General features: G+C 64.0%; 60 protein-coding genes (2 of these 60 cut by a window edge). 16 read left to right on the forward strand and 44 right to left on the reverse strand.

What is annotated here, in order from left to right:
• From FJ428_RS13870 to FJ428_RS13885, 4 genes are all read right to left on the reverse strand, one after another.
• Positions 1-52 carry the 5' end (the start) of a hypothetical protein gene (locus tag FJ428_RS13870; RefSeq protein WP_140513659.1) on the reverse strand. It extends 470 nt beyond the left edge of the window, so the window shows 52 of its 522 coding nt (coding positions 1-52); its start codon is at positions 50-52; the stop codon falls past the left edge of the window.
• 30 nt (positions 53-82) lie between these two features.
• The gene (locus tag FJ428_RS13875) at positions 83-508 is read right to left on the reverse strand and encodes a hypothetical protein (RefSeq protein ID WP_140496250.1); all 426 of its coding nucleotides are present in this window, start codon (positions 506-508) and stop codon (positions 83-85) included.
• A 13-nt stretch (positions 509-521) separates the two neighbouring features.
• Entirely contained in the window at positions 522-1121 is a 600-nt protein-coding gene (locus tag FJ428_RS13880) for a rod-binding protein (RefSeq protein ID WP_181167292.1), read from the reverse strand.
• Between the two features lie 174 nt (positions 1122-1295).
• The gene (locus FJ428_RS13885; protein WP_140879580.1) at positions 1296-3269 is read right to left on the reverse strand and encodes a BTAD domain-containing putative transcriptional regulator; all 1974 of its coding nucleotides are present in this window, start codon (positions 3267-3269) and stop codon (positions 1296-1298) included.
• A 151-nt stretch (positions 3270-3420) separates the two neighbouring features.
• Between FJ428_RS13885 and FJ428_RS13890 the strand changes: the two genes are divergently transcribed.
• The 3 genes from FJ428_RS13890 (at position 3421) to FJ428_RS13900 (ending at position 6101) form a co-directional block, all read left to right on the forward strand.
• Positions 3421-4419, forward strand: a complete 999-nt coding sequence (locus tag FJ428_RS13890; RefSeq protein WP_140879581.1) for a DMT family transporter — start codon at positions 3421-3423, stop codon at positions 4417-4419.
• A 111-nt stretch (positions 4420-4530) separates the two neighbouring features.
• Positions 4531-5172 (forward strand): hypothetical protein, encoded by a 642-nt coding sequence (locus FJ428_RS13895; protein WP_224518901.1) that lies wholly within the window; start codon positions 4531-4533, stop codon positions 5170-5172.
• 47 nt (positions 5173-5219) lie between these two features.
• Positions 5220-6101 carry a DUF1194 domain-containing protein gene (locus tag FJ428_RS13900; protein ID WP_140496462.1) on the forward strand — a complete coding sequence of 294 codons (882 nt, stop codon included), beginning with the start codon at positions 5220-5222 and terminating at the stop codon, positions 6099-6101.
• A 234-nt stretch (positions 6102-6335) separates the two neighbouring features.
• Here FJ428_RS13900 and FJ428_RS13910 read toward each other — a convergent pair whose 3' ends face one another.
• Both FJ428_RS13910 and FJ428_RS13915 read right to left on the reverse strand, forming a co-directional pair.
• On the reverse strand, positions 6336-7130 hold the full coding sequence (locus FJ428_RS13910) for an SDR family oxidoreductase (RefSeq protein ID WP_140879583.1): 795 nt from the start codon (positions 7128-7130) through the stop codon (positions 6336-6338).
• Between the two features lie 471 nt (positions 7131-7601).
• Positions 7602-8180 carry a TetR/AcrR family transcriptional regulator gene (locus FJ428_RS13915; protein WP_140879584.1) on the reverse strand — a complete coding sequence of 193 codons (579 nt, stop codon included), beginning with the start codon at positions 8178-8180 and terminating at the stop codon, positions 7602-7604.
• 80 nt (positions 8181-8260) lie between these two features.
• On the opposite strand from FJ428_RS13915, the gene FJ428_RS13920 reads away from it, so the two are divergent.
• Positions 8261-8623, forward strand: a complete 363-nt coding sequence (locus tag FJ428_RS13920) for a hypothetical protein (RefSeq protein ID WP_140879585.1) — start codon at positions 8261-8263, stop codon at positions 8621-8623.
• Positions 8624-8713: 90 nt separating this feature from the next.
• Complete coding sequence (locus tag FJ428_RS13925; RefSeq protein ID WP_140513653.1) at positions 8714-9172, forward strand: nuclear transport factor 2 family protein; 459 nt, start codon at positions 8714-8716, stop codon at positions 9170-9172.
• 175 nt (positions 9173-9347) lie between these two features.
• On the opposite strand, the gene FJ428_RS13930 is transcribed toward FJ428_RS13925, so the two are convergent.
• The 3 genes from FJ428_RS13930 to flhA are packed head-to-tail and all read right to left on the reverse strand — an operon-like array spanning position 9348 to position 12569.
• A complete protein-coding gene (locus tag FJ428_RS13930) occupies positions 9348-9731 on the reverse strand; it encodes a hypothetical protein (RefSeq protein ID WP_140496242.1) in 384 nt (127 codons plus the stop codon).
• Between the two features lies 1 nt (position 9732).
• Positions 9733-10485, reverse strand: a complete 753-nt coding sequence (fliR, locus tag FJ428_RS13935; protein WP_140496241.1) for a flagellar biosynthetic protein FliR — start codon at positions 10483-10485, stop codon at positions 9733-9735.
• Positions 10482-12569 (reverse strand): flagellar biosynthesis protein FlhA, encoded by a 2088-nt coding sequence (gene flhA / locus FJ428_RS13940; RefSeq protein ID WP_140496240.1) that lies wholly within the window; start codon positions 12567-12569, stop codon positions 10482-10484. Before flhA ends, fliR begins: the two co-directional genes overlap by 4 nt.
• Before the next feature lie 113 nt (positions 12570-12682).
• Here flhA and FJ428_RS13945 point away from each other — a divergent pair, with 113 nt between their 5' ends.
• From FJ428_RS13945 to FJ428_RS13955, 3 genes are all read left to right on the forward strand, one after another.
• Complete coding sequence (locus tag FJ428_RS13945; protein WP_140665860.1) at positions 12683-12982, forward strand: putative quinol monooxygenase; 300 nt, start codon at positions 12683-12685, stop codon at positions 12980-12982.
• Between the two features lie 131 nt (positions 12983-13113).
• On the forward strand, positions 13114-14910 hold the full coding sequence (locus tag FJ428_RS13950; RefSeq protein WP_140665857.1) for a chloride channel protein: 1797 nt from the start codon (positions 13114-13116) through the stop codon (positions 14908-14910).
• 96 nt (positions 14911-15006) lie between these two features.
• Positions 15007-15744 carry a DUF4336 domain-containing protein gene (locus tag FJ428_RS13955; RefSeq protein ID WP_140879586.1) on the forward strand — a complete coding sequence of 246 codons (738 nt, stop codon included), beginning with the start codon at positions 15007-15009 and terminating at the stop codon, positions 15742-15744.
• A gap of 53 nt (positions 15745-15797) precedes the next feature.
• Here the strand turns inward: FJ428_RS13955 and FJ428_RS13960 are convergent, their stop codons facing one another.
• From FJ428_RS13960 to FJ428_RS14110, 31 genes are all read right to left on the reverse strand, one after another.
• A complete protein-coding gene (locus FJ428_RS13960) occupies positions 15798-17441 on the reverse strand; it encodes an MFS transporter (RefSeq protein WP_140522340.1) in 1644 nt (547 codons plus the stop codon).
• A 273-nt stretch (positions 17442-17714) separates the two neighbouring features.
• The gene (gene fliQ / locus FJ428_RS13965) at positions 17715-17981 is read right to left on the reverse strand and encodes a flagellar biosynthesis protein FliQ (RefSeq protein WP_140496235.1); all 267 of its coding nucleotides are present in this window, start codon (positions 17979-17981) and stop codon (positions 17715-17717) included.
• A 21-nt stretch (positions 17982-18002) separates the two neighbouring features.
• A complete protein-coding gene (gene flgD / locus FJ428_RS13970; RefSeq protein WP_140496234.1) occupies positions 18003-18410 on the reverse strand; it encodes a flagellar hook assembly protein FlgD in 408 nt (135 codons plus the stop codon).
• Positions 18410-18850, reverse strand: coding sequence for a flagellar biosynthesis repressor FlbT (gene flbT, locus FJ428_RS13975; protein WP_140496233.1), 441 nt, complete (start codon positions 18848-18850; stop codon positions 18410-18412). Before flbT ends, flgD begins: the two co-directional genes overlap by 1 nt.
• Positions 18847-19194: a flagellar biosynthesis regulator FlaF gene (gene flaF / locus FJ428_RS13980; RefSeq protein WP_140496232.1), complete on the reverse strand. Its 348-nt coding sequence runs from the start codon at positions 19192-19194 to the stop codon at positions 18847-18849. The genes flbT and flaF overlap by 4 nt, the downstream gene beginning before the upstream one ends.
• Before the next feature lie 30 nt (positions 19195-19224).
• Positions 19225-20268 carry a flagellar hook-associated family protein gene (locus FJ428_RS13985; protein WP_140496231.1) on the reverse strand — a complete coding sequence of 348 codons (1044 nt, stop codon included), beginning with the start codon at positions 20266-20268 and terminating at the stop codon, positions 19225-19227.
• Positions 20269-20271: 3 nt separating this feature from the next.
• A complete protein-coding gene (gene flgK, locus FJ428_RS13990) occupies positions 20272-21723 on the reverse strand; it encodes a flagellar hook-associated protein FlgK (protein WP_140560324.1) in 1452 nt (483 codons plus the stop codon).
• Between the two features lie 28 nt (positions 21724-21751).
• Entirely contained in the window at positions 21752-23008 is a 1257-nt protein-coding gene (locus tag FJ428_RS13995) for a flagellar hook protein FlgE (RefSeq protein WP_140522332.1), read from the reverse strand.
• Positions 23009-23087: 79 nt separating this feature from the next.
• Positions 23088-23756 carry a response regulator transcription factor gene (locus tag FJ428_RS14000; protein WP_140496228.1) on the reverse strand — a complete coding sequence of 223 codons (669 nt, stop codon included), beginning with the start codon at positions 23754-23756 and terminating at the stop codon, positions 23088-23090.
• A gap of 222 nt (positions 23757-23978) precedes the next feature.
• On the reverse strand, positions 23979-24566 hold the full coding sequence (locus FJ428_RS14005) for a lytic transglycosylase domain-containing protein (protein WP_181165242.1): 588 nt from the start codon (positions 24564-24566) through the stop codon (positions 23979-23981).
• Positions 24496-25863, reverse strand: a complete 1368-nt coding sequence (locus tag FJ428_RS14010; protein ID WP_140879587.1) for a flagellar hook-length control protein FliK — start codon at positions 25861-25863, stop codon at positions 24496-24498. Before FJ428_RS14010 ends, FJ428_RS14005 begins: the two co-directional genes overlap by 71 nt.
• Entirely contained in the window at positions 25860-27224 is a 1365-nt protein-coding gene (locus FJ428_RS14015) for a chemotaxis protein MotC (RefSeq protein ID WP_140879588.1), read from the reverse strand. The genes FJ428_RS14010 and FJ428_RS14015 overlap by 4 nt, the downstream gene beginning before the upstream one ends.
• Positions 27221-28555, reverse strand: coding sequence for a MotB family protein (locus FJ428_RS14020; RefSeq protein WP_140879589.1), 1335 nt, complete (start codon positions 28553-28555; stop codon positions 27221-27223). The genes FJ428_RS14015 and FJ428_RS14020 overlap by 4 nt, the downstream gene beginning before the upstream one ends.
• On the reverse strand, positions 28552-29172 hold the full coding sequence (locus FJ428_RS14025; protein ID WP_140632558.1) for a hypothetical protein: 621 nt from the start codon (positions 29170-29172) through the stop codon (positions 28552-28554). Before FJ428_RS14025 ends, FJ428_RS14020 begins: the two co-directional genes overlap by 4 nt.
• Before the next feature lie 3 nt (positions 29173-29175).
• Positions 29176-30825, reverse strand: coding sequence for a flagellar basal-body MS-ring/collar protein FliF (gene fliF, locus FJ428_RS14030; protein ID WP_140496223.1), 1650 nt, complete (start codon positions 30823-30825; stop codon positions 29176-29178).
• Between the two features lie 124 nt (positions 30826-30949).
• Positions 30950-32014, reverse strand: coding sequence for a flagellin (locus FJ428_RS14035; RefSeq protein ID WP_140496222.1), 1065 nt, complete (start codon positions 32012-32014; stop codon positions 30950-30952).
• Between the two features lie 262 nt (positions 32015-32276).
• The gene (locus FJ428_RS14040) at positions 32277-33275 is read right to left on the reverse strand and encodes a flagellin (RefSeq protein ID WP_140496221.1); all 999 of its coding nucleotides are present in this window, start codon (positions 33273-33275) and stop codon (positions 32277-32279) included.
• A gap of 214 nt (positions 33276-33489) precedes the next feature.
• Complete coding sequence (gene fliP, locus FJ428_RS14045; RefSeq protein WP_140513640.1) at positions 33490-34221, reverse strand: flagellar type III secretion system pore protein FliP; 732 nt, start codon at positions 34219-34221, stop codon at positions 33490-33492.
• A complete protein-coding gene (locus FJ428_RS14050) occupies positions 34218-34712 on the reverse strand; it encodes a flagellar basal body-associated FliL family protein (RefSeq protein ID WP_140496219.1) in 495 nt (164 codons plus the stop codon). Before FJ428_RS14050 ends, fliP begins: the two co-directional genes overlap by 4 nt.
• Positions 34713-34733: 21 nt before the next feature.
• A complete protein-coding gene (gene flgH, locus FJ428_RS14055) occupies positions 34734-35438 on the reverse strand; it encodes a flagellar basal body L-ring protein FlgH (protein WP_140513639.1) in 705 nt (234 codons plus the stop codon).
• Complete coding sequence (locus FJ428_RS14060) at positions 35435-36013, reverse strand: MotE family protein (RefSeq protein ID WP_181167293.1); 579 nt, start codon at positions 36011-36013, stop codon at positions 35435-35437. The genes flgH and FJ428_RS14060 overlap by 4 nt, the downstream gene beginning before the upstream one ends.
• Before the next feature lie 3 nt (positions 36014-36016).
• Positions 36017-37258: a flagellar basal body P-ring protein FlgI gene (locus FJ428_RS14065; RefSeq protein WP_140879591.1), complete on the reverse strand. Its 1242-nt coding sequence runs from the start codon at positions 37256-37258 to the stop codon at positions 36017-36019.
• On the reverse strand, positions 37255-37779 hold the full coding sequence (gene flgA / locus FJ428_RS14070; RefSeq protein ID WP_140496215.1) for a flagellar basal body P-ring formation chaperone FlgA: 525 nt from the start codon (positions 37777-37779) through the stop codon (positions 37255-37257). The genes FJ428_RS14065 and flgA overlap by 4 nt, the downstream gene beginning before the upstream one ends.
• Positions 37780-37784: 5 nt before the next feature.
• Positions 37785-38573, reverse strand: coding sequence for a flagellar basal-body rod protein FlgG (flgG, locus tag FJ428_RS14075; RefSeq protein ID WP_140513636.1), 789 nt, complete (start codon positions 38571-38573; stop codon positions 37785-37787).
• 11 nt (positions 38574-38584) lie between these two features.
• Entirely contained in the window at positions 38585-38908 is a 324-nt protein-coding gene (locus FJ428_RS14080) for a flagellar hook-basal body complex protein FliE (protein WP_181165227.1), read from the reverse strand.
• Positions 38905-39321, reverse strand: coding sequence for a flagellar basal body rod protein FlgC (gene flgC / locus FJ428_RS14085; protein ID WP_140496213.1), 417 nt, complete (start codon positions 39319-39321; stop codon positions 38905-38907). The genes FJ428_RS14080 and flgC overlap by 4 nt, the downstream gene beginning before the upstream one ends.
• Positions 39322-39323: 2 nt before the next feature.
• Positions 39324-39704, reverse strand: coding sequence for a flagellar basal body rod protein FlgB (flgB, locus tag FJ428_RS14090; protein ID WP_140496212.1), 381 nt, complete (start codon positions 39702-39704; stop codon positions 39324-39326).
• A gap of 86 nt (positions 39705-39790) precedes the next feature.
• Complete coding sequence (locus tag FJ428_RS14095) at positions 39791-40450, reverse strand: hypothetical protein (protein WP_140879592.1); 660 nt, start codon at positions 40448-40450, stop codon at positions 39791-39793.
• The gene (gene fliI / locus FJ428_RS14100; RefSeq protein WP_140513634.1) at positions 40431-41828 is read right to left on the reverse strand and encodes a flagellar protein export ATPase FliI; all 1398 of its coding nucleotides are present in this window, start codon (positions 41826-41828) and stop codon (positions 40431-40433) included. The genes FJ428_RS14095 and fliI overlap by 20 nt, the downstream gene beginning before the upstream one ends.
• 1 nt (position 41829) lies before the next feature.
• Entirely contained in the window at positions 41830-42552 is a 723-nt protein-coding gene (gene flgF / locus FJ428_RS14105; RefSeq protein WP_140513633.1) for a flagellar basal-body rod protein FlgF, read from the reverse strand.
• A gap of 2 nt (positions 42553-42554) precedes the next feature.
• Positions 42555-44366, reverse strand: a complete 1812-nt coding sequence (locus FJ428_RS14110; RefSeq protein WP_140879593.1) for a DUF1217 domain-containing protein — start codon at positions 44364-44366, stop codon at positions 42555-42557.
• A gap of 157 nt (positions 44367-44523) precedes the next feature.
• Here FJ428_RS14110 and motA point away from each other — a divergent pair, with 157 nt between their 5' ends.
• Genes motA through FJ428_RS14140 form a run of 6 tightly spaced genes read left to right on the forward strand, consistent with a single transcriptional unit; the run spans position 44524 to position 49363 of the window.
• Entirely contained in the window at positions 44524-45399 is an 876-nt protein-coding gene (motA, locus tag FJ428_RS14115; protein WP_140496207.1) for a flagellar motor stator protein MotA, read from the forward strand.
• 32 nt (positions 45400-45431) lie between these two features.
• Positions 45432-46379, forward strand: coding sequence for a FliM/FliN family flagellar motor switch protein (locus FJ428_RS14120; protein ID WP_140556625.1), 948 nt, complete (start codon positions 45432-45434; stop codon positions 46377-46379).
• A 17-nt stretch (positions 46380-46396) separates the two neighbouring features.
• On the forward strand, positions 46397-46783 hold the full coding sequence (fliN, locus tag FJ428_RS14125) for a flagellar motor switch protein FliN (protein WP_140496205.1): 387 nt from the start codon (positions 46397-46399) through the stop codon (positions 46781-46783).
• A gap of 43 nt (positions 46784-46826) precedes the next feature.
• Positions 46827-47840 (forward strand): flagellar motor switch protein FliG, encoded by a 1014-nt coding sequence (locus FJ428_RS14130; RefSeq protein ID WP_140513630.1) that lies wholly within the window; start codon positions 46827-46829, stop codon positions 47838-47840.
• Between the two features lie 9 nt (positions 47841-47849).
• Positions 47850-48932, forward strand: coding sequence for a flagellar biosynthesis protein FlhB (gene flhB / locus FJ428_RS14135; RefSeq protein WP_140556627.1), 1083 nt, complete (start codon positions 47850-47852; stop codon positions 48930-48932).
• On the forward strand, positions 48929-49363 hold the full coding sequence (locus FJ428_RS14140; RefSeq protein WP_140496202.1) for a hypothetical protein: 435 nt from the start codon (positions 48929-48931) through the stop codon (positions 49361-49363). The genes flhB and FJ428_RS14140 overlap by 4 nt, the downstream gene beginning before the upstream one ends.
• Here FJ428_RS14140 and FJ428_RS14145 read toward each other — a convergent pair whose 3' ends face one another.
• The 4 genes from FJ428_RS14145 to FJ428_RS14160 all read right to left on the reverse strand — a co-directional run bounded on the left by FJ428_RS14145 (position 49364) and on the right by FJ428_RS14160 (position 53025).
• The gene (locus tag FJ428_RS14145; RefSeq protein ID WP_140513628.1) at positions 49364-50134 is read right to left on the reverse strand and encodes a helix-turn-helix transcriptional regulator; all 771 of its coding nucleotides are present in this window, start codon (positions 50132-50134) and stop codon (positions 49364-49366) included.
• Entirely contained in the window at positions 50131-50841 is a 711-nt protein-coding gene (locus tag FJ428_RS14150) for a helix-turn-helix transcriptional regulator (RefSeq protein WP_140496200.1), read from the reverse strand. The genes FJ428_RS14145 and FJ428_RS14150 overlap by 4 nt, the downstream gene beginning before the upstream one ends.
• Positions 50842-51317: 476 nt before the next feature.
• Entirely contained in the window at positions 51318-52349 is a 1032-nt protein-coding gene (locus FJ428_RS14155; RefSeq protein WP_140566261.1) for a histone deacetylase family protein, read from the reverse strand.
• Positions 52350-52371: 22 nt separating this feature from the next.
• A complete protein-coding gene (locus FJ428_RS14160; protein ID WP_140560339.1) occupies positions 52372-53025 on the reverse strand; it encodes a TetR/AcrR family transcriptional regulator in 654 nt (217 codons plus the stop codon).
• Positions 53026-53271: 246 nt separating this feature from the next.
• Between FJ428_RS14160 and FJ428_RS14165 the strand changes: the two genes are divergently transcribed.
• Positions 53272-54951 carry an amidohydrolase gene (locus FJ428_RS14165; RefSeq protein ID WP_140879594.1) on the forward strand — a complete coding sequence of 560 codons (1680 nt, stop codon included), beginning with the start codon at positions 53272-53274 and terminating at the stop codon, positions 54949-54951.
• A gap of 153 nt (positions 54952-55104) precedes the next feature.
• Positions 55105-55538, forward strand: the start of a protein-coding gene (locus FJ428_RS14170) for an ABC transporter ATP-binding protein (protein ID WP_140657414.1). Its footprint extends 661 nt past the window's final position; the window shows 434 of its 1095 coding nt (coding positions 1-434); it begins with the start codon at positions 55105-55107; its stop codon lies beyond the right edge, outside the window.

A 55538-nucleotide genomic window follows, 5' to 3' on the forward strand; every position in this document is an offset into this window, starting at 1 on the left:
CGCCGAGCGTGGCGACGCAGATCCAGACCGCGATGGCGATGACCTTGACCATTCAGGCACCCGAGCCGGCGACCACCGCGCGCTAACCGCGCGCCCGGCCGAATTCGCCGGCGGAATAAGTGCCGTCGGTTTCGGCGCGCTGGATGGCGGTGCGCAACAGGCCTGCGACCTCGTTGACGGCGCTCAGATGCGCCAGGATCGCCGCCTCGTTCTTCGCCAGCTTCTGGCGAAGCCGGACAAGACCTTCGCGGTGCTGTTCGAGGAACTCGGCTTCGCTGCCACCGCGCATGGCACGGGTCAGTTCATAGAGATAGCGGCTCTTGCGCGCGTTCGATGCCTTGAGGTCGTAGCCGGTGTCGCTGCGCAGCCCGGCCGTTTCTTGCTCGACGACTTCCTCGATGCGGCCGATGATGGCGGCAAGGTTTCCGGGCCGCGCGAGTGCGACCGGGGCTTCCGATGTGGCCGTGCGCGCCGGCAGGTTGGCGGTGAATTCCGAAAAGTCGGCCATGGCGTTTCCCAGTCTAGATCTTGATGTCTGTCTTTGTGGTCGTTTCATCGCCGGTCATGGACCTGGCGGCCTTGCGCTGCAGTTCCTGGACGAGCGAGGTGGACAGACGGCTCTGCCGGTCGATCTCGGTCTTTTCAGGCCCGCCGGAGACTGGGCCGATCGGCACCTTGCGCTTGCCTTCGAGATAATGGTCGGCGAGCAGCGATTTGGCGATGCCGATGCCGCCGCGCTCGGCCATGACGTCGGCGACGCGCTCGGCGAGCTGCGATTTCCACATGTCGCCGGCCAGGCCCTTGCCGTACACGCCCTCGGTGTCCTTGGGCATCATGTTCTGGATGAAGGTCTGGAGCACCATGGCTTCGAATTTCTTGAACTTCTTGGATGGATCGGCCGCCATGGCCTGGTCGGCGGTGGCGCGCGACAGCATCGTCCCGGCCGAAGCGGCCTCGACCGAAAAGCTGCCGGCAACGCCGCCCGCATGCCTGGTCAGTGCGGCGCGCGCGGCCGCGAGATCCGCCGGCTCGGCTGCTCGGACAACATCCATCACGATGTCGCTGGGTGGAGAGATCGCCAAGAAAGTCGGCCTTTTATCGGTTTTCCTTGGCCAGACCATGCCTCAACAAGCTTGTGGCAGGCTTGCGGGCGGAGGAAGGAAGGCCAGGGTTCTCTGTATCCAGCCGCGTAGCCAGAGTTTCAACAACGCATGTCGCGTAAAAAGTGGCTTCCGGTTTTGGGAGAACGACCTGCAGAAAGCGTCTCGCCCGAATCCGTTCGAACGCGAGGGGCTTCAGGACGGGGGAAGACCGGCCCTCGACAGCATTTCAAGGAACCGGGAATGGTGATGATCCTTCACATAGCGCGGCACAAAGCCAGGGCAGACATTGCTCAGATTGAGATGCGGAAGTTGTGACAGGCAATGATGGATGGCCCGCGACGCTTCATCGCGATTGCCGGTTGCGGCCGCGGCTGCGGCCCAATAAAGCGCGCCACGAACGAAGCCCGGCTTTGTCCTGACCACCTTGCGCGCGACCTCGAGCGCCCGCTGATCGTCTCCGCCGGCAAACAGCGCCATAACGAGCCCGTGGTGACGCCAGTAGTCGATGACGTCATGGGTTCCCAGCCGGATCGCCTCGTTCGCCTCGCGCACGGCTTCGCTGACCTGCCCGCGCAGCGCGAAGAGCATCGCAATATCGCCGTGGCCGCTCGGATAATTTGGGTTGAGGCTGATCGCGTGCCGGCATTCGACGATCGCCTCGTCGATACGACCGCAACTTTCGAGAGCGAATGACAAGATGCACCGGGCAATTTCATCGTCCGGCACCGCCCGCACCGCGGCCTCGGCAAGCGCCAGCGTATACTCGATATTGCCCTGCTCGCGGGGCAGCGCGCCAAACGCGATGCCCATGGAAATCATGATCGAGAGCGTCCGCTTCGCACGGGCGTTGTCGGGCCCTGTCGAGAGCGCCTTCGTCGCAAGTTCCATCCCGACCAGCAGCGAGTCGTGGGTCATCTCAAAATATTTCATGAGCGCCTCGTTCACCAACCTGCGCACTTCAGGGGGACCAGGCGGACTCTTGTCGCGGACCTTCCAGTTGGTCAGTTGAAGTTCGAGGATCACCGCCAGAACGACGGACTGGGCGATCCTGTCCTGGAATTCGAGCGCATTCTCGGACTGGCCGTCGAACTTCTGGGCCCAGACATGATGACCGCCGACGGCATCGACAAGCTGGATGTTCACCCTCAACCCATTGCCGGATCTCTGGATGCTGCCGCTGAGCACATATTGTGCCCGCAGCGCTCCCGGCGCGTTACCTTCTTGGCGCAGGCCGACCTTATCTGTGGGGGGAGCCGCGGAGAGCACGACATAGTCGGCCACCTCGGAAAGGGCTGTCGTGATGTCCTGGACCAGTCCCTTGGAGAAAAAATTGTCGCCTTGTTTTCCGGTCAGATTGGTGAAGTCGGCAACGCCAATGGAGGGGTGTCCGAGGCGATGGCTGGCCGCAACACCACTTGCCGACGGCGCGTGTGGCGCCGTGTCGGAAGCAAGCAGCAGGGACTGCCATAGTGCCCGCGTCTCTGGGCCGGCTTCGACGCCGAACTCCTTCTTCAGCATGCTTCTGCAGGCCTCGTATGTCCTGAGCGCCTTGTCGCGTTGACCACAAGCAAGGAGCAATTCCATCTTGAGCCGATAGGATTCTTCCCGCGCCGGATCCATGGCCAGGACGCGATCGGCCAGGACGAGGCCCGCTTCAGCGTCGACGAGGCGAGCCAGTTTCTCGAATGATTCAAGCGCACGACCGAGCAACTTGTCGCGTTCCGACGCGACCCAGTCGTCGAAGCCATTGCTTCCCACATGGAGACCGTCGAGAAACGGGCCAGTGTAGTTCGCCAGAGCCTTTTCGAGTTCCTGCGCGGAGCGGGCCGATAAACCCGTCTCGAACTCCTCCACATCGACCCGAAACGCCTCTGGCCTGAGGTGGATCAACTCTCCGGTGGAATGGATAAGATCGACACCCGAGAGATCGCGGCGCAGGACGCTGAGGGTTTGGCGAAGACTGTTGCGCGAATGCCCGCCATCGCTGTCGCCCCATAGCAGGTCAGCCAGTTTTTCCCGCGTCGCTGCCATGCCCGGACATCGGGCCAGATAAGCAACGATTGCCGGGCCGCGTTTCCCGACCAGTCGAAGCGGGCCAGTTGTTTCAATACGGAAGCCGCCGAAGAGTGAGATTCTATTTGCAGCGCCGCCGTCGTCACTTTGCATCTGCTGCCTCAGCCTGACGAAATTCTAACGCAAATCTAACGTTCCGCAATCGTCCGTCACCGCGCTTCAAACGCCCCCGTGACGGCATGTCATTTAGACTTCGCTAAATTAGGCGGCCAAGTCAACGCAATGCTTGGTTCAAGGGGGGCGCGTGTCCAGAACAAGAGCCAATTTGCTGCTGCTCCTTGCAGCCGCATTGTGGGGCTTCGGCAACGTCTCGCAAAAGACGGTGCTGGTCCATCTCGACGCCATGAGCGCGGTAAGTCTGCGTTGCCTGATCGGCGGGCTGCTGGTGCTGCCCTTTGTCTTGACCGAAAGGCGAGTGGCGATCGGGGCGGGCTATTTTCCGAGCCTGGCCAGGGTGGGCGCGCTGTTCGCCATCTCCATCACGCTTCAGCAGCTTTGCTATGTCGGAGCCTCGGTCACCAATGCAAGCTTTCTGGTGAGCACGGCAACCGTAATGACACCTCTGGCCGCCTGGTTGCTCGTCGGCGAGCGTCCGACAGCGGGCCTCACGATCGCTGCCGGGCTGACCCTGGTCGGAGCCCTGCTTTTGTCGGATGGGATCGGCGGCCTCGGCAGCGGGGATCTCACCGCCATCCTGTCGGCTGCCTGCTATGCGCTCTGGGCGGTCGAGCTCGGCCGGCACATGCAGGCCCATGCGCGGCCGTTCACCGCCGCCGCCGCACAATTCCTCGGCGCCGCAGTCTTCGCCCTGCCGCTTGGGGCAATGCAAGGCAACCTGTCGCTGGCCGCCGCATTCGCAGCCGGTCCGGAATTGGCGATACTCGGCGTCTTCTCCACCGCGATAGCCTTCGGCATACAGACGGTTGCCCTCCGCTTCACGCCGGCCAGCCACGCCGCCGTGATCGTCAGTGCCGAAAGCGTTTTCGGGGCGCTGGGCGCGGCGATCTTTCTGGGCGAGCGGAGTTCGTGGCCGGGCGCCTTGGGAGCCGCGATCATTCTCGGTGCGATCCTTTCCGTAGCACGATCGAACCGAACGCCGCAGGCACGTGAGTCCTTGCGGACCGCTTCGAACCAACTCTTCGACATTGCCCCTGCCTTTGCAACAGCGCCGGCAAGCGGGGCAGGCGAACGCCGCGTCAACAGTTCAGGTCCGGTGGAGGAATGCGATGACCACTGCCGCTGATGCGAACGTCGCCGTGTCGAGCGCGGCCGGACAGGCCGCGGGGGCGCTGCGATGAATGCGTGGACAGTCCTTCTTCCGCTCGCACATTTGAGATCGGCCCTTGGTGCCCGCATGAAGGGACCCGGCGGCTATTACAACAGTGGCAACGCGCTTGGCCTCGTCGTAGGTCTTGCAACCCAAATTGCGGCCGCGCCAGTCGGCCAGCATGAGGAAAGCGCTGTCATCGCGGCGGTGATGGACTATTTCGCAGGCAGCCATGGCACTGTTGCGCTCACCTTGGCTACCCTCGTCTTTTTCTGCGGCGGCGAAGCCTACCACCGGGCTTGGGCAAAGCCGGATGTTCCCGATCCCACCCTCAATCGTCTGGGCGACTTCCTCTCGGGACTAGGCGCAATCGGGCTCGGCACCGCGCTCTTGCTGCTCGGCGACCCGCTGCTTGCGGCGACCTCCGGCCTGCTGCATGCGCTCGGCAAGTTCGGCAGCACCTTTCACAGCCCGGGTAGGCGGGTTCCGGTGTGGCCGACCGCCTGGCCCGATCCGTTCCGCAGTGCGGTTCTCGCCAGCAGGTTGCCGGCAGTGGTGGCGACAACCGTCGCCCTCGGCCAGGCTTTGCCGGCGGTCTGGTCGGGCGAGTCCTTCGCGGCACTCATCATGCCGCTGACGTTACTCGGCTGTTATCTTTTGTGGACCAAGGCCGATCTGCTGCTGTTCGGCGTTGGGTCCAAGGTCCCTCGTCAAATTTCCACATGTTGAAAATGGGCGGCTTTGACAACGATCGGTTGTCGAGATGGAGAATGGGCATGTTTACAGATATGTATCAGGACGCCGGTCCCTCTTCTGGAGCGGTCTCCTTTCGCGGGCGGGTGCAGTCGATAGGCCGGGGCAATCTTTTTTCGCCGACAAAGACATCGGGAAGGGGGCTGGCAAGCCGAGCCAATTCACTCCTGAGGCTGGCGGGGATACTTGCAGCTTCTGCGTTCTGGAATCTCCCGGCGCATGCAGCGAATGTCGACGTCGCCATCGTGTTCGCGGTCGACTTCTCGGCATCGATTGATCCAAAGATCGCCGATCTGCAACGCGAGGGACATGCCGCGGCACTCACTTCGCCCGAGATCATCGCCGCCATCGGCCGGAATTACGTCGGCTGCATCGGCGTGGCCTACTTTGAATGGTCGAGCCCCGGACACGCACGCACCATACTGCCGTGGACAAGCATCTGCGGACTGGAAGATGCAAGAGCGGCGGCGGCGGAGATCAGCAGGAAAGGGGATACCGGCGTCATCCGTCGAGGGCGATCCGGAACATCGGTTTCCTCGGCTATCGACATTGGCAGTCTTCTGTTGGACCAGTTTCCTGGAAATGCCGCCAAGAAGGTCATCGATATCTCCTCCAATGGTGAGAACAACGACGGACTTCCTGTTCAGCCGAGCAGGCTGAACGCCATTGCCAAGGGATATACGATCAACGCGATCGCCATTCCCACCGAAGACGACGATCCCGGCAATCCGCTGGCATCTTATTTTGCCAAATCGGTCATTGGCGGTTCCCAGGCCTTCGTCATGACGCCAAAAGGGCCAAACGACTACAGCACGGCGCTTCGCCGCAAGCTGGTCACGGAAGTAAGCATGAACAACGAAGGGCAATTCCCGCAACCGGCGGACGGGCGCTCTTCTCAACCGTAATTCCGGACAGTGGCGCATTGCTGCACGTCCGCGTAGGGGCCGAGAGCAGACGGCGGCTCCTGGCATCTATCCACGGCCGCTCGTCGATCTTGACCTCGGCCCGGTTGATCGGGGCACCCCAGGCGGCTCCGACGATCCGATAATCGCCGCCGATATGAGTCACCCGAGCCGGCGCCGATTTGAGGCCGGCTCAGCCGCGGCGACCCTCATGCCACCGCGGCGGTGGGACGCGGCTCATCCGATCGAGCGGAGCACACCACCGTCGACGCGCAACGCGGCGCCGGTGGTCGCCGAGGCCTGCTCGGAGCAGGTGTAGACGACCATGTTCGCGACTTCCTCGGTTGTCGCGAACCGGTTGATGAGCGTGGTCGGACGCAGCGATTTCAGGAAATTATGCTCGGCGTCCGTTTGCGTGATGCCCTGCTCCTTCGCGGTGGCCTTCATCCAGTCGCCGAGAATCTCGGAGTCGGTCGGCCCCGGCAGGACAGCGTTGACCGTGACGCCGGTGCCACCGACAAGTTCGGCCAGCCCGCGCGACACGGCCAGCAACGCGGTCTTGGTCATGCCGTAGTCGATCATCTCCTTGGGGATCGCGAGCGCGGATTCGCTACTGATGAAGACGACCCGTCCCCACCCGCGCTCGACCATACCCGGCATATAGTGGCGCGCGGCGCGCACGCCGCTCATCACGTTGAGCTGGAAGAGGTCGAGCCATGCGGCGTCGTCCTGCTCGAAGAAGCCATTGGGACGCGCAGTGCCAACATTGTTGACGAGGATGTCGGCATCCGGCGCCTGCGCCGCGAGCGCCGCCGAGCCCTCGGCCGTCGCGAGATCGGCGGCAATGCCGGTGAGGTCGGCGTCAGGCAGCAGCGCGCGCAGTTCCCGGAGCGTCCCGGCGACCCGCTCTTCAGTACGTCCATTGACGACGACGGCGGAGCCTGCGCGCGCCAGCCCTTCGACGATCGCGCGACCGATGCCGGCGGTCGATCCGGTGACGATGGCCTTGCGGCCCTTGAGTTCGATGTTCATGCCCTTGATCTCCGATTATAGGTGGCCGGACGACCGGACGGATGGCCCGGAGGTCAGCTGATGCCGCTCAGCTAGATAAGCCGCGCGAGCGCACGCAGGCGTTCCGAATGCTAGTGCCGAAGGACGCCGAGCCCGGGCTCTTGCCAGGGACACCGCCATTTCCTGGCGGGCGAACATACGGGCCAGCGCCTGGCCAACAGCCCCAAATCTATGATCGAATAGCTCATCGCAATTCTCCTTCGGGGGGCGGACGCATCGCCGCTGCCTCACGCCAAGAGGTAGGCGTGCCCAAGCGCGCCATGCAGTCGGAAGATACGCATTACGGTGGTGCGAAATTGCACCGGGAGCTTCACATGACGACGCGAACTTCTCCATGATCGACTGGGACGGTATCCGTTACTTCTTCGCAGTCGCGCGCGACGGTTCGGTCCGAGCGGCGAGCAATGGATCAGGCGCCGCTGCCCGCATGGTTCAGATGGCGACTGTCTCGCGAACCTGATTGGCCGCCGCATCCAGAAAAGCCTGCGCGAGGTCGGGGTCGTTGACCACCCGCGAGAGCATGACCGCGCCGACCATTGTCGAGAGAACGGCCATTGCCTTGTCGCCGGCCTTTTCGCTGTCGTCCTCGCCAACCCAACTGCCGAGCATCTCGAGGTACTCCTTGATGCCGGCCTCGAATGAGGCCTTCACCTCGGCGCCTTGCCTGGCCGCATCCGAGCCGAGCGCTACGACCGGGCAGCCGTCCATCTTTTCCGCCCGATGATCCATACTGAGGTAGAATGAGATCACCCCGTCGAGCGGTTTCCCAGGGTTTGCCGCTGTCGCGGCCGACCACTTGTCGGTGGCGCTTTCCATCGCGCGCCTGGATGCCTGCGCCGCCAAGTCGTCCTTTGACTCGAACTGCTTGTAAAAGGCGCCCTGGGTCAGCCCGGCGCCCTTCATCAGATCCTTGAGGCCAATGCCGTCAAAACCTCGCTCCCGAAAAAGGCGGCTTGCCACATTGATCACGGTTTCGCGGTTTTCCGCGGCCTGAGTGCGACTTACGCGCATCGCCATCTCCTTTTTTAGATTGCATTCGTAATCTATACATTATATAGAGGTCGAACGCAATCCAAAAAAGGAGATATGAGATGATCCGCAAAACCCTGAGTGCGTCCGTTCTGGCCGCGATGTTTCTTGCGAAACCGGCTTTTGCCGAGGAAGCGACCATCGGACGCCCGATCGAAGCTGCCAGCCTGCACGAGGGACAGCTCGACATGGTGGTCTACTACGTCCCGGTCAACGGCGACCTGCTGGAGGTCACCACCACCTTCGCGCCGAAGATCGGAGGTGATCCGCTGCGCTTCGTCATGGGCCTTGCTGACGGCGACTCCGTGGCCTTTTCCATGCCGGGCCATCAGGATTCGCTTTATGCGTTCTCAAGGTCGGGCGAGGAGGTCACGATCTCGACCGAGACCGACACATACCTGCGAGCCGACGCGACAATGCGCTGACGCGCAGACCCTGCATGGTGTCGGCTGCGTCCGAACAGCTTGCCACAGGTGCCTTCGATCGCACTACCGAATGAGTTGGAGGAGAGTGATATGCTATATAGTTATTTTGTCGAGAAATCGATCCGAAAGAGCTTCGATGACGTCAACAATCATCGCTGGGATGCGGCGGTGAAAGCACTCGCGCCGCATGTCCATCATCGGGTTGGCGGCGCCCACGCGCTTGGTGGAGAGCGCCACGACAAGGAAGCCCTGCGCCGCTGGTTTGAACGCCTCGGCCGTGTTCTGCCCACCCTCCATCTCACGGTCAATCACATCTGGGTGGAGGGCTGGCCATGGCATACCACTGTGTTTGCCCAGTGGGATGGCACCGCGACCCTGCTCAACGGCGACACGTCGTACATCAACCGAGGTCTCCACGTGTTTACCCTGCGGTGGGGCAGGGTCCATGCGCTGGAGGAATTTTACGATTCACAGGCAGCGGCTCGCGGTCTTGCCCTCCAAGCGGCAGCGGGCCTCGAAGAAGCTGCCGCCGAACAGATAACAAGCTAGCTGAAACGTCGCCTTTTTACGATCCTCCGCAATGCGGAGGCTCGGCACATTCTTCGACAGGCTGTACGGGCGGCTTCTGGGTAGACGCGAAATTGCATCCATAGCCCGTACGAGGCGCAAAGCGGTCAGTCAGGATTCCGCTGCGAAGGCTTGCTTTGCGTCCAGACCTCCTCCTCTACTCCTGTCCCCGCTTCTGCGCGATCAGATCGAGGCGTTCGCGGTCGGAGCGTTCGCGTTCGTCGCGGTTGCGCACGTCCTTGTAGGCGCGCTCGACCATGTTGGTGCGCGCGGTTGCCGACGCGACGAGGCCGGCCTCCTTCCTGGCGCTTTCGAGGTTCGCCTCCTGGCGCACGACGGCCTGGGCGATGCGGCGGTGGTAGAGATCGGGGAAAAGGCCGGAGAGGGAATTGTCCTTGTCGAAATGCTCGACCAGTTCCTTGGCCTCGGCTTCGGCGGCATTTGCGGCGGCGAGGAGGGTGGCGTGGCGCGTCTCGTGCAGCGCCTTCAACTGTTCCTGAACCTTGACCAGCTTCTTCAGGCGGTCCTTGCGCGTGCTCATGTCACCTCGCCAGCGTCAGGTCGACAAAGCCGTCGACGAACAGCGACAGCATGGAGCCGACGGCGAAATAGAAGATGAGCATGCCGCCGGCGATGACGAAGGGCTGAGAGATGAAATAGATCGGGATCTGCGGCGTCAGCTTGTTGACGAAGCCGATCGTCAGGTTGACGAGAATGGCATAGGCGACGAAAGGGCTGCCGAGGCGGATGACCAGGAAGAAGGTGTCCGACACCGTGTCGGCGACATCGACCAGTGCCGCCTGCGGGTTGAAGAAGACGTTGACCGGCGCGACCGTATAGGACGTCACCAGCGCGCGTATGATCTCATGGTCGAAGTCGAAGACGAACAGCAGCAGCAGTGCCGAGAACGAGATCATGGCGGCGAGCGCCGCCTGCGGTTCGGGCTCCTCGATCGCTGGCCCGCCCGAGCCGCCATAGCCGATCAGCATGGCGATGGCCGACCCCATGAAGCGCAGGGCTTCCATGTAGAGCCTGGTCATGGCGCCGATCAGACCGCCGACCAGGAGTTCGGAAACGATCATCGGCACCAGGATCTGCGGACGCGGATCGACGAAGGGAAAGATCTTGTCCCACAGGAAGGCGAGCAGGCCGCCGGTGGCGGCGACCGCAACGAACAGCCTGACCTGCACCGGGATGCGGGCGCTGGACAGGCCGGGCATCAGCATGAAGCAGGCGCCGATGCGGCAGAAGGCGAGGAACGCCGCGATGACGACCGCTTGCGAGAGAACGCTCACGATATGGTCCCGAGCACCCTGATCTCGACGCCCTTGGCGATTTCGACATGCGAGAGCACCGGCAGCGTGGTGAACAGCCGCTCGATGATCATGCGCACATAGGGGCGCGCGTCGGGCGCGGTGACGAGGACGAAACGCTCGCCGGCTTCGAGGAATTTCTTGATCGCCTTGGTGGCGTCCTGGCCGAATTCTTCCAGCTGGCGCGGATCGATATCGAACTCGCGCACCTCGCCCTTGGCGTCGCGCTTGAGGCTCTGGTGGAAGGCGAGGTCCCAGCGGTTGCCGAGACGCAACACCTTGAGCACGCCGCCCTCCGAAAGATCGCCGCAGATCTGCTGCGCCATGCGGATGCGGACATGCTCGACGATCTGCTCGGTGCGGCGCACATGCGGCGCGATCTCGGCGATGGCCTCGATGATCAGGTGCAGGTTGCGGATCGAGACACGCTCGGCCAGCAGCAGCTTCAGCACTGCCTGCAGGCCGGGATAGGAGATGTGCGTGGTGCAGATCTCGTCGGCGAGCTTGCGGTATTCCTGATCCTGGCGCTCGAGCAGCGCCTTCATGTCCTTGTAGGACAGGAGCTGCGGCAGGTTGTTGCGGATGACCTCGGAGAGGTGGGTGAGCAGCACCGACATGTTGTCGGCGAAGGTGTAGTTCTCGCGCTTCAGATCCTCGGCGAATGTTTCCATGACGGAATAGGCGCGCATGCCGAAGGCCGGCTCGCGGATCTCCTCGCCCGGAATTTCGGGAACGTCGCGGTTGCCGAGCAGCACCATGATCTCGCCGACGCGCATCGAATATTCGGCGACCACCGTTCCGTGCACCTTGATCTGATAGCTTTTCGGCGGGATGGCGAAATCGTCGGCGACGCGCACTTCGGGCACGACGAAGCCATATTGCTGGGCGAACTTCTTGCGCATCTTGGCCATGCGGAAGACCAGCTCCTGATGCGAGACCAGCAGCCGGGTCGAAAGCTGCTTGCCGATCAGAAGTTCGATCTCGGCGGTGGCCAGCGAGGCCTTGACCGAGTTCTTCTCTTCCTCGGCCTTGGTCGCCTTCTCCTGGTTCTTCAGCGCCTCGGCCTCGGCCATGGCCCGGTTGTGGCGCATCGGAATGACATAGCCGAGGCCGGCCATGCCGCCGGCGAGCGCGAAGAAGGGGAAGAAGGGCAGGCCGGGCATCAGGCCGAGCAGCACCAGCAGCGCCGCCGCCACATAGAGCGCTCGCGGATGCGCGCCGAGCTGGCCGAACACGGCCTGGTTCGTCGAACCGCGTGTACCGCCCTTGGAAACCAGCAGGCCGGCGGCGAGCGAGACGATGAGCGCCGGGATCTGGGTGACCAGACCGTCGCCGACCGACAGCTTGATGAACACGTCGGCGGCCTCGCCCATGCCCATGCCGTGCCTGATATAGCCGATGGCGATGCCGCCGACGATGTTGATGGCGGTGATGATGAGGCCGGCGATGGCGTCGCCGCGGACGAATTTCGAGGCGCCGTCCATCGAGCCGAAGAAGGAGGATTCCTCTTCCAGCTCGCGGCGGCGCAACTGCGCTGTCTTGTCGTCGATCATGCCGGCGGAGAGGTCGGCGTCGATCGACATCTGCTTGCCGGGGATGGCGTCGAGGGTGAAACGGGCGCCGACCTCGGCGATACGGGTGGCGCCCTTGGTGATGACGATGAAGTTCACCACGATCAGGATCATGAAGACGATCAGGCCGATGACGAAATCGCTGGCCATCACCAGTTTGGAGAAGCCGGCGATGACGTAGCCGGCGGCGTGCGTGCCTTCATTGCCGTGCGACAGGATCATGCGCGTGGTGGCAATGTTAAGCGATAGCCGCAGCATGGTGGCGATGAGCAGCACGGTCGGAAACGAGGAGAAGTCGAGCGGCCGCTGGATCCACAGTGCCACCATCAGGATCAGCACCGAAAGGGCGATCGAGAAGGCAAGGCCGACGTCGATCAGAAAGGCCGGGATCGGCAGGAACAGCACGGCCAGGATGATGACGATGCCCAGCGCGAAGAAGACGTCGCGACCGTTCTTGGCCACGGCGCCGGGCTGGATGCTTTCGCTTATCGCCATTCTAGTCCTCGAAAACCGTGGGCTGCCGAGCATGCGACAGCCCGGCGAGGGTAGCTGGCCAAGCTTGCGCGAGGGTGGGAGAGTGGCCTGCCCAACCATCGAAAGGAAATCTCATGCTGCTGGTCATCGGCACGGTTCGTCTGCCACCCGACAAGCTCGAACAGGCAAGGCCAGCGATGGAACGCATGGTTGTTGCCAGCCGTGCCGAGCCCGGTTGCCTCGCATACTCCTATGCGCGGGATGTCCTCGACGCCGGGTTGATTCGGGTCACGGAAGTCTGGAGTGACAGGGCGGCGCTCGACGCACATTTCGCCGCGCCGCACCTTGTGGACTGGCGCGCAAGCTGGCCGGCGCTCGGCATCGGCGAGCGCAATCTCGTGCTCTACGAGGCCGGCGACCCGAAGCCGACCTGACCATCGGCGGCCGGACGGGCTCCCTCCCAAAGGGCGCGCGGGCGCCGTCATTGTGGTTGCCATGCGGTGCCGCTCGGCGTATCAGCACGGCAGTGTTTTCAATGCCTTGCTGATGTCGGCGAGCCGCTCCGGTGCTTACCAAAAACCAATCGCCCAGGAATCAACCGCAAGTCTACGCTCGCCGGCTGCGCGCGGTGCTCATCAATTCGATCCCGCTGCTCGAAGCGCGAGGCATCGCGGTTGTCGTCCTTGCCGGCATCGTCGGCGTCATGGCGGGCATACTGGTCACCGCGATGAGCCAGATCGTGCAGGACCTGCACGGGCTGTTGTTCGGCGTACAGCCCGGCGGCCGGCTTTCCGGCATGTTCTCGCTCGCCCACCCCATGCAGGCCCTGATCCCGGCGATCGGCGGCATCCTGCTCGGGCTGACGGTGATCTGGCTGAGAAAGCGGAGATTTCGCACGCCTGTCGACCCGATCGAGGCCAACGCGCTCTATGGCGGTCGCATGTCGCTGACCGATACGTTCATCATCGCCGGCCAGACCATGATCTCCAGCGGTTTCGGCGCCTCTGTCGGGCTGGAAGCCGGCTATACGCAGGTCGGTTCCGGCCTGGCTTCGCGGCTGGCGCGGCTGTTCAAGCTGCGCCGCAATGATGTCCGCATCCTGGTCGGCTGCGGCGCCGCCGGCGCCATCGCGGCGGCTTTCGATGCGCCGCTGACCGGTGCTTTCTATGGTTTCGAACTGGTCATCGGCATCTATTCGGTCGCCAATGTGGTGCCTGTCATGACGGCGGCGATCTCCGCCTCGCTCACCGCCGAGATGTTCGGCGGCGTGCCGTTCCCGCTGGAGCTTGCGGGCCTGCCGGCACTCACGGCCAGCCAGTACGTGCCCTTCCTGCTGCTTGGACTGCTTGGCGGGGCCGCCTCGATCGCCATCATGCATCTGGTGACGCTGGTCGAACGCGCCTTTGCCAAGCTGTCGGTCGACGCCTCGCTGCGTCCCGTCATCGGCGGCGTCATCGTCGGCCTGCTCGGGCTGGTCACGCCGCAGGTGCTGTCGAGCGGCCACGGCGCGCTGCATCGCGAATTCGCCATGAACTATGGGCTGAGCGTGGTGGCCAGCGTCTTCGTGCTGAAGCTGGCGGCTTCCGCGATCTCGCTGGGTTCGGGGTTTCGCGGCGGACTGTTCTTCGCTTCGCTGTTTCTTGGCGCCCTGCTCGGCAAGGCATTCGCCGATGTGATGGCTTTCATCTCGCCGTCGACCGGCATCGATTCCGCCGTCGCTGCCGTCGTCGGCATGACATCGCTGGCGGTCGGCGTCGTCGGCGGGCCGCTGACGATGACGTTCCTGGCGCTGGAATCGACCCGCGACCTGACGCTAACCGGCGTCGTCCTGGCGGCCTCGATCATGGCGGCGATCCTGGTGCGCGAGACCTTCGGCTACTCCTTCTCGACGTGGCGCTTTCATCTGCGCGGCGAAACGATCCGCAGCGCCCATGACGTCGGCTGGATGCGCAGCCTGACCGTCGGCTCGATGATGCGCAAGGACATCAAGACCATCAATGCCGACACGACGCTTGCGGCCTTCCGCAAGCAGGTACCGCTGGGCTCGGCCCAGCGCGTCATCGCCGTCGACGCGGGTGACCAGTATGTCGGCGTGCTGATCGTTGCCGAACTGCACAGCGACCTGTCCGACGGCGAGACGGCGGTGCGCGACCTCGCGCAATACAAGGATGCCGTCCTGGTGCCGAGCATGAACGTGCAGTCGGCCGCCGAGACCTTCCAGCGGGCCGGCGCCGAGGAGCTGGCCGTGGTCGAGGATTTCACCGACCACATCGTGCTCGGACTGCTGACCGAGGGCCATCTGATGCGGCGCTATGCCGAGGAGCTGGAAAAAGCGCGCCGGGACTTGTCGGGCGAAGGGTAGGTCGGGCGAAGGTAGGCTGCCGAGCCGGCCTAGCTGAGCTCGTGCAGGGCGAAGCTGCCGTGGCCAAGCTTGTTCTCCGCCCTACTTCAGCAGATCATGGCCGACCGCGCACCATATCCGCCGCTCAACACGTTAAAGCTGGTTTCGAAGGACATCTGGATCGTGGATGGCCCGGTCATCCGCTTCGGCATGCCTTGGCCGAAAATGCGGGTTCCGACGCGGATGACCGTCATCCGCGTCAACGATGGCGATTTGTTCGTCCATTCACCCACCTTGCTGACAGGGAGCCTCGAGGCCGAGATCGCTGGATTGGGCAAGGTCCGCCACATCATCGGGCCGAACCGGATCCACTATTGGTGGATTCCGATGTGGCGCAGGGCCTTTGCGGATGCGGGCATCTGGCTGGCACCGCGGATTCGCGAGCAGGCGGGCGACAGGATCGATTTCGAGGCGAACGAGCTTGGTGCCGAGAGCGGCTACCCGTGGGACGATGACCTCAAGTCGCTGCCGGTGGAAGGCAGCTTCATGACAGAGATGGTTTTCTTCCATTCCGTCAGCCGAACATTGATCCTGACAGACCTGATCGAGAACTTCGAACCGCGGAAGCTTGGCTGGCCGTGGCGCTGGCTTGCCAGGGCGGCTGGTGTCGTTGATCCCGATGGCAAGACGCCGCGCGATTTGCGATTGACCTTCCCCAGGGGGCAACTCAAGGCGGCAGTCGAAAAGATGATAGAATGGAATCCGGAACGCGTGATCATGGCGCACGGCCGTTGGTACGAACACGATGGCGTCGCCGAACTGAAGCGCGCGTTCCGCTGGCTGGGTCCGCTCTAACGCTTTGTCTGATGCAAGCCCGGACGAAAACGTCTTCGCGCTTTCCTGCACTCCTAATGCTCGATCGGCCCCTTTGCCATGACCAGCGCCGTGCCCGCGGTTGTCGGGCGCTCGATCACGCGGCGCACCCGCGGCGGCTCGTCGCCGCTGTGCAGTGCCCGCAGGCGCTCGCCGACCATGGCGTCGGCTTGGGTGATGCGGCCGTTGTGCCTGACATATTCGAGCCAGGTCGGCGTGTGGTAGTGCTCGATCCAGATCGCCGGATTTTCGAGATCGCGCGCCAGCGTCCAGTTGCGGGCACCGTCGCGGCGGCGGATGCGGCCGCGCTCGGCCATGGTGGCGAGGAACTCCGGCACGTCCTCGTCGCGGATGATGTATTCGATCATGATGGCGATGGGGCCGCTGCGCGGCTTCAGGTCGAGCGCGAGGTGCGGCTCCTTGAAGCGGTTGAGCGGATCGAGGTTCAGCACCTGCTGCTGCGGCAGCGGCAGCACGAGGCCGATGGCGCCGCCAGCCAGCATGGCGATGGCCGCCGCGATCAGCGCTGTCCCGGCGCCATGCGCGTCGGCGACGATGCCCCAGATCCAGCTGCCGAGCGCGATGCCGCCGAAGGTCGCGGTCTGATAGACCGACAGCACCCGGCCGACGACCCAGCGCGGCGTTGCCATCTGCACGGTGACGTTGAAGTGCGAAAGCGCGATCACCCAGCACGCGCCGCCGACCAGCAGGCCGAGCGATGTCTGCCAGGCGTTGTGGCTGACGGCGGCATTGAAGGCGCAGACGGCGAAGCCGGCGAAGGCCGAGCGCACCATGGTCTCGCTGGACAAAAGCTGGCGCAGCCGCACGCTGATCAGCGCGCCGCCGACCGCGCCGATGCCGAAGGCGCCCAGCATGATGCCGTAGGTCAGGGCGTCGCCCTTGACGACGTCGCGCGCCACCAGCGGCAGGAGCGCCAGCACCGCGCCGGCGCTGAAGCCGAAGGCGGAGCCCCTGACCAGCACCTTGCCGATATTGGGCGACATGGCGACATAGCGCAGGCCTGCGCCCATGGCCGCGCCAAGCGATTCGCGCGGCAGCGTCGATGGCTGAACCTGCGGCTTCCAGCGCGCCAGCACGACGATGAGACCGATATAGCTCACCGCGTTGGCCGCGAAGGCGGCCGCCGCCCCGGCTGCGGCGACGATGATGCCGCCGATCGCCGGACCGACGCTGCGGGTCAGGTTGAAGCCCATCGAGTTCAACGCGACGGCGGCCGGCACTTTGTTGCGGGGCACGATGTCGCCGACGGAGGCTTGCCAGGACGGGCTGTTCAGTGCCGTGCCGCTGTCGATCAGGAAGGTGAAGGCAAGCAGCGTCCACGGCGTCATCAGGCCGGAATAGGTGAACAGGGTCAGAAGCACCGAGACGACCAGCATGAAGGTCTGGGCGACCAGCATAACCTTGCGCCGGTCGAAGCTGTCGGCGATGGCGCCGGCGACGAGCGCGAACAGCATGATCGGCAAGGTGGTCGAGGCTTGGACCAGCGCGACCTGATAGGGCGAGGTGGCGATCGTGGTCATCATCCAGGCGGCGCCGACGCCCTGGATGAGGCCGCCGAAATTCGACACGAGGCTGGCCGACCACACGGCGCGGAAGATGCCGTGCCGGAACGGCGCCAGCGCCGAAACGCTCTCGCTCTCCGGCTTTTCGTCAATCATAGGAAAGGCCCTGCCATGGCTTGCCGATCGTTGCGGTGATCCGTTTCCCCGGATGGTTTGCCGAAACTATGGCATCGTGCCGCAAAGAGCGACCGTCTCGAAAAAAAGATCATGGTCCAACAAGGGGATAGAGGAGGACCACGCAGCCGTGCGGCTTTGCTTCGACGCCGCGCCGCGGATGCAGCCCCTATGCCGTACACGGTCCGCATCGGCGACAGCAGGGCTGCTGCCGGTAAGTGGTCGGGACAGAACGGGCGGGCTCGCCGCAAGCAGCTAGAACCCGTTTTCAATGCGCTCGAAGACGACGTTGGTGAAGGCCGATATCTGGCTGCCGATGAAGGGACCGGTCAGCGCCGCCACGAGCATGATGGCGACGATCTTCGGCACGAAGGTCAAGGTGATCTCCTGGACCTGCGTCAGGGCCTGGATCAAGGCGATGCCGATACCCACCGCCATGGCGACCAGCACCACCGGGGCGGATGCGGTCAGCACCGTCCACACCGCGTACTGGACGATGTCGAGTGCGTCGGCCTCGTTCATGGGGTCGGCCCGCCGGAGCCGTCAGCTTGCCGCCTTGACCGAGACGCCGGGGCCGACCGCGATCTCGGTGCCGTTGCCCAGCACGGCGATGAGGCCGCTGCTGGCAAGGCGCACGGACGCGACGGTGCCCGTCGTGTTGCCGTCGGCGGAGGTTATCGAGCGCCCGATCAGCGCATCGGCCTGCGACAGCGCCGAGGACTGCATGATCTGGTCCAGCTTGGTATTGGTCTGCACAGACTGCTCGACCTGCGAGAAGGTGGCGAGCTGGGCGACGTACTGTGTCGAATCCATCGGCTTGGTCGGATCCTGGTTCTTCATCTCGGCGATCAGAAGCTTCAGGAAGGACTGGTAGTCGACAGCGGTCTTGGAGGTCTGCTGGCTGGCCTGATTGGCGCCAACCGGTATCGTCGTCGTCATGTCCACGGTCATCAGCGTGCTCCCACAGCCAGCGGACGCGAGGCGCCCGGAACGTCGTCATTGCCGCCAAGCGCGCGGCGTTCGAGCGGATAGAGCGACCGGATCGCCTTTAGCGCCTCGTAGATGTGATCCTCGCCGACCATGCGGTCGATCTGTTTCAACGCACTGCCGATCTCGGCGTCCTCGAAACTTGCAAGCAGCAGCGGCAGGGAGCGGCGGAACATTTCGCGCGCCTCGCCGGCGCCGGCCGGATTCATGAGCATCACCTGGAGGATGAAATACAGCTGCTTGAGCGGCGTCGAGGCGTCATCGGCCTGGATCACATGGCTTTCGAGCAGGAACTGCACGTCGTTCATCAGTTCGACGGTGACCTTGCGGTCGACGCGGATGACGGCACCGTTGATGTAGATCTTCTCGTTCGGCTTCAGCGATATCTTCAGCGTGTTGGTCATTGAATGCCGTCGCGGATGATCTGGGATACCTCGATCAGTCCCTCGAAATTCTGGGTGCGGCCCTGGCGGATGTCTTCCGCCTCGCGCAGCAGCCAAAGGCCGATCGAAATCAGGTTGGCGCGCAGTTCCTTGGGAAGCGCGTTGTCGTTGGAGCCGAGATCCTCGACAAAGGCGGTCCAGACGCGGTTGGTGAAATGCAGCGCCTCCACTGCCTCCATCGAAGCGGGGCCAAGGGCGGCGGCCGCCGCCAGCATGTCGATCGAGCGGGTCAACAGCTCCCGTTCACGGTCCTTCGCATCGGCGACAGAGGTGCTCTGGATGTCGGCGTAGGAGAATTGGTACATCGTTGGCTCTACCGTTCCGGTTCAGAGTTGTCAGGTCAGGTAATTCAACAGGCTGAGCTGCTGGAGCCGCGCCGTCAATGCGAAGGAGGTCTCGATGTGCTGCGTCAGGTCGGCGACGCGGGTCGCGGCTTCGGCCGGGTCGACCGCTTCGAGATCGAGGATGTGGCGCTCGAACAGGTCGACCTGCGTCTTCATGCGGTCGACGGCGTCGGACACGCGCTTCTGGACGATACCGGTTTCGGACTGAACCTGGCCGATGCCGCTGAGCGCTTCGCCAACCAGCGACTGCGAGCGGCCGACGATGGTGTCCTTCGCCGCCTGGCTGATGTTGGTCGACATCAGGCTGGAGACCATGGCCGCCGCCATGGCGAGCTTCTTGATGCCGTCGCTGTTGGCGCTGGTCGAGGTCGCGGTGGTTTCGTTGAGCGCGATGCGGCTGACGATCTGCTGGTCGGTGGCGTTCGACCAGTTGGCCTGCCAGCCCGAACCGAAGAACTGCGGCTCGACGTCGTTGGTGATGAAATCGTCCATCTGGGCCGCAGTGATGTTTGCCGCGGCGGGGTCATCCGGCGTGAAACCGAAATTGGCGACGAAGGAGGCGTCGAAGGCAGCCTTGGCGGGTGATCCGGCCGCTGTGAAATCGTTGATCGGCTTGACGTCGGTGTTGGTGCCGGCAAACAGATACTCGCCGTTGACGCTGGTGTTGAGGATCGAGGCGAGCTGCTGGACGGCCGTCTTGCCGGCCGACTGGGTGAGGTTGGCGGAAGAATCGCCCGACGTTGAGGTGGTCAGGCTCGACAGCAAGGTCTGCGCGACGCTGGAGAGCTGGCCGAGCGAGGTCTGCGTCGAGGAGAGCCGGGCGGCCACCAGGCCGTTGGAATCGATAATGACATTGAGCCGGTCGAGATCGCGCGAGAAGGTTACGGACTGGGCGGTGCGTCCGCCCAGTGCCAGGCCGACATCGGCGACCCTGCCGGTCGAGGACTCCTTCGTGGCTTTGACGAGTTCGGCCTGCATGCGCATCTGCTGATAACGCATGGCGTTCGAGAGGGCGGCCGAAGAGACTGAGGTCATGGATTATCCCACCGCGCTGAGCAGAGCCGCCAACATGTCGTCGACGGTTTTCATCATTCGGGCCGATGCCTGATAGGTATGTTCGAGATCGAGAAGCAGTGACATTTCCTGGTCGACATTGACGCCGGTCGCGTTGGACAGCGCCTCGGCGCTGCGCGACGCCAGGGCTTGCTTGGCGTCGGCTGCGGTCGACGCCTGCTGGCGCACGCCCTGGAGCCAACCGATCGAATTGGCGGCATAATCGGCAACGCTCGACGTCGCCGAAATCCCGGCGGCGGGGTCGAATGTCATCGGCTGATCGAGCCGGTCGCCATAGGCGACCAGAAGGCTGGAATAAGAGGCGCCGCCAGTGTTGACGACATAGGCCGCGCCGTTGGCGCCGCCGTCGCGCAGCAGTGCCGGATTGCCGCCGACACTTGGATCCATGGCGGCATTGACGCTGATCGTGCCGGCAAGGCCATTGACCAGCGTGCCAGCGGCCGGCACCGCCGGCGCGCCCGACCAGGTGAACAGCCCGGCGGCGTTGGGCATTGACGGCGCGGTCTCGGCGAAGGCCGTGATCAGGCCGCGCGCGGTCTCGTCGAGCTGGCTCTGCATGGTCGAGGCTACGCCATCGCGCAATTGCAGCAATCCGGCAAGCTTGCCGCTGGCGCTGGTGTTGCCGCCGGTTCCCGCCGAGATCGGCACATTATCGATGTAGAGGGCATTGCCGACGGTACCGGCGCTGTAGCCGGAGGATGGGGCGAAGCTGACCGTTCGCGGGATGGTTTCGAACAGCGTCGTGCCGTCACCCGTGGTGATGACCATGTCATTGTCGCCGCGCGTGAAGGTGGAGACCGGAACATAGTCCGAGATCTTCTTCAAAAGCGCGTCGCGCTGGTCCAGCGCATCGGAAACGTCGGTGCCGGAGCGCGTGCCTGATATGACAGCCTGGTTGGCGTCCTGGAACTGGCTGAGCAGCGAGTTGAGATCGTCTACCGCCGTGGCGATCTGGCCGTCGGTCTGGGTGCGAAAGTCCTGAATGGCCCTGGAGCCTTCGTTCAGGGAGCGCACGACCTGCTTGGCCGCGTCGATAACGCTGGAGCCGAGATTCTGGTTGGACGGCGAGGTGGCATAGAGCTGCAGCGCCTGCTGCAAATTGCCGATCGCGGTCGAGGGAGAGGACGCATTGTCGACGCCATTGACCGAAACATCCAGCTGATCCAGGCCGCTATAGAGCGCGTTCTGGCCGCTGTATGCCGACAGGGCGCTGAGATTCTGGCGGAAGAGCAGGTCGTTGGCTACACGCTGGATATCAACCGAGCGCGCGCCCGGCGCCGTGCTGGTGACGACGGCGATACGGCGCGTATAGTCCGGATTGGAAGCGTCGGCGACGTTGCGCGAGACAACGCTGGTCTGCCGAGCGGTGTTCATAAGCGCCGATTGGGCGATGCTCAATGCGGTGGAAAGCGACATGCGGGTCTTTCACGGGCGTTGCCCGGTTTTATCTCTTCAGGTTGACAAGGACGTCCATCAGGTCGGAACCCGTCTGGAAGACTTTCGAATTGGCGGTGTAGCTGCGCTGCGCCGCGATCATGTTGGTCAGTTCCTCGGCGATATCGACGTTCGAATTCTCGAGCGCGCCGGAGATGATGGAGCCGAGCTTGCCTTCATTGGCAAAGCCGACGCGGACCGCGCCGGATTCGGTGCCCTGCGAGTACACATTGCCGGGCAGCGCGGTGAGCTGGTCGGGACTCTGCACATCGGCCAGCGGGATCTTGTAGAGCGGCTTGGTGGAGCCGTCCTTGTACTGGGCGTAGATGGTGCCGTCCTTGCTGATCTGCACCTTGTCGATGGTGCTCGGCGCGTTGCCGTTGACCTGAGCGTCCGAAACCGTGAAGCCGGTGCCGAGCTGAGTCAATGCCGACAGATCCAGTGAAAAGGTGCTGCCGTTGGGCACGGTGAGCGAGACGCTGTCGACGGCGCCGGTGAGCTTGCCCGTGGTCGTGTCGAAGGTCAGGTTGGCCGAGCCAAGCGCGCCGCCGGTGTAGGGGAATGACGTTCCGGCGGTCGCCTTCGACTGGTCGAAGACCGACACCTGCCAGGTGCCGGCGCCGGTGTTGGTGAAATAGACGTCGAGCAGCTTCTTGTTGCCGAGATTGTCATAGGCGACCATCGAGGATTTCGAGGTGTACTGCGCGCCTGCGGCATTGGTGGTGGGCAGGTTGCCGGCCGCGACTGGCGTCGCGCCTGCGGGCAGGTTGCCGCTGTAGAGACCCTCGGTGCTCGGGGTCGCGGTCATTCCCTGGTCGGAGATGACGACCGGGACCAATCCTTCAAAACCGTTCACCGTCGCCGCCGGCACGCCGTTTTCGTAGCTGTAGGCCATCAGCTGGAAGCCGGCCGAGTTGACCAGCCTGCCCTGCCCATCGGGAACGAAGGCGCCGGCGCGGGTCAGGAAAGGCGTGCCGCTCGGGTCCTGGACGACAAAGAAGCCGTCGCCGCTGACGGCAAGGTCGGAGACAGAGGTAGTGTATTGGAGCACGCCGGGATCGCTGACCGCCTGCCGGATCGTGGTGGTGATGCCGCCGGAATTATAGGCGCCGCCCGTCGAGGGCATGACCAGTGTTGAAAATTCGGCGGAGGACCGCTTGTAGCCGGTGGTATCGGAATTGGCGATGTTGTCGGCTGTCGTCGACAGACGGTTGGCCTGCGCGTTCATGCCGGAAACGCCGGTCCGCATCATCCCGTAGAGGCTCATCGAAATGTCTCCGCAATGTCCATGCCACTGGCAGCGAGGCTACGCGTCCTGTCTTGCGCGAGGCTGGCGCGGCGGTGCATCAGAACACCAGCCGGTAACCGAGGAAGCGCTTGGAATCGATCGGATCGGTGCCCAGCTTCTCGCGCAGCTTCTTGCGCAGCTTGCTGATGTGGCTTTCCACCACGTTCTCCTCGACCTCTTCGTCGAAGATGCCGTAGATGGCGTTGAATACTTGGGTCTTGGTGACGCGGCGGCCGCGATTGCTTGCCAAATATTCGAGAATGCGGCGCTCACGGCGCGGCAAGGGAAGCGGCTGGCCATTGATTTCGGGGTCGCGGCCATCCATGAAGATGCGCATGGCGCCGATCTCGGTAAAGGCGGCATCCTCGTTGGCGCGGCGGCGGATGGCTGTTATGCGAGCCAGGATCTCTCGGATATGGACCGGCTTGCGGATGACGTCATCGACACCGCTCTCGAACAGCCGCAACGTGTTCTCCAGCGAATGCTGCTCGCTGAGAGCAATCACCGGGGCTCCGGTGCGGTCGCGGATCTGGCGCGGAGAGATCGCGCCTTCGCGGCAGTCGCCGATGAGGAAGGCCCGGACCGAGCGCAGATCGGCATCGGCCGCCGAGTTCACCCACTCGCCGAATTCGCCGGAAGCGAAGCCCGCGCAGGCGATGCCCTCGCGGTCAAAAAGTGAATTGTATCCGTCTGTCACGAGCTCTCGCTCGTCAACGATAACGATCATCGGCCCCGCCTCCGAATCAGCTCATCTGCCCCGTGGGGAAAGCCGTATCCGCTGGCAGGAATCCTGAACAACCGTCATTTCTTGTAACTAGTTTCTTGGGAGTCTGGAATCGCATCGGTTGCATTAGCATGGGGTGAGATATGCTTGGTGCTCCAAGTCCCGGCCAAGTCGAAGCGCAACGCCGAGACTTTGCGACTGATTGCATGAGATGCAACAATACACTCATGGGTTGCAGAACGTGCGGGCGTTGCCGGTCCATTTGCCGAAGCCGGTGGCCACCATGTTTGATATCACGCGGCAGACATAGACCTTCTGCGCCGGGTCGTTGTCGGGCCCCGCGTGATAGCGGGCGACGGCCATCGACCAGGTCACGTGACGGGCATGAAGGCTGGCCAGGAAACGCGCTGCATAGTCGACGTTCTGACGCGGATCTAGCATGTCCTCGACGCTGCGGAAATGCGCGCCGTGGTAGTGGTGATTGATTTGCATGCAGCCGAGATCGATCAGCGTCTTGCCCTCGCGTCGGGCATTGGCGAAGGTGGCAAGAGCTTCGGCGCGGCTTGTCGGGAAGACTGCTTTTCCTTCTATATTCAATGCGTTGGGCTGCAAGCTTCCCTTCTTGCCGGTCTCGGTCAAGCCGACGGCATAGAGGATGCCGGCCGGCACGCCATAGTGGTCGGCGGCGCGCAGGATCTCCGGTTCGCAAGCATTGGCGGCGGCAGCGGCGGCGCTCGCAAGACTAGATAAAGATATCGCCGCCAGCGCGCTCGCGAGAAGGCGAAGCGGGGCGGCCGTGTGCTTGCGCGTCATCATTGTGTCTTCCGGCGGATTGCTGGCCCGGTTGCTGGCCGCCAGCGCCGCTGTTGCCGCCGCCGGAATTCCCGGGTTGAAAGGACGACTGGTCGCGGCCCGCCGCCATCTGCAAGGATGCGGTCGCATCAGTGCGGGTCGTTGCGGGGACCGCTACCGAAGGTTGTAGTATCGTGACCTTGTCAACCTCGAAGCCGAGTCCGCGCAGGGACTTGACGATGGCATCGCTATCAGAGGACAGCCGGTGGTAGGCGTCATGTGTTTGAGGCTTCAACTCAATCGAAAGTTGTTCTCCGGAGAGGCGAAGATTGGCGGTGACCATGCCAAGCTCGGCCGGATGAAGTTCGATCTTCAACACATGTGTCGCGGCGGCAACAGGGCCTGTCAGTTGCGCAGTTGCGGAGTGTGTCGAAAGCGTCGTTTTCGGGCCACCATCGGCTGTTATGGCGCCGATCACATTGAGGGCGGCCTGGCTCATCGGCGCCTGCGGCGGGGCAGGGAAGCTGCGCTCGGAAACCACGTCGATGCGTCCTGCCGCCGAAGGTTGTTTTCCGGGCTCGGACCGCAACGAGGACTGAACATCGGCGATGGACCTCAGCTGCGGTGCCGCGTGCTTCGGATCCACGCCCGGCACTTCGGCCGGCGCCGTCTGGGGCAGCGGCCCGGCCGCGATCGTATTATCGCGTTTTGGCGTGCCGGCGGCGTCGTTGACGGTCTGGCCATCGAGCTTGGTCAGCGCCCCATCGACGAGCGATGTCCGCTCGGGCTTCGACATCGGTTCGAGGTCATCATGCCCGGCGGCGGATTTCGGCCGGTAGGCCTTCGGCAGGAACTGCCCGTCGAGCGCCGGTTCCTGTCCGGTTTCGCTCGTATCGGCCGGTCTGGCCGATGTCGAGAAATGGCGCAGGTCATGGAACGCGATCAGCAACGGCAGATGGTCCTCGAGCGGCGTCGTACCTGTCTCGGCCGCTGCGCCATCGGCGTCCTTGTCCGTCTCGGCGGTCTTGTCGTCCCTGGCTGCTTTCGCGGCCAGCATTCCGCTGGATGGGATCCTTGCCTTGCCAGCCGGCAGTGGCTCGTCCTTCTGCCCGGCAGGACCGGCGGCAAGCCTGCTCCAGCGCTCATCGCGCGATTCGGCCCCGGCTGCCGGATGCTTGTCCGGGTGGGCCGGACCGGCCTTGTCGTCCAGCATCTTGCCGAAACCCGTGTCGTCATTCTTTCCGGTCGCCGCCGGCTGTTCCGCCGTCGTGCGCGCGGTGGTGATTCCCGGCAGCGCCGGACCGAGGCTGGGGGTCATTTCGGAGCGGCTCCAAGCATCTGGTCGATCAGGTCGAGCTGTCGACGGGTTTTGACCATCGCGGCATCGGTCGGGTCTGACGTGTCGGTGCTGGCCGCGGCCGCCGGCGCCGATGCCGGCAGGACAGTTGCCGCATCGCCCGGAGCCGGCGGGTTCGGCGCAGCTGCCACTGTGTCGCCGGATGGCGCGACGGCCGGCTGTTCGGAGACAGCACCCTCGACGGGCGGCAATCCGGCGGCGTCGGTGGACTGCGCGGCGGCAGGCTCGGGCTCGTGCGATGGTATGACCTCTGCAGGTGCCGGGCTGGCGGTCGGAAGGGAAGCGGGCGGCGCCACCACTTCGCCGGCGATGGCCTCGGCGGCGTCGAGCAGCGCGCGGTCGCCGTCCGACAGCCGGCTGCGGTCGATCTTGCCCAGCTTGGCGCGCACGTCCTCGATGGTACCCGATGTCACGGTGGACAGGCTTGAGTAGAGCAGGGCGCGCGGATCGCCCTGATTGGTGTTGCCGTCGCGGCCTTGCTCGGCCCGCGCCGAGGCGAAGGCGGACAGTTCGTTCAGGCCGTCGATCGCGGCGCGGCGGGCGATGCGCAGATAAATGACCTTCTCGCGCTCGGGATCCATCATTGAGGTGATATCGGCCAATTTGTCCTGGCTGATCGACATGTGCAGCTCAATCACGCCCGAGACGAAGGAGTCGGCGAACTGGCTGGCATAGGGCGAATAGAGATAGCGCTCGACATATTGTGTGGAGGCAAGCGCAAAGCGCGCCGCGTCGCGCTGCGCGACCGCAATGCCGACCGAGCGGCGCAATGCCGCCTCCTCGACCAGTGTCCCGGGGCCGAGCAATTTCGCCTCCTCGAGCAGCACCAGCGCCGCGGCCGGCTGGTCGCTGGCGAGCAGCGAACCCTTGACCAGGGCAAGGAAGGCGGCGAGGTCGCTGGGCTCCGCCATCGGATCGACCGGCTTCAAGGCTTCGATGGCCTCGCCGGGGCGGCCGTTCAGGTAATCGATGACGCCCCTGGCAAGGGCTAGGTCCCGCGCATCGGCGGTGGCGCGCGACACGGCCGCCTCGACGGTCACCGGGTTGCCGCCGCTCATGCCGTAGACCAGCAGCGCGCGAAAATTCTTCGGATCCCTGAAATCGTCCTTGTCCGCCTCGCGCAAGCGCGTATCGATCATCTCCAGCAGCTTGGACTGCATCGGCAGCGCGGCGTGGTCGCCGACGGCGATACGGTCCTGAATAAGCTGCAGCGAGCGCACCAGCTGATAGGGTTGCAACGAATCCTGCGCGAGGGCGGCCGTAGGCTGGCCGGCCAACAGCAAAAGGCCCATCAAGCGGCTGGTGAAGACCGCCCGCCTCATCCGCCGGTCGCCATCAGTATCTCGATGCGGCGGTTCACCGCCGACAGCGGATCGGCGGGGTCCTTCGGCTGGCGGTCGGCGAAGCCGGCGACTTCGGTGATGCGGCGCTCGTCGACGCCGCCGCGCACCAGCATGTAGTACGCCGAATGCGCGCGCGCCGTCGACAGCCGCCAATTGTCGTAGCCGGCGCTGCGGAACGGCCGCGCGTCGGTGTGGCCGTTGATGCTGATCGTGCCCTTCTGGCTGTTGACGATGCGGCCGATCTTTTCCATCGCGAGCACCAGCTCACGGCGCGGCATCGCGGAGCCGACCTCGAACATGCCGAAGTCAAGCTGGTCGGTGATCGAGATGAGGACGCCCTTGTCGGTGGCTTCGACCGAGACGCCGTCGTGCAACTTGTCGCCAGGTTTGAAGGCCTCGGCCAGCTGCTGCCTGACATCGGCCGCAGCCTTAAGCGCGGCCGCGCCCGGCTTCTTTTCGCCGGCATCGGGCTTGGCCGCCTCGGCGACGGCGGCAACCTTGGCGTCCGCGAGCCCGGCAGCGCCGGCTTTCGCATCACCCGCCTCGGCGATTGCCGTTGTGGCCTTGCCGTCATTTGCCAGAGGTTCAAGCGGCGCCGCGATGACCGGCGGCGCAGGCGGCACGGCCTTGACCTTGGCGACCTGCGCCTCGGCGGCCTTGTCGCCGGGCTTCACCGGATCACCTTCGATCCTGGCGCGCTGCGCGCTGGCCTCGGCGCCCGGCGAGGCCACCTGCTGAGACCAGAAATCAGGCTCGAACGGATCGCGATAGGAGGCGCCGCCGGAAGCGCCCGTTGCCGGGCCGGCACTCTGCGCGCCGCCATCGCCCTTCTGGCTGACGTTCTGCATGATGCCGGTGTTGGTGGCGATTTCCGAAAGCACCGCGTAGGGATCGGCGAACAGGTGTTCGTCGGACTGCTCCGACTGCTGCGGCTCCTGCTTTTCCTTTTTCGGATCGGATGAACCCGCGCCGCCGGCTCCATCCTGTCCGGCCTTGGTGGCCGCCTCTTCCGGATTGTCGGCGGTCAGCCCGATGGCGCGCGGACCGTCGCCGAGATCCTCCAGGCCCTTGCGGCTCGACGTGCGGTCGACCAGCTTGACCGGATTGAAATAGCTGGCGACCGCCGCCTTGGTCTGTTCGTTGGCGGCGTTGATCAGCCACATGACCAGGAAGAAGCACATCATGGCCGTCATGAAGTCGGCGAAGGCGATCTTCCAGACGCCACCGTGATGGCCCTCCTCGTGGTCGTCATGGCCGCGACGCACGATAATGATCTCGTGCCTGGCCTGATCGGCATCGGCGACGCTCATGCCAACACCTGGGAGAGCGTTGCCGACCATTCGGCCATGCGCGTCTCGAACACCGCTTCGTCGATGGAGACCGTGAGATCGAACCCGGGAGCTTCGATGAAGTCGAGATTGGCGGCGCGCGCTCCGAGCGACGCCTTCAGCGCTTCGAAAAGGGAAAGCGGGCCGCGAACGACTATGCGCACCGCTTCGCCATCGCCGACCGCTTCGCGGACCGCACCGGCAAGCGCTTCAAGCGAGCGCTTTTGCAGGTCATCACTGACGATGCCGCCGATGATGCGGGCGACCGTGGCGGCGACGAGGTCCGTCACGCGCGCCTCCATGGCATCGATGCGCAGCGAGACCGCCTCGCCGACATCGCCGCCGAAGCTCTCGAGAAAGGCCTTCGCTTCCTCGGCATTCGCCCGGCGTTCAGCGTCCATCGCTGCTTCGTGGGCAGCCGCAAGCCGCTCGCCAAGCGCCGCCTCCGCCTGGGCGACCGCTTCGGCGATCAGCGTGCCGATATCGGCTTGCGGCGCGGCTGCTTCCGGCTCGTGCTCGGCGGCGGCCTTCGGCTGGCTGACACGTTGCGGGCGCGTGCCGAAATCCGGCAGGAGATCGAAAAGGGCTAGGGAAGGCATGGACTACACCGCGACTTCCTGGGCCGCCCATTTGCGCAGGATCTGCGCTGTGCGCTCCTCGTTGAGGTCGACCATGCGGGCAAGCCGCTCCTGCGGCGCGGGCCTGATCTTCTGGCGCAGGTCGTCGAGCGGCGTGGAGCCGGCCCGCACGCCCGGCAAGGCGCCGACGGCCGAGCCGGCTTCGGCGGAAGCCGTGCCCTCTGGCGTCGGCAGCGAGCGCTGGACCTCGTCGAAATTGGGACCGGCTATGGCCGGCGTCGCCTTTGCTGTCAGAGCCGCCGCCATCGGGCGCAGGCCGAAGAAGGCCACCAGGAACACCACGACGATGAAGGCGCCGGCATTGATCAGCGTGCCGGCATGCTGGCCGACGGAATCGAGCATTCCGGCTTGCGGGACCGCCTCGCCGTCGAGCCCGTCGATGAACTCGACCGCCGAGACGTCGATGACATCGCCGCGCTTGTCATCGAAGCCGGTGGCAGAGGTCACCATCTTCTGGATGTCGGCGACGCGCTTGGCGATCTGTTCGGGCGTGGCGTCCTTGCCCAGGATCGCCTTCAGCCGATCCTGGTTGACGACCACGGCGATGGACATCTTGGTGACGCTGTAGCCGTTGGAGACGGTGGCGATCTTCTTGGAGTTGATCTCGTAGTTGGTGATCTCTTCCCTGCGGTCGTTCTGCGAGGAGGATTGCGGACCCTCGGTGGCGGTCGTCTGGGTCTCGGGCAGGTTCTGCTCGACGCTGGCCGGGGTGGAGGCCTGCTTCTGGTTGTTGTTCTCGTTGGCACGCACCGACTGCACCGAACGCTCGACGCGCGACTCCGGATCGAAGATCGTCTCCTCCGTCTGGCGGGTATCGGTGTTGACGTCGGCCTTGACGCTGGCGCGGAAATTGTCCGGGCCGAGATACGGGGTGAGGGCGCGCCGGATGTTGTCGCCGATCTGCGCCTCGACGGTTTGTTCGACGCCAAGCGTGCGGGCGGCACTTGTGTTGGAGGGATCATCTCCCGCCGCCAGCAGATTGCCGTTGGAATCGAGCACCGTCACCTTGTCGGCCGACAGGCCGGGAACGGCGGCGGCGACGAGATGGCGGATCGACATGGCGCTTTTCTCGGCGTCGATGCCGGCGTAGCGGATGACGACGGACGCGGAGGGCTGCTGCTCGTCGCGGCGGAAATTGGCACGCTCGGACATGACGATATGGACACGCGCCGCCTTGACGCCGGCGATCGACTGGATGGTGCGCGATATCTCGCCCTCCAGCGCACGCACACGCGTGATCTGCTGCATGAAGGAGGTCAGGCCGAGCGAGCCGACATTGTCGAACAGTTCGTAGCCGGCATTGGCGCTGGTCGGCAGGCCTTTTTCGGCAAGCAGCATGCGCGCCTGCGCGGTGGTGCCGGCCGGGACCAGGACCGAGGTTCCGTCGGAGCCGACGTCGAAGCCGATGCCGGCCTCGCCCAGCACGAGGCCGATCTGGTTCACGTCGGCGCGGTCGAGCCCGACATAGAGCGTGTCGTAGGCCGGACGGTTGAGATAGACGGAAGCGACACCGATGACGCTCATCACCAATGCGGCGATGCCCGCCAGCATGGCCAGGCGCTTTACGCCAAACCCGCGGAGATTCGCGATGATGCTCTGGATCTGTTCCGGCACGGTCGACTACTCCCAGCATGACTGTCCGCTGGAACACTAGCCCCCGAAGCTTGTGCGAAAATGAAATCGGGCCGCGCTCGGCGCGCGGCCCGTCAACCTTGAGGTGAAGACGTCGAGTGAGCGGTCAGCTCTTGAACAGCGACAGGATCGACTGCGAGGAACTGTTGGCGATCGACAGCGACTGGATGCCAAGCTGCTGCTGCACCTGGAGCGCCTGAAGGCGGGTCGATTCCTTGTTCATGTCGGCGTCGACGAGCTGGCCGACACCGCGGTCGATGGAGTCCATCAGGCTCTGCGTGAAGGTCTTCTGCAGGTCGATGCTGCTCTTGGCCGAACCGAGGATGGTGGCGGAATCGGTCAGCTGGCTCATGACGTTGTCGATCTTGGTGATCATCTGGGTGATGATGTCGTCGGTCACGCCTGCCGCCGTGATGTCGAGATTGTAGGCGGAAATATTGTCGACCTTGGCGACCGCCCCCGCCGCGGTCTGGCCGGCGGTGTTGGCTGCGATATCCGTTGATCCACCCGCGATCGATGCCGCATAGGCGGTGTCATAGAGGGTCTGCGCGGCCGCGGTCGAATAGACCGATGTCTTGCGGTCGAGAATGCCCTGGTTCTTGACCTCGCCGGCGAGACCCGAATCGAAAAGCTTGGTGCTCTCGACATCGATGTCAATCGTCCCGAGCTGGACGGCGCCGGAGGAGGTGCGGTTGAACGAGGACACGATCTTGGAGTCGGGCTGGACGCCGTCATTGGCGGCCGACACCTGCTTGGAAATCACCGACAGGAAATTCGAACCGGAGAAGGTGGCGGCGTCGGCAAAGGATTTCATCTGCGCCTGAAGCGCCGTGATTTCGGTCTGCGTCTTTGCCTTGGCGGCATCCGTCTGGCCGACGGTCGAAAGCAGCTTGGTTTTGATCTTGCCGATCGTGTCCAGCACATTGTTCATGCCGGTATAGGCGGTGTCGACCTTCGAGGCGCCGAGGCCGAGCGCATCCTGCACGGTCGAGAGCGCCTGGTTGTCGGAGCGCATGGTGGTGGCGATCGACCAGTAGGCGGCGTTGTCGGAGGCTTCGGAGACGCGATAGCCCGTCGAGACGCGGGCCTGTGTCTGCTCGAGCGACTTGTTGGTGGCGTTGAGGCTTTGAAGTGCAGTTAACGCCGCAGCGTTCGTCATGATGCTCGCCAAGAAACTCGCTCCTTCTCTAAGCCGGCATGCCCACAGGCCTGGTCGGCCTGCCCATCGGCTGCGATCGTGCCGGTCGGGCCGATTCGACAACCTGTCGTAAGCTATTGGTTAACCATAGCTAGCGCGATATGGTTAACGCCCTGTTAAAGTCAGCTTTCGACAGTTAAGGAACGAGGATTGCGCGGGGCTGGAGCAAACGCAATCGGGCCGCGCTTTTGGCGCGGCCCGATATCTTGGTGCTGTTCGTGGATGGTGAAGGCGATCAGCCGCGGAAGAGCGACAGGATCGACTGCGACGAACCGTTGGCGATCGACAGAGCCTGGATGCCGAGCTGCTGCTGAACCTGCAGGGCCTGGAGGCGGGTCGATTCCTTGTTCATGTCGGCATCGACGAGCTGGCCAACGCCGCGGTCGATGGAGTCCATCAGGCTCTGCGTGAACGTCTTCTGCAGGTCGATGCTGCTCTTGGCGGCGCCGAGCGTGGTGGCGGCGTTCGTCATGTCCTTGAGCGCGGCGTCGACGACGTTCATCATCCCCGAGATCTGGTCGTCGCTGAAGCCCTTGCCGGTTGCGGAGTCGAAGATCTTCAGGCTGGCGACCGAATAGGTGTCGCCGGCCGCAACGGTAGCACCAGCAGCCGGAGTAGCCGCCGTGGCGGTGACGCTGCCGTCGGTGCCCAGACGCGCGGCGTCGAGGATGCCCTTCGCGGTGCCGGCCGTGGTACCCGCCTCGTACAGCTTGGTGCTTTCCACGTTGACGTCGATCGTCGAGATCGATACCGCGCCGGAAGCGTCACGGTTGAAGGCCGAAACGATCTTGATGTCCGCCACGGACGTGCCCGTGCCGCTGTCCACGGACAGCATGTTGGTGCCGGAGAAGCTGGCGCCATCGGCATAGGCCTTCAGCTGCTTCTGAAGGGCGGCGATTTCGGTCTGGGTCTTTTCCTTGTCGGCATCCGTCTGGCCGTAAGAGGCGGTCAGCTTGGTCTTGATCTGGTTGATGGTGTCGATCGCGCTGTTCATGCCGGTGTAAGCGGTATCGACCTTCGAGGCGCCGAGGCCGAGCGCGTCCGAAACGGTCGACATCTGCTGGTTGTCGGAACGCATCGTGGTGGCGATCGACCAGTAAGCGGCGTTGTCCGAAGCCTGGGAAACGCGATAGCCCGTCGAGATGCGGGCCTGGGTGGTTTCGAGGTTCTTGTTGGTGGCGTTCAAGCTCTGCAGCGCGGTCAGCGCCGAGGCATTGGTCATGATACTGGCCATGTCTACTCGTACCTTACTTTTTACAGGTGTTTTTTGACATACCGGATTGGCCGGTATGACGGAGCGGCATCATGCCAATGATCTGTCTGAGACCCGATCACCCGCCATCTGCGAGGAATATGGCGGCAAGTCCCTACCAAAGGACTAAACCGGACGGTTAATCGAAAAATATTGTCGAAAAAAACGGGAGGGCGCGGTTCGGCGCCGGGCGCGATCAGTTGAAGGAGCGCACCAAGCTGCCGACAAGCAGGTTCCAGCCGTCGATCAGCACGAAGAACAGGATCTTGAACGGCAGCGACACCACCGTCGGCGGCAGCATCATCATGCCCATCGCCATGGTGATGGTGGCGACGATCAGGTCGATGACCAGGAACGGCAGCACGATCAGGAAGCCGATCTCGAAGCCGCGCCTGATCTCGGAGATCATGAAGGCGGGCACCAGGATGCGCAGGTCGACGGTTTCCTTCGCAACGGTCTGGCCGCGTTCGCGCGCGAGGTCGGCGAACAGGTCGAAGTCCTTGTCGCGCACATTGTGCAGCATGAAGGTGCGGAAGGGATCGGAAATCTTCTCGAAAGCCTCGGTTTGGCTGATCTGGTTGTCCATCAGCGGCTTGACGCCGGTATTCCAGGCCTGGTCGAAGGTCGGCGCCATGACATAGAAGGTCATGAACAGCGACAGCGAAATGAGGATAAGGTTCGCCGGCGTCGACTGCAGGCCGATGCCGGCGCGCAGGATCGAGAAGGCGATGACGAAACGGGTGAAGCTTGTCACCATGATCAGCAGGCCCGGCGCCACCGAAAGCACGGTGAGCAGGCCGAACATCTGGATGATGTAGCCGACGGTGGTGCCGTCGGCCTTGCCGATGCCGCCGAGGTCCAGTTGCTGGGCCGTCGCGATCGATGTGGCGGCGCCGAGCAGCGCCGCGGCAAGAAGAAATTTCTTCATTCGAGCAGCAACGTCCTGATGAGTACCTGCTTGGCATGCCCCTGGCTGCGGATCGAGGCGCGCTCCTCGATATCGGCCTTCAGGTGCTGATAGCCGCTGGCGCCTTCTATCTGGTGCATCTTCAGGGTGCGCACGAAGGCCAGAAGATCCTGATGGATCTCATCCGACATTGCCGGCGGCTGCGGCGCGTCGTAGACCACCGACACTTCCATCCTGATCCAGGTCTCGGCGGGCGAGGCGATGTTGGTGGTGATCGGCGCCAGCGCGACGAGTGACGGTCCCGTGCCGGGCTCTTGCGCGTCGGCGGGCTTGGGCACCTTGCCCTCGTTTTCCGGCGCGACGGGTACCGATGCCGGTGCCCCCACACCCTTGAGATAGCCGCCGGACAGCCAGCCCATGCCGATGGCGGCAGCCGTCACCAGGAGCAGCATGGCGCCCTGGACGGCAAGGGAAGGACCCTTGCGAGACGGAACCTGTTCGACGCTGGCCACGGTGCTGCGGTCTCCAATGCCCTAGAACGGAAGAACCTGGTCGAGGATCTGCTGGCCGTAGGCCGGCTGCTGGACCTCGCTGACGCGGCCGCGGCCGCCATAGGAGATGCGCGCCTCGGCGATGCGTTCATAGGAGATGGTGTTCTCCGCGCCGATATCCGACGGGCGCACCATGCCGGCGATGGTGAGCACCCTGAGCTCATAATTGACACGCACTTCCTGCGAGCCCCTGATCATCAAATTGCCATTGGGCAGGACTTCGGTGACGACGGCAGCAACGTTGAGCTCCAGGTTCTCCGAGCGCTTGATCTCGCCGTCCGCATTGGTTTCGGTGCTGGAGCTCAGGCCGGCGTCGCCCTTGCCGCTCGTGCTCTTGTCTTCCCATCCGAGCGTGACGTCGTAACCCAGCTTGCGCGAGGCGGTGCGGCTCCTGTCGTTCTGGTTCTTGAAGTTGGCCTTGTCGTTGAGCTTGATCCTGACGGTGAGAATGTCGCCTTCGCGCAACGCCCTGGGGTCGGTGAACAGCCGGCTCTGGCGATCGTCCCACAGCGAGAATTTCTTGACCGGCGCGGCAGGCGGCTCAGGATAGCTGTAGGGCGAAGCTCCTTCACTGCCGATGCCGGAACCGACCGGCGACAGTGAAGGCTCCCTGCCGATCTCCTTGAGATTGGTGCCGCAGCCGGACAAAGCTGCGACCGCGCACAGGATGAGCGTTCTGCGGATCATGACGGATCTACCCTTCGGGCTGCGCTGGCCATGATGCCGGTGAGCGTCGCCGCCGCCTTCTGGTCCATTTCGTTGAGGATGACGCCGGCCTTGCGCGAATCCAGCTTCATCAGGATGGCCGCGGCGAGATCGGCATTGACGATGGCCAGGCGCTCGGCCGCCGCGTCGGGCTTCATGCCGGCATAGATCTTGACGACGCTGTCCTCGGCCCGGGCCAGGAACACCTCGCGCCGCTTCAGCCAGGTCTCGTATTCGGCCCGCTTTTCGTCCAGTGCCTTCATGCGTTGGTCGATGCCGGCCTGGAGCTGTTTCAACTCCTCCGCCTGCAACACGTAGCGGCGGTCGCGGGCGGCGTCGGCTATGTTGGAGCAGAAGCGCTCGATCTCGCTTTGGTCGGGAGCCTTCTCCCGGGCCAACAGCTGCGGCGCGGGTGCGGGCGGCGCCCCCGGCAGGACCTGGCGGACGGCTTCCTCGGCATGCACGCCGCTGGAAAAGGCCGCCAGAGCGCAGGCCGCGAACAGGATCGCGGCGGGGCGGCATCCTTGATGGAATGAGGGGAGGAAGATCATCGGCATCGCCTATTGGAGAACCAGATCGGCTTGCAGGGCGCCGGCCGACTTGATGCCTTGCAGGATGGCAATGATGCCGTCGGGCTTCACGCCGAGGCGGTTGAGGCCGGAAACAAGGGTTTGCAGGTCCGGGCCGTCGAGCACGGCGACGCGCGCGTCGGGCCGGCTGGCGTCGATGGCGGTGAACGGCTCGACGGCGGTTTCGCCCTTGGAGAATGGTTCGGGCTGCACGACGCGCGGCGCTTCGGTGATGCGTACCGTCAGCGTGCCGTGGCTGATGGCCACGCGTGAGATCTTGACGTCGTTGCCGATGACTATGGTGCCGGTGCGCTCATCGATGACGACGCGGGCCGGCGTATCGGATTCGACCACGAGGTTCTCGATCTCGGCGTAGAAGCGGGCCGCCGAGACGCTTTTCGGCCGTCTGATCTGCACGGTGCGGGAATCGCGCTCGGCCGCCACGCGCATGCCGAAGCGCTGGCTGGTGTAGTCATTGATCGCGTCGGCGATGCGAATGGCGGTCGAGAAATCGGGATTGCGCAGCTGCAGCGTCAGTATCGGCTGGTCATCGAACTCGGCCTTCACGGCACGCTCGATGATGGCGCCGTTCGGCACGCGGCCCGCGGTCGGGACGCCTTGCGTCAACTGCTCGGCCTGGCCCTGGGCGGTGAAGCCCGAAACGATGACCGCGCCCTGGCCGACGGCATAGATTTCGCCGTCCGCCGCCTTCAGCGGCGTCATGATCAGGGTGCCGCCGGCGAGCGAGGTAGCGTCGCCCATCGAGGAAACGTCGATGTCGATGCGCGCGCCCGACTGCACGTAGGGCGGCATGTTGGCGGTGACGATGACGGCGGCCACGTTCTTGGCGCGCGCTCTGCCGTCTTCGGTGGCGATGCCGAGATTCTCCAGCATGGCGCGAATCGACTGTTCGGTGAACGGCGAGTTGCGCAGGCTGTCGCCCGATCCGGCGAGGCCGATGACCAGGCCGTAGCCGACGAGCTGGTTGTCGCGCGAACTCTGCAGCTGCGCGATGTCCTTGATGCGCGAGGCGACCTGGCCCGGCGGCAGCGAGCTTGGCCCGGGCGAGACGCGGAACATGCGCGTGGTGGTGGCCGGATCATATTCAGGATCGTCATAGACGCCGCCATTCCTGGCGGCGAGTTCGCGCTTGGCCTTGGGCGTGAGGCCGTCGGCCAAGGCAGGCTGCAGGCCGAGCGCGGCTGCAAGCAGAAGAGCAAGCGGACGCATCATGAAGCGCTGACCTGGATGGTTCCGTCGGCCATCACCGTGCCGGAGAGAATCTTGCCGCTGTCGCTGTTGCGAACCTTGATGAGATCGCCGGCCGAGCCAGGCTGCAAGGTCACGGCGGTGGCCGATATCGTCAGTCCGCCGGCGATGAAGAAGACCTGCACGGCTGCGCCCTGCTCGACCAGCCAGGCGTCGCGAATGGCGGCGGCGGGGATGTAGCGGCCGGGCAGCAGCGTGCGCTTGGCGATCTTGCCCTGGAGTTCCTCGGCAAGGGTCGCCACCGCGTCGGGCTTGTGCTTGCCGGGGATGAGGGTCACCTGCTTGAGGGCCGCGAGCTCGATGGTCTCGCCGGGATAAATGACCCGGTTTGGGATCAGCACGACCTCGCCGGCAGGCTGGCTGCTGGCGATCTGCGTTGCCGACCGGTTGGCCGCGTCCTGCGCGAAAGCCGGCATGCCGCCGGTCACCAGCGCAAGGACGAGCGCGGTGCGGCGGAACGCGGAGCAGGAGACCGGACCGGCCATTGTCGTTACCTGATGTTCTTGGAGACGACCGAGGCCATGTCGTCGGCGGCCTGGATGACCTTGGAATTCATCTCATAAGCGCGCTGCGCCGAGATCAGTTCGGTGATTTCCTTGACCGGGTCGACGTTGGAGGCCTCGAGATAGCCTTGCTGGATGGTGGCAAAGCCGGGATCGCCCGGCACGCCGGCATTGGCGGGGCCGGAAGCGGTGGTTTCCTGGAACAGATTGTCGCCGAGCGGCGCCAGTCCCGCTTCGTTGGCGAAGTTGACGATCTGGAGCTGGCCGAGATTCTGCAGGTCGGTCTGGCCATCGATGCGGGCGAAGACCTGGCCCGTCTTGTTGACGATGACCTCGACGGCGTCGACCGGGACGTTGATCGCTGGAATGACGCTGGCGCCGTCCACCGTCACCAGCTGGCCTGTGGCGTTGGTGTTGAAGGCGCCGGCGCGGGTGTAGAGCGTGCCGCCATCGGCGCCTTCGATCTGGAACCAGCCCCTGCCGGTGAGCGCCATGTCGAAACTGTTGCCGGTGCTGGTCAGTTCGCCCTGGGTGTGGACGTTGCGCACGGCGGTGGTCTTGACGCCGAGGCCGATCGAGACGCCTTCCGGCACCAGCGAAGCGTTGGAGCGATTGGGCACGCCTTGCGTGCGGTCGACCTGGTAGAGCAGGTCGGAGAATTCGGCCCGCGCCCGCTTGTAGCCGGTGGTGTTGATGTTGGCGATATTGTTGGCGATGACTTCCAGATTGGTCTGCTGGGCGTTCATGCCGGTGGCGGCGATGGCGAGTGCTTTCATGGCCGAACTCCTCAGATGCCCATGCGGCTGACTTCGAGATAGGCCGAAACGACCTTGTCGCGGATGGCGACGGCGGTCTGCAGCGCCTGCTGGGCGCTCATCACGGCATCGACGACCTGACGGGTGTCGGCGTCGCCCTTGAGCGCCTGGACCGAGACCTGCTCGGCGTTCTGCAGCGTGTTGACGGTCTTTGTGGCCGCCTGGCTCAGCGCCTCGGCGAAGGAGGTGCCGAGGTTGCCTGCGCTCGCGGGCGCAACGCCGCCCTGAAGCAGCTCAGTCGCCGTGTCGCCAAGTCCAGGCTTCAAGTTGAGCGCGCCGATGCCGTTCACGATCATTGGTTCCTCATCAGGTCGATGGTCATTGAAATGAGATCGCGCGCCTGCTTCACGACTTGCAGGTTAGCCTCGTAGGAGCGGTTGGCCTCGGTCATGTCAGCCATTTCGATCAGCACGTTGACGTTGGGCATCTTGACGTAGCCCTTGTCGTCGGCGGCCTCGTTGCCGGGTTGGAATTCCACGGGAAAATCGCTGGGATCGCGGTCGATCGAGTTCACTTCGACCGTTGAGCTGCCAGTGGTCCGGTCGAGCTCCGAGACGAAGCTGATGGTCTTGCGGCGATAGGGGTCGGAGCCGGGGGTGGTGCCGGTCGACTGGGCATTGGCGAGGTTTTCGGAAACCACGCGCAGCCGCTCCGACTGGGCGCCGAGGCCGGAGGCTGCTACTTTGAGGGCTGCTGTGAGCGCGTCCATGGTCAGCTCTTCACCGCCATCATCATCATCGAATGGAATGCCTTGACGATTGCCGTGTTGAGCTCGAAGGAGCGGCGCACCTCACCGGCCTTGAGAAGCTGGTCCTCGAGCACGACGGTGTTTTTTGACGGCATGACGACGCCGTCGTCTTCCTGTGGCTTGATCGCGAAACCGGCATTGGTCGCGGCGCTGCCGAGGTGTCCGGCCTGTGTCGTCTGCAACGACACCGCCGCGCGGTCGAGCACCTTTTCGAACGGCTCGACATCGTTTGCCGTATAGCCCGGCGTGTTGGCGTTGGCGATGTTGCCGGCGACCGCCGACTGACGCACGGCCAGCCATTGCGCCTGCTTGGCGGCGAGATCGAAAAGAGAAACGGGCTCCATGGGAATCTCCGGGCGTGTGCCCAAAGACTAGGCCGCCAGTCTTGCGCGGACCTTGCGGGCGGACGCAACCGGCAAGCGCGGCGAACTTATCTGGAAAGCTCGATCACCTGGTTGGCGCTGGTGACCATCACCCATTTGCCGTTGCGTTGCTCGATCGACGACACCTTGTTGGAATCCGGCAGTATCGAGCCGCGCTGGACCATCCACAGCCCGGTGTCGTCCTCGATCATGGCGCGGCCATTGGCGACGTGGACCATGCGGAATTTGGTGACGTCGGCTGGAAAGGGCTGGTCATCTGGTGCCGGGGCGGCGCTGGGATCGCCCTGCACGGTTCCGGTGGCAAGCAGGTCGATATTGGCATTCGGAACGTCCTTGGCCGTCAGCGGCGCGCTGCGCTCGGCAACCACGCCGCCGCCCTCGCGTCCAGAATTGGTGCCGGTGCCGCCGAACTTGATTGCCTGGACGCCGAACTGTTCCTGATTGAAGAAGATATACCAGGGAAACAGCGCGCAGATCAGGCCGAGCGTGATGCCGAGCGCGGCGATGACGAAGTCGCTGCGCCGCCCGGCCTTCTTGCCCAGCCTGGGAAACGCGGTCTTGGGCGGCTGCGGCCATTGCGGGGCGGCGAAGAGCCCGTCGATGGCCGAGTTGCGGCTGGCTTCGATCTCTTCTTCGGCTTTCGCCTCGGCGATCATTTCGCGCAGGATACGCTCGGTATGCTGGAGCTCAGTCCCCTTGTTCGGCATTCTGCTTTCCCTTGAGATGGCGGGCGAGATCGGAGAACGGATCAGCGGACGGGCGGTCCTTCGGCGATTGCATCAGCGCCTCGTAGATCAGGGGTACCTGGCGCACCGCCATATCGAGTTCCACGTCGGCGCCGCCCTGGTAGGCGCCGAGCAGGCGGATGTCGCGCGTGTCCTCGAAGCGGGAGATCATCGACTTCAGCCGCGTCACCAGCGCGCGCTGCTCGACGCTCCAGGCCTTGCCGGCCAGGCGTGATATGGACGACAGCGGATTGACCGGCGGATAGCGGCCCTGTTCGGCGATCGCGCGGTCGAGCACGACATGGCCGTCAAGGATGCCGCGCACGGAATCGGCCACCGGATCGTTGTGGTCGTCGCCGTCGACCAGCACGGAAATGATCGCGGTGATCGATCCTTTCCCTTCCACTCCCGGCCCGGCGCGTTCGAGCAGCTTCGGCAGCTCGGTGAAAACCGAAGCCGGATAGCCGCGCGCGACCGGCGGCTCACCCGTTCCCGTCGCCACTTCGCGCAGGGCGTGGGCAAAGCGGGTGATCGAATCCAGCACCAGAAGCACGCGGTGGCCCTGGTCGCGAAAATGTTCGGCGACACGCATCGCGGTGTCCGGCGCCCGCCGGCGCATCATGGCGCTTTCGTCGCTGGTGGCGACGACGGCTACGGTCTTGGCCATGCTGTCGCCGATCGTGTCCTCGAGGAATTCGCGGACCTCGCGGCCGCGTTCGCCGATCAGCGCCACGACCACGGTGTCGAAGGCGTCTGCGCCGGCGAGCATGGCCAGCAGCGTCGACTTGCCGACACCGGAACCGGCAAAGACGCCCATGCGCTGGCCGAAACAGAGCGGCGTGAAAATGTCGATGATCTTGACCCCGGTCATGAAGGCGGTGCCGACGCGCTGGCGCGCCATGGCGCCGGGCGTGGCGGCCCCGGACATGCCGTCGCCCCTGATCAATGGCGGGCCACCGTCGATCGCCCGGGTGAGCGCGTCGATCGTGCGGCCGCGCCACGAGGCATGCGGCGCCACGGCGAGCGGACCGCGACGGAAAACGGCGTCGCCTATGCCGGCATCGGCACTGCGTTCGAAGGGGGCCACGACAATCTCGTCGCGGCTGATCTTGACGATCTCGCCGCGGCGCGTGCCGGCATGGCCGCGCTGTTCGACAAGATCGCCCAGCCTGGCGAAATCCGAAAGGCCGCGCACCTTGTAATGCGTCGATGTGACTTCGGTGACGAGGCCGCCGCGTTTGAGCAGTCCCTCGGCATCGCTGAAGCGCCGCCATATCCGCTCCAGCGCGGCAAGCCGGTCTTCCGGCGTTGGCTGGGGCAGTCTTTCGGGTGCGCGCAGGGTAGGCTGGTCGAGCGACATGCTACTTCGAGCCGAGCGTCTTGATCGCCTCGTCGGTGGAGGAATCAGTCTGCCGCATCAGGGCGGCGGTGTTCTCGAAAGCGCGCTGGACCATGATCAGCCGCGTCATCTCCAGCACTGGATTGACGTTGGATTCCTCGACGAAGCCCTGGGCGACGCCGATATCGGCGCGATCGGTCACCGGCTCGGGCGTGCGCGCCGGCACGATGCCGGAATTGCCGTAGCGCACGAAATTCTCACCCGGATCGAAATTGTACAGGCCGATGGAGCCTACCAGCTGATCGTTCTGGCGCAACGATCCGTCGGCTCCGGCCTTGGGCGGGCCGTTGCGGGGGTCGAGCTGGATCGGTGCGCCGCCGGCGTCGAGCACGGGATGGCCCTCGACCGACATCAGCTCGCCATTCTCGTTCATCGAGAAGCGGCCATCGCGGGTCATGACGGTGCCGACCGGCGTCTCGATGGCGAACCAGGCGTCGCCCTGTATGGCGAAATCGAACGGATTGCCGGTCTCGGTCAGGGAGCCATGGGCGCCGGAAAGGTAGGTCTTGCCCGAGGAGGCGAAGGACACGGATTTCGGCCCGGTGCCGGACACCACGTCCTCGAACTTCACGCCGGTGGCGCGAAAGCCGACGGTCGAGGCGTTGGCGACATTGTCGGCGATCGTGTCGAGCCGACGCTCGAGCGCGATCTGCGAGGAAAGGGCGACGTAGAGACTGTCCCGCATGGTCAGAACTTCAACTTCTGCATGGCCATCATCAGGTCGGTGGAGATCCCCGCCGTGACCGGCTTGGCGAAGAGCACGCTGATCGACGACACGGCTGACGAGGTCGGGTGGTTGATCTCGTACATGGAGGTGAAGCGGGTCAGGAACTTGCCGAGCTTTTCGGGGTCGGAGAAATCGGAAATGTCGAGCTTCTGCTCGAACAGCTGCGCCTGCTTGTCGACATCGGCGGTGGCGAAGGAATCGGGCAAGCCGAGCACTGTGCGCACCACACTGGCAAGAGCGGTGTCGGCGAGCACATTATACCAGCTGGTGATATCAGGCGCCTTGCGCTGGAAATAGAGCGCCAGCCGTACGCCCTCGTTGGTTTGGCCGGCATCCTCCTCCAACGTCTGGCGCATGTATTTGTCGACGGTCGGCTGCTGTGCCGGATTGGTCGTGGTGGCCGCTTCGGCGTATTGTTCGAAGTTGAAGGCAGAGGCGAGCCCGGCATAGGCTTTGTTGGTTATCTTGTTGGCGACGCTGTCGGGGTCGCGGACGCCACCGGCCAGGACGCTGCGGATCAGGTCCTTGCTCTCTGTCGCCGGATCGAGCGCGTAGGCCGAGAGGGCATAATTGTACAAGCGGCTGTTGGCCATCAGATCGTCGATGGATTTCACGTTCGTGATGTTCGCCAGGTAATATGCGGTCTCCGACTTGATGTAGTCCGCATTCGGCTTGATCAGGCCAAGCGCCGACTCTGTCGTGTAGATTTTCGGTGTATCTTTCAGCACTGCGTCGCGCGTGGTCGTCTGATCGCCATATTGGGCAAAATCGAAGGCCGTGACGAAGTTGGCGTATCGTTTATCGGTCAGCTTGTTTGCAGGGCTGTTGGAATCGCTCACGCCGCCCTCGAGCATGGCGCGGATCTGCCGCGGGGTTTCGGTTGACGCATCCAGTCCATAGGACGCCATGGCGAATGTAAGCAGGCGCTTGTCCGCCATGAGGTCGTCAATCGACCTCACCTTGGAAATGTTTGCCGCGTAGTAGTCGGCCTCGCCCTTGACGTACTGCGCGCTCGGCTTGATCAACGTCAGCCCGGCTCCGGCCATGTAGCCCTTAGGCACCGCCTGCTGGACGTTGTCGCGCGTGGTCGTCTGATCGCCATACTGGGCGAAGTCGAACGCCGAGACGAAGTTGGCGTAACTCTTGTCGGTCAGCTTGTTGGCGGGACTGTTGGTATCGCTGACGCCACCTTCGAGCATCGCCCTGACCGTTGCGGCCGGTTCGGTTTCGGCGTCGAGCCCGAATGCGGCCATCGCGTATGTCAGCAGGCGGCTGTCGCCCATCAGGTCGTCGATCGACTTAACCTTGGAGATGTTGGTGACATAATAGGCGGTTTCGCTCTGATAGTAAGAGAAGCCCGCCTGCGAGGCGCCGATCTGGACTTGCAGCGCATAGTTGCCGGTCACCAGCTGCTGCGCCTTGTTGTAAACGGTGGTATTGGCGCCGTTGGCTGCGAAGTTGAAGGCGCTGACAAATTCGGCGTAGCGCTTGTCGGTCAGCTTGTTGGCGAAACTGTCGGGGTCGGAAACGCCTTCCTTGAGCGCCTTGACCATGAACGCCTTGGCGTAAGCCATGTCCTCCAGGCCGTAGGCCTTCATGGCATATTTGAACAAACGGTCATTGTTGACGAAATCGTCGATCGATTTCACCTTGGTGATGTTGTCCAGATAATATTTGGTGTCGCGATCGACCGTCGGCTGCTTTTCGATGCGGTCGATCGACTTGTCGATGTCCCTGGTGATCAACTGGTAGCTGGTATAGGTACTGAGCAAGGACGCGCCTCCGGCCGAAGCTATGCCAGCACAATAGACTCACTTCCTTGCGCGAAACTGAATCGCGCCGATCGGCTCGATGCCGCTCCGATTCAAGCCTCACACAAGGCACGGGGACTATCCCTTGCACCTGACTTGAAATGCGGAAGGACCTCTCGTGGGCATTCTGATTGGACTGGTGGTGACGCTCGGCTGCGTCCTTGGCGGCTTCATGGCCATGGGCGGGCATCTGCATGTGCTGATGCAGCCCTGGGAAGCGGTGGTCATCTGCGGCGCCGCACTCGGCACCTTCCTCGTCGCCAATCCGATGAAAACGGTCAAGGACACCGGCAGGGGCATCCTCGAAGCCTTCAAGCAGGCCGTGCCGAAGGAGCAGGATTATCTGGAAACGCTCGGCGTGCTGCACAGCCTGATGCGTGAACTGCGTTCGAAGTCGCGCAGCGAGGTCGAGGCGCATATCGACAATCCCGAGGAATCGGCGATCTTCCAGGCATTCCCCACCGTGCTGAAGAACCACGACCTGACGCATTTCATCTGCGACTATTGCCGGATCATCATCATCGGCAACGCCCGTTCGCACGAGATCGAGGCGCTGATGGATGAGGAAATCCAGACCATCAAGTCCGACAAGATGAAAGCCTACCACGCGCTGGTGGCGGTCGGCGACGGCCTGCCGGCGCTCGGGATCGTCGCCGCCGTGCTCGGCGTGGTCAAGGCGATGGGCGCGCTCGACCAGTCGCCGGAAATCCTTGGCGGCCTGATCGGCGCCGCCCTCGTCGGTACCTTCCTCGGCATCTTCCTGTCTTACGCGGTGGTCGGGCCCGTCGCCACCAAGATCAAGACGGTGCGCGAGAAGAAGAACCGGCTCTACATCATCGTCAAGCAGACGTTGCTCGCCTACATGAACGGCGCCCTGCCGCAGGTGGCGATCGAGTTCGGCCGCAAGACCATATCATCCTATGAGCGGCCGACCATCGACGCCGTCGAGCAGAGCACGATGAACACCGGCTCCGCCGAGAAAAGGGCCGCCTGAGCGATGCGCGACAGATCGGTGCCGACATTGTCATGACCAGTCCCGGCAGTCCCTCACAAGCGCGCTCGCTGATCATCGAGCGCCTGGTCGGCGACAGCGGCGAGGCCGCCCAGGTCATCGGCACCGGCCGGGGCATGGCAGAGCGCGCTGCGCCGCTGCTGCAGAAGAGCCTGACCAGTGAGCTTGGAGTTCCGGTCACCGTCGATCTCAGGGGCGTCGAGGTCAGCCGCGTCGCGGAGGCCCGCTCCCGTGCCGGCGATACGTTTGCCATGACCATCGTTGCGTCAGCCACGTCCTCTGATGCCATGACCCTGGTGATCGATGCGCCGGCGATCGCGGTCACGCTTTGCACGCTGTTCGGCGGCGACCCGGAGATGCCGGCATCGCCGATAGAGCGTGATCTGTCGCAGATCGAGGTCGATGTTTCGACCATGATGTTCCAGCAGGTCGCGCAGGCACTGAACGGATCGGGACGACGGTCGCTCGACCTGCGCCTGCCAGTGCCGCGGGCGATGTCGGGCACCGAAGCCAAACGACACGTGTTGCGCGATGGCGCTGCAATCCGCATCGTCTTCGGCATCTCGACGCCGGCCGACAGCGGCACCGTCACGGTTACGATGCCGCAGCGTGTCGTGCTGGCCAGCCGGGACAGCGCTGCTGCCGGCGGCGAGAACGATCAGGGCGCCAGCTGGCGCGCGCGCTTTTCGGAAGAAGTGATGCGCTCCACGGTAGCGCTCGAGGCGACCATGCCGCTGGCCCGACTGACGCTCGGCGATCTTGCCGATTTCGAAATTGGCCAGATCATCGAATTCGAGGAAACGGCGCAATCGCAAGCGCGTATCGGCGCGCGCGGCAAGACGCTGTTCGTATGCGAGTTCGGCAAGCTGGGACAGAATTACACCGTCCGGATCAAGCATCCCTATGATGCCGGACAGGATTTTATCGACGGGCTCATGCCGGCTGGTGCCGGGCACGCCTGAGCTTTTGGAGACGATGCATGGCCAAGACCAAGGCAGAAGCCGAAATCGACCAGCCGGACGAGCAGCTCGACCGCGCCATCGAGGAATTGCGCGGGGTTCTGCATGAAGAGGAACAGCGCCCCGATATTGCGTTCAAGGCCGCGTCCGCTGCCAATTCGAGCGTCATCATGAACATCCCCGTCGACGTCCAGATCATCCTCGGCAGCACCGAGATGCCGGTGTCCGACCTGATGGCGCTGCAGAAGGGCTCCACGGTGGCGCTCAACCGCCGCATCGGCGAACCGGTCGACGTGGTGGTCAACGGCCGCAGAATAGCGCGCGGCGAGATCACCGTGCTCGAAAGCGACCCGTCGCGCTTCGGCATCAGGCTGACCGAAATCATCGCCGGCACGAAGGGCGCGTGAAGATGCGTCGCGGGTCTTGCCGGCGGCAGCGGGAGCGAAAGGCATGACGACGTCCCTTTCCCTGACGCGTCCGCAGAAGGCGGCCGCCATACTGGTGGCGATGGGCAAGCCGTCGGCCAGCCGCCTCTTGAAATTCTTCAAGCAGGAGGAATTGAAGGCGCTCATCGAGGGCGCCCGGCTGCTCAGGACCATTCCGCAAGGCGATCTCGAGCGCATCGTCGCCGAGTTCGAGGCGGAGTTCACCGAAGGGGCGGGACTGCTCGATTCCGCCGACAGGATGGACACCATCCTCAATGAATCGCTGTCACCCGAAGAGATGAGCGCGATCATGGGTGACAAGAAATTCGAGGTTGCGCCGGAAGGTCCGCCGCCGATCTGGCCCGAGCTCGAGAAGCTCGAGCCGGTGCGGCTTGGTACTTTCCTGGCCGGTGAACATCCGCAGACTGCGGCCATGGTGCTGTCGAAGCTGGCGCCGCAGGCGGCGGCGAGCGTGCTGTTGACGTTGAGCAAGCCGACGCGCGGCGAGATCATCAAGCGCATGGTGACGATGGCCAATGTTCCCGACGCCGCCAGCAGGATCGTCGAAAACCGGCTGCGCACCAGCGTGCTGGCGGAAACCGCGACCAAGGATACATCGGCCGGACAGGCGCGCGTCGCCAGCGTTCTCAACGAATTGGACAAGCCGCTGCTCGAGGAGGTCATGCAGGACCTGGAGGCCGCCGGCACGCCCGATCTCGACGGCGTCCGGGCTCGGCTGTTCTCCTTCGACGATTTGCCGCTGCTTACCCAGAAAGCGCGCGTGCTTCTATTCGACGGGCTGTCGACCGAACTGGTCACGCTGGCGCTGCGCGGCACTTCGGCGATCCTTGCCGAAGCGGCGCTGTCGGCGATCGGCGCGCGCTCGCGGCGCATGATCGAAGCCGAACTCGGACAAGGATCCGAAGGGGTTCCCCTCGCCGACATCATGGCGGCGCGCAAGACGATCGTGACGACGACAATCCGGCTGGCGCGCGAAGGCGCGTTCGAGCTTCCCGCGACCCAGAACGCCGCCGCCTAAGGCCGGATCATGGCAGAGGCGGTCGACAAGGATTCCAAAACCGAAGAAGCGACGGAAAAGAAGATCCGCGACACCATCGAACAGGGCAAGCTGCCCCATTCGAGGGAGACCGCGCTCCTGGCCTCCTTCGTCGCCATACTGGTGTTCACCGTCTTCTACGCCAAGGATGCCATTGTCGATCTCGGCATGTTCCTGTCGATGTTCCTGGAGAAGCCGGAAGCCTGGCCGATGGACACCGAGACCGACGTCATCGCGCTCTACAAGATCGTCATGCTGGAGGTGGGCCGTGCCATCCTCAGCCTGCTGGTGCTCCTGACCATCGCCGGCATCGGCGCCTCGGTGTTCCAGAACATGCCGCAGTTCGTCGGCGAACGCATCAGGCCGCAGCTGTCGCGCATCTCGATCGTCAAGGGCTGGAACAGGCTGTTCGGGGTGCAGGGCTGGGTCGAGTTCCTGAAGGCGCTCGGCAAGGTGGGCTTCGCCATCGTCGTGCTCGCCCTCACGCTGTCCGAGGATCACCGCAAGCTGCTCGCCGGCATGATCACCAATCCCGTCGCCTTCGGCCTCGTCATCCGCGGCATCGCGGTCGACATACTGGTGGCGATCGTCTTCGTCATGGGCCTGATCGCGGCGATCGACATCGTCTGGTCGCGCTTCCACTGGAAGCAGGACCTGCGCATGAGCAAGCAGGAGGTCAAGGACGAGTTCAAGCAGTCCGAGGGTGACCCGATCGTTAAGTCGCGGCTGCGCTCGCTGGCGCGCGACCGCGCTCGCAAGCGGATGATGACGGCGGTGCCGCGCGCGACGTTGATCATCGCCAACCCGACGCACTTCTCGATCGCGCTTAAATATGTGCGCGACGAGGATTCGGCACCGCTGGTGCTGGCCAAGGGGCAGGATCTGGTGGCGCTCAAGATCCGCGAAATCGCGCGCGAGCACAACATCCCGATCTTCGAGGACGTGGCGCTCGCCCGCTCCATGTACAAGCAAGTTTCGGTCGATAGTGTGATCCCGTCGCAATTCTACCAGGCCGTCGCCGAACTGGTGCGGATCGTCTACTCGAAAAAGGCTGAGCGCAGACAGATTTCATGAACCGCCAACCGCACGCCAATTCCCGCGAGATCATCGTCGCCAGCGCCATCGAGCAAGTCGTGGCGGAGCTCAGGCTGATCGATGTCGCCGATTATATCGCCTTCATCCGGCTGGAGCATTTCGCCTGCCTGTCGGACCTGGTCGATTCCGCGGCGGAACTGTTCTTCAAGCCGGGCACGCTGAGGCTCGGCCATGGCGGCGAGGCGCATGTCGACTGGAGCGGCAGCCCGCGCATCGTGCTCGATCTCGAGCTTCGGCCGCCCGGCGTCACGGTCTATTTCCAGCTGACGCTGAGCGAAAAAGGCGCCTCGGTCGCGGTCAACTACGTGTCGTTCGAAAAGCCCGGCGAGGACCCCGAGCACAACACCGCCCTGCTCGAGGCGGTGGTCGAACAGGCGCGTATCCGCAAGGTCGAGCCGCTGGCGTTCTAACTATTCGATCAGGCCGAGCCGCAGCGCCTTGGCGACCGCCTGGTTGCGGTTGACGGCGTTGAGCTTCTGGGTCGACTGGGTGAGATACTGGTTGGCGGTATGCACCGACAGTTTCAGCAGCCGCGCTATCTCCTCGCTGGTATTGCCGTTGGCGGTCAGCTTCAGGCATTCGAGCTCGCGCTTGGAGATCGCGCGCGTCTTGCCGACATCGCCCGGACGCATGCGGGCGACAGCGGCGAACAGCGAAAAGCAACGGGCGTGGATTTCATAGAGCGCGTCCTGCGGCAGGGCGATCTCCGAGCCGAGGAAGACGACGAGGCCGCACTGGCCGCGATCGGCGTGGACGGGAAAGGCGATGCCGCTGCTGCCGGGCGCCAGCGGCGCCATCTGCTCGGTCCAGGCAAGGCCGCCGAACATCTCGCTCATGGCCGCCACACCGTCATCCGTCCACCAGCGCGGTTCGGTCGAGATCCTGCTATGGCGCACGATCTCCTCGCCATTGGCGCCCGAGATGAACTTGGTCGCCACCGATATGCCGGGATAGTCGGAATCGAAGCACGGCACCAGCCGCGCCCGCTCGAGCGACGGGCTGACGAAGAACAGGCCGAAGGCCGAGGCATTGATGTCGACGGCGATCCACCGGCAGCGCCGCACAGCATCGGGAATGGTCACGGCGTGATGCGTTTCGGAGCCGAGCGAGAAGGCACCGAACGGATTGCGCTGGTCGTTGAAAAGGGCCTCGGCGGCCTGCTTGACGTCGGCCTGTTTCAAATGATGCCGCTCCTGATCGCCGTGGCGATGGCCATCGCGCGGTTGCTGGCCGCGAATTTCTGGATGGCGTGGGTGATGTAGCTGTTGACGGTGTTGGAGGACACGCCAAGGATGACGGCAACCTCGTCCGTGGTCTTGCCTTCCGAGACCCAGAACAGGCATTCGCGCTCGCGGTCCGACAGCGGATCCTGCATGGCGGCGGCGGCGATCAGTTGCGGAATATGCGAGAGCGCGTAGCAGCACTTCAGCTGCGCCTTCATCAGCGCCGGTTGGTCGATCCGACCGGCGGCTGCCGCCGAGAACAGCGCGAACAGGCGTTGGCGGCCGACATTCAGCCTGAGCGAATAGATTTCGGCATGGCCGAGCACGTCGAGCAGACGTGCCTCTTCGCCGGAGACCAGCCCCTCGGCCTGTGGTGCCTGCGCCGACACCAGCGGCCTTGGACGCATGCCCGGCGCGACGGTGAGCGCGCCCTGGGCAAGGCCAGCGATCAGCCGCTTGCCGATCAGTTCGATGGCGTCGAAAATCCAGTTGGACGAGACGATGCGCGCGTCGTTGCGGTCCTGATCGTGGACGATGGCGACCAGCATATAGCTGTCGGCACCGATCTCGGCGGTCAACTCCATGAAAAAGCTGGTGAGATCGCCGCGCGACGTCAGGCGCGAGCCCAATGTGTCGGATTGAAGAAGCGCGGCGGGACTGCTCATTTGCTGTTTTTGGCCGGAATCGATGCTGATGTCCGGATGCTGGAGAGCCAGCCGCCGAACCTGAAAACGCGTTACATTTACGAGACACACACAAGCGCGGGGTCGCGCCCGATCAGACGGAATCCATTCAGGGAACGCGAAGCCGTCCGCGTCTGGCGCCGGAATATTCCGGCACGTGAGACTTTGGGTGGTCGCCGTGCCCCCCGAGGACCGGCTGATTCGGGTCTAATCTACCCGTAGATGAATCTGACATCAAACGCGATTTGACAAAATCGAATCGAGTGGACTCAAGCCGCGACTCAGGAGCCGATTTTCGCGCGTTTCGGTGCGTGGAAATACCCGAGCCATGCAAGCCGGTCATCTCGGCCGGGCTGTTTCGGTCGCGCCCACCAAGGGGCTAGAGGATGTCAAAGAGCGGCTGACGCCGCCCTTTTTCGTGGTTTCCCTGAGAGCTGCCGCGCTTCGGGCAGCCGGTGTCACCGGCCCTCGAAGCCGGTCAGCACGCCGACGGCATTGATGCCGATTTCCTCGACGGCGTAGCCGCCTTCCATGACGAACAGCGTCGGCAGGCCGAGCCTGGCGATGCGGCGGCCGATCATGGGATAGTCCGACGACTTCAGCTTGAACTGGCTGATAGGATCCTTCTCGAACGTGTCGACGCCGAGCGAGACGATGACGACGTCTGGCGCGTAGGCGGCGAGCCTGGCGCAGGCGTCTTCCAGCGAGGCGCTCCAGGCGTCCCAGCCGGTGCCGAACGGCATGGGATAGTTGATGTTGAAACCTTCGCCCGCGCCGGCGCCACGCTCGTCGGCATGGCCGAGGAAGAACGGATATTCGACCATCGGGTCGCCGTGCAAATTGAGGACCTGCACGTCGGCGCGGTCGTAGAAGATCTCCTGTGTGCCGTTGCCGTGATGATAGTCGACATCGAGGATCGAGATGCGGCTGGCCCCCTGGTCGCGGAACCACTGCGCGGCAACGGCCGCGTTGTTGATGTAGCAATAGCCGCCCATGAAGCCGGCTCCGGCATGGTGGCCGGGCGGACGGCAGAGCGCGAAGGCGGAGGCTTCGCCGGCCTTGACCAGGCCCGCGGCGGTCAGCGCGACGTCGTAGGAGGACTTGATCGCATCCCATGTTCCTTCGACGAAGGTGGCGCCGCCGTCGAAGGAATAATAGCCGAGCAGGGCGTCGACGCGCTTGGGCGGCACGTCGCCGCGCAGGCCGCGTGTCGGCCAGGTGAAGGGCATGGCTGTGCCTGTGTGGCCCTCGGCGATCCATTGCGGCCAGACCGTCGGCAGGAAATCGACGTAGTCGGCCCTGTGGATGCGCTTGGCGGCGGCAAGATCATGCTCGGCCGGCGCGATGATCGCTCCGAGTTTCTCGCTCTCGATCCGCGCCTTGATGAACTCGGCGCGCGAGGGTTTTTCGAAACCCGGCACGATCGCCGATGTGACCAGTTCCATCTGGCCGGCGTGGCCGGCGTGAAGCGGCGAATAGACAGTCTTCATGAAATTCCTCTCGAATGCGAAATCAGTCAAGGTTGAGATAGGGGGTCACCAGAGCGAGCCACATGGTTTCGACATCGTCCTCGATGAGGTCGTATGTCCGGCGATCCCTTTTCAGGCCGACAAGACGGCAGGCGTGCCCGACCTCCATCATCAGCAGGCCGAGCCGGCTGGCGACCTTGTCTTCGAGAGCCGGGTTCACGTGCCGCAGCCATGCCGCATAGAGGGCGATGATCTGGTCGTCATATTCGTTCTGGATCGGCCTCAGGTCGGCGTTGCCTGAAATCGCCTCGATCACCGGCATCAGGCTGGCATTGTCGAGATAAAGCCTGGAGGTGTCCGTGAAAAGCCTGCGTACCTCCCGCCGAAACTCCTCCCGGTTGGTGGGCGGGTCGACCCTGATGCGCCTCGCGATCACTTCGGGAAAGGATGACAGCCAGCGCCGGGCGAGGTCCAGGAGAATGGCTTCCTTGTTGGGGAAGTACTGGTAGACCGAACCAACCGACAGGCCCGCGCGCTGCGCTATGGCGAGCGTGGTCGGCGTCCTTGTGCCTTGCTCGCGGGTCAGGATCAGCGCCGCGTCGAGGATCCGGTCCACCACCTTGCTCGACCGTTGTTGGCGCGGCTGCTTGCGCGGTTCGAGCGCTATCCTGGTTTTGCGATCGAGACTGCGCTTCACGGCTTGACGTCCTCGTTCCCCGCCCAGTCCCAACATCGGCGCAGAGTGTTGTCCACAATACATTGCAAATTCCGCATGTTGACAAACGCGAATGATTAGTCGCATTCTTTTATCCACGCTGCCTTGGGGATAACAAGGGGAATTTCGAAGACAGCGCGCCGGCATCATCTTTCCCCATCGCCCCTCCTGCGGAGCGGCAGCTCGTGGGCAGTGGTTGTCGGTCTCAGTCAAAAGCGCGGAGTCGCGATGTCGGTCACGGGTGCGGGTCACAAGGCGGATCTGATCGTCATCAATGGTCGTGTGTTGACCATGGACGATGACAATCCGACCGCCGAAGCCGTTGCCGTCAAGGATGGCGCCATCGTCGCTCTCGGCAGCCACGCCTCCATCGAAGAGTTCAAGGGGCCGGCCACCAGGGTCATCGACGCCAGGGGCGGTTCGGTGATCCCGGGTTTCATCGAAGCCCACATGCATCTGTTTTCAGGCGCGGCCGAGCTTGCCCATCTCCAGTTGTCGGGCGTCCACGGTTTCGAGGCGCTGCAAAAGGCGATCCGCGACTACGCGTCGACGCACCCCGATGCCAAGATGCTGGTCGGACAGGGCGTCGACTACACCGTGCTCGGCGACGAGCGGGTGACGCGGCACCATCTCGACGCGATCCTGCCGGACCGGCCCTTCGTCATGGCCGCGCCCGATCACCATACGATGTGGGCCAACACCAACGCGCTGGACTTGGCTGGCATCCTGAATGGGCGCACGCTTGGCCCCGGCAACGAAATCGTCATGGGCGACGATGGCCTGGCCAATGGCGAATTGCGCGAGGGCGAGGCTTTCGGCCCGGTGCTCGATCTTGCCGGGGAGGGCCGGGTGCGGCTCGGGCTGGCGACGGGCGGCGAGCCAAACCCGATGCCATCGGCGGAAGAACGCGCCGCCGACCGCGACATCATGCGGCGAGGCCTCGCCTGGTGCGCGCGCCACGGCATCACCTCGATCCAGAACATGGACGGCAATCTCTACCAGCTCGAACTGCTGGCCGAGATCGAGGCCGAGGAGGGGCTGCCCTGCCGGGTGCAGATACCCTTCCATTACAAGAATTTCATGACGCTCGACATGCTCGACAAGGCGTCGGCGATGGCCGAGTGCTACAATGGCGAGTGGCTGTCGTCGGGCATGGTCAAGGTGTTCTACGACGGCGTGCTCGATTCCTGGACGGCCGTCATGATCGAGCCCTATGCCGACCGTCCCGACTGGGTGGGCGAACCCCTGTTCACGCCCCAGCAATTCATCGATCTCGCTGTCTCCGTCGACAGGCGCGGCCTGCAGATCGCCGTGCATTCGATCGGCGACGGCGCGGTGCGCGCCGTGCTCGACGGCTACGAGGCGGCGCAAAAGGCCAACGGCAAGCGCGACAGCCGGCATCGTGTCGAACATATAGAGGTCATCGCGGCATCTGATGTGCCGCGTTTCGCCGAACTCGGCGTCATCGCCTCGATGCAGCCGCCGCATCCGCCCGGCGCCATGGATTTTCCGCTGGAGCCGACCGTGTCACGCATCGGGCCGGCGCGCTGGCCGGTGAGCTATGCCTGGCGCACCCTGAAGAATGCCGGCGCGCATGTCGTGTTCGCGTCGGACTGGCCGGTGTCGCCGATCGATCCGATCCTGGGCATCCAGGCGGCAGTGATGCGCAAACCATGGGCATCAACCGATCCGGACCAGAGCTTCTCGCTGCGTGAATCGCTTGCCGCCTACACGGTCGAGGGCGCCTATGCCGAATTCGCCGAGCACCGCAAGGGCACGCTGAAGCCGGGCTATATGGCCGATCTGGTGGTTTTGTCGGCCGACATCGAAAAGACTATGCCGGCCGACCTGCACAAGGTGCGCCCGGTAACAACGATCTGCGGCGGCAAAGTCACCTACCAGGCCTGACATGGCATGCGGCTTGCCTGCTGAAATGGCGGACTGAAATGACCGACTGAACTGTGATTCAATGCCGGACTTGCCAACCCATCGGCCGTGTGGTCACATCCAACAGGGGAAAAGCTCCGCCAGCAAGAGCGGGGTCAACAGTGAGGCGTAATCGTGCCGGACAAACCGGATCGGAATGCGATTGAAGTAGTAAACGTCAGCAAAATTTTCGGATCGGGTGAGGGGCAGGTCGCTGCCCTCGACAAAGTCTCGGTATCCATCCGCGAAAACGAATTCTTCACACTGCTGGGACCATCCGGCTGCGGCAAGACCACCTTGCTGCGGCTGATCGCCGGCTTCGACTTTCCAACCGCCGGCGAAATCCTGCTTTACGGCCAGGACATCGCGCCATTGCCGCCCTTCAAGCGGCCGGTCAACACCGTCTTCCAGTCCTATGCGCTGTTCCCGCACATGACGGTGGCAGACAATATCGGCTTCGGCCTGGAGATGCTGGGCAAGCCCAAGGCGCAGATCAAGGCGCGCGTTGCCGAGATGCTGAAGCTGGTCAAGATGGAGGCGCTGGCGGGCCGGCGCACCGGCCAGATTTC

It is taken from the genome of Mesorhizobium sp. B2-8-1 (genome assembly GCF_006440955.1).
GTDB lineage: Bacteria > Pseudomonadota > Alphaproteobacteria > Rhizobiales > Rhizobiaceae > Mesorhizobium.

Bases quoted from the DNA above. Each gene is read 5' to 3' on its own strand.
- FJ428_RS14165 (WP_140879594.1), top strand. From the start codon at position 53,272: ATGTCGGTCACGGGTGCGGGTCACAAGGCGGATCTGATCGTCATCAAT.
- fliP (WP_140513640.1), bottom strand. From the start codon at position 34,221: ATGAAGAAATTTCTTCTTGCCGCGGCGCTGCTCGGCGCCGCCACATCG.
- flgC (WP_140496213.1), bottom strand. From the start codon at position 39,321: ATGGACGCGCTCACAGCAGCCCTCAAAGTAGCAGCCTCCGGCCTCGGC.
- FJ428_RS14130 (WP_140513630.1), top strand. From the start codon at position 46,827: ATGACGACGTCCCTTTCCCTGACGCGTCCGCAGAAGGCGGCCGCCATA.
- FJ428_RS14095 (WP_140879592.1), bottom strand. From the start codon at position 40,450: ATGCCGAACAAGGGGACTGAGCTCCAGCATACCGAGCGTATCCTGCGC.
- flgK (WP_140560324.1), bottom strand. From the start codon at position 21,723: ATGTCGCTTTCCACCGCATTGAGCATCGCCCAATCGGCGCTTATGAAC.
- FJ428_RS14140 (WP_140496202.1), top strand. From the start codon at position 48,929: ATGAACCGCCAACCGCACGCCAATTCCCGCGAGATCATCGTCGCCAGC.
- FJ428_RS13925 (WP_140513653.1), top strand. From the start codon at position 8,714: ATGCTATATAGTTATTTTGTCGAGAAATCGATCCGAAAGAGCTTCGAT.
- FJ428_RS13885 (WP_140879580.1), bottom strand. From the start codon at position 3,269: ATGCAAAGTGACGACGGCGGCGCTGCAAATAGAATCTCACTCTTCGGC.
- FJ428_RS13895 (WP_224518901.1), top strand. From the start codon at position 4,531: ATGAAGGGACCCGGCGGCTATTACAACAGTGGCAACGCGCTTGGCCTC.
- FJ428_RS14005 (WP_181165242.1), bottom strand. From the start codon at position 24,566: ATGACGCGCAAGCACACGGCCGCCCCGCTTCGCCTTCTCGCGAGCGCG.
- FJ428_RS13880 (WP_181167292.1), bottom strand. From the start codon at position 1,121: ATGGTCTGGCCAAGGAAAACCGATAAAAGGCCGACTTTCTTGGCGATC.
- flgB (WP_140496212.1), bottom strand. From the start codon at position 39,704: ATGGAGCCCGTTTCTCTTTTCGATCTCGCCGCCAAGCAGGCGCAATGG.
- flgD (WP_140496234.1), bottom strand. From the start codon at position 18,410: ATGACCGTGGACATGACGACGACGATACCGGTTGGCGCCAATCAGGCC.
- FJ428_RS14065 (WP_140879591.1), bottom strand. From the start codon at position 37,258: ATGATGCGTCCGCTTGCTCTTCTGCTTGCAGCCGCGCTCGGCCTGCAG.
- flhB (WP_140556627.1), top strand. From the start codon at position 47,850: ATGGCAGAGGCGGTCGACAAGGATTCCAAAACCGAAGAAGCGACGGAA.
- FJ428_RS14040 (WP_140496221.1), bottom strand. From the start codon at position 33,275: ATGGCCAGTATCATGACCAATGCCTCGGCGCTGACCGCGCTGCAGAGC.
- flgG (WP_140513636.1), bottom strand. From the start codon at position 38,573: ATGAAAGCACTCGCCATCGCCGCCACCGGCATGAACGCCCAGCAGACC.
- FJ428_RS13945 (WP_140665860.1), top strand. From the start codon at position 12,683: ATGCTGCTGGTCATCGGCACGGTTCGTCTGCCACCCGACAAGCTCGAA.
- FJ428_RS14155 (WP_140566261.1), bottom strand. From the start codon at position 52,349: ATGAAGACTGTCTATTCGCCGCTTCACGCCGGCCACGCCGGCCAGATG.
- FJ428_RS13985 (WP_140496231.1), bottom strand. From the start codon at position 20,268: ATGACCTCAGTCTCTTCGGCCGCCCTCTCGAACGCCATGCGTTATCAG.
- FJ428_RS14010 (WP_140879587.1), bottom strand. From the start codon at position 25,863: ATGACCCCCAGCCTCGGTCCGGCGCTGCCGGGAATCACCACCGCGCGC.
- fliN (WP_140496205.1), top strand. From the start codon at position 46,397: ATGGCCAAGACCAAGGCAGAAGCCGAAATCGACCAGCCGGACGAGCAG.
- flgA (WP_140496215.1), bottom strand. From the start codon at position 37,779: ATGGCCGGTCCGGTCTCCTGCTCCGCGTTCCGCCGCACCGCGCTCGTC.
- flaF (WP_140496232.1), bottom strand. From the start codon at position 19,194: ATGTACCAATTCTCCTACGCCGACATCCAGAGCACCTCTGTCGCCGAT.
- FJ428_RS14060 (WP_181167293.1), bottom strand. From the start codon at position 36,013: ATGCCGATGATCTTCCTCCCCTCATTCCATCAAGGATGCCGCCCCGCC.
- FJ428_RS13875 (WP_140496250.1), bottom strand. From the start codon at position 508: ATGGCCGACTTTTCGGAATTCACCGCCAACCTGCCGGCGCGCACGGCC.
- FJ428_RS14150 (WP_140496200.1), bottom strand. From the start codon at position 50,841: ATGAGCAGTCCCGCCGCGCTTCTTCAATCCGACACATTGGGCTCGCGC.
- FJ428_RS13915 (WP_140879584.1), bottom strand. From the start codon at position 8,180: ATGCGCGTAAGTCGCACTCAGGCCGCGGAAAACCGCGAAACCGTGATC.
- FJ428_RS13955 (WP_140879586.1), top strand. From the start codon at position 15,007: ATGGCCGACCGCGCACCATATCCGCCGCTCAACACGTTAAAGCTGGTT.
- FJ428_RS13930 (WP_140496242.1), bottom strand. From the start codon at position 9,731: ATGAGCACGCGCAAGGACCGCCTGAAGAAGCTGGTCAAGGTTCAGGAA.
- FJ428_RS13960 (WP_140522340.1), bottom strand. From the start codon at position 17,441: ATGATTGACGAAAAGCCGGAGAGCGAGAGCGTTTCGGCGCTGGCGCCG.
- FJ428_RS14020 (WP_140879589.1), bottom strand. From the start codon at position 28,555: ATGAGCGTCGCCGATGCCGATCAGGCCAGGCACGAGATCATTATCGTG.
- FJ428_RS13920 (WP_140879585.1), top strand. From the start codon at position 8,261: ATGATCCGCAAAACCCTGAGTGCGTCCGTTCTGGCCGCGATGTTTCTT.
- flgH (WP_140513639.1), bottom strand. From the start codon at position 35,438: ATGATCCGCAGAACGCTCATCCTGTGCGCGGTCGCAGCTTTGTCCGGC.
- flbT (WP_140496233.1), bottom strand. From the start codon at position 18,850: ATGACCAACACGCTGAAGATATCGCTGAAGCCGAACGAGAAGATCTAC.
- FJ428_RS14000 (WP_140496228.1), bottom strand. From the start codon at position 23,756: ATGATCGTTATCGTTGACGAGCGAGAGCTCGTGACAGACGGATACAAT.
- fliI (WP_140513634.1), bottom strand. From the start codon at position 41,828: ATGTCGCTCGACCAGCCTACCCTGCGCGCACCCGAAAGACTGCCCCAG.
- FJ428_RS14120 (WP_140556625.1), top strand. From the start codon at position 45,432: ATGACCAGTCCCGGCAGTCCCTCACAAGCGCGCTCGCTGATCATCGAG.
- flhA (WP_140496240.1), bottom strand. From the start codon at position 12,569: ATGGCGATAAGCGAAAGCATCCAGCCCGGCGCCGTGGCCAAGAACGGT.
- FJ428_RS13995 (WP_140522332.1), bottom strand. From the start codon at position 23,008: ATGAGCCTCTACGGGATGATGCGGACCGGCGTTTCCGGCATGAACGCG.
- FJ428_RS14080 (WP_181165227.1), bottom strand. From the start codon at position 38,908: ATGATCGTGAACGGCATCGGCGCGCTCAACTTGAAGCCTGGACTTGGC.
- FJ428_RS14015 (WP_140879588.1), bottom strand. From the start codon at position 27,224: ATGAGGCGGGCGGTCTTCACCAGCCGCTTGATGGGCCTTTTGCTGTTG.
- fliQ (WP_140496235.1), bottom strand. From the start codon at position 17,981: ATGAACGAGGCCGACGCACTCGACATCGTCCAGTACGCGGTGTGGACG.
- FJ428_RS14025 (WP_140632558.1), bottom strand. From the start codon at position 29,172: ATGCCTTCCCTAGCCCTTTTCGATCTCCTGCCGGATTTCGGCACGCGC.
- FJ428_RS13900 (WP_140496462.1), top strand. From the start codon at position 5,220: ATGTTTACAGATATGTATCAGGACGCCGGTCCCTCTTCTGGAGCGGTC.
- flgF (WP_140513633.1), bottom strand. From the start codon at position 42,552: ATGCGGGACAGTCTCTACGTCGCCCTTTCCTCGCAGATCGCGCTCGAG.
- FJ428_RS13910 (WP_140879583.1), bottom strand. From the start codon at position 7,130: ATGAACATCGAACTCAAGGGCCGCAAGGCCATCGTCACCGGATCGACC.